Origin of the sequence: Pseudomonas sp. 9Ag (assembly GCF_902506445.1) — a bacterium.
GTDB lineage: Bacteria > Pseudomonadota > Gammaproteobacteria > Pseudomonadales > Pseudomonadaceae > Stutzerimonas > Stutzerimonas stutzeri_AB.
On record NZ_LR733836.1, the window covers coordinates 3,795,079 to 3,852,749 of the forward strand.

Genomic DNA, 57,671 nt, shown 5'->3' on the forward strand with positions numbered 1-57,671 from the left:
CCAGGCCGCGACCAGGGGATTCAAGGGTTGCCTCGACACCACTTTGCTTATATTTTAGGCAGATATTTTCTCTGTACAAAATTTCGCCAGACATCCCAGACTTTCTAATGACCTATTCAAAATCGAAAGCACCTCTCTACCCGAAAAGCCACCTCTTGGCTGCAAGCGGTGTAGCTGCGCTTCTGAGCCTGGCACTCCTTGTATTTCCATCCCGCGAAGTCGAAGCCAAGAAGACCTTTCTTGATCTGCGCCTCGATACCGCTGCTGAACTTGCAGCCGTGAGCGAACAACCTCTTGTAAGCCTTTCGGTTGAGCGCCCCTTCGCTCCGACCGAAACACCTCTAGCACCGGAACTTCAGTCATTGCAGCTGAAAGAAGCCGAAGCGGCTAAGGAAGCCGAGCCCTCGTCAAAAGAAGTGGTCGTGGCGAATGGGGACACGCTGTCGACGGTGTTTGCAAAGGTTGGTCTGCCGCAAGCAACCGTGCACGACGTCCTGGCCAGCAGCAAAGAGGCAAAACAGTTTGCCCGCCTGAAGGTTGGTCAGCGCCTTGAGTTCGAGCTGGACGACCAGGGCAACCTAGCTCGGTTACGCAGCCAGCTGAACAAGCTGGAAAGCGTGGAGCTGGAGAGGTCAGGCACCAAGTATGTGTTCAAGAAGGAGCAGGTCAAGCCGGACGTCAGTACTGCTTACGCCTATGGTCGTATAGAGAGCAGCTTGTTCCTCGCTGCGAAGCGCGCAGGCCTCAGTCACAACCTGACGATGGATTTGGCCAACGTATTCGGATACGACATCGATTTCGCCATGGACATACGTAAAGGCGATTCGTTTGAGGTTATATACGAGCAAAAGACTGTTGCCGGCGACCGAGTAGGAACAGGTAACATTCTCGCGGCCCGCTTCACCAATCGCGGCAAGAGCTATACAGCTGTTCGCTACACCAACAAGCAGGGCAATAGCAGCTACTACACGGCAGACGGCCAGAGCATGCGCAAGGCTTTCATTCGCACGCCAGTCGACTTCGCACGCATCAGTTCACGTTTTTCTAACGGCCGTAAGCACCCCATCCTGAACAAGATACGCGCGCACAAGGGCGTAGATTATGCTGCGGCACGCGGCACGCCAATCAAGAGCGCAGGAGACGGCAAGGTCCTTCTTGCCGGCCGCAAAGGTGGATACGGCAACACCGTTGTTATCCAACACGGCAATCGTTACAGAACCCTTTATGCTCATATGCAGGGATTCGCCAAAGGCGTCCGCAACGGTTCCTCTGTCAAACAAGGGCAGATCATTGGCTATATCGGTACCACTGGCCTATCGACCGGCCCGCACCTGCATTATGAATTTCAGGTCGACGGCGTGCATGTCGACCCCTTGGGGCTAAAACTGCCAATGGCCGACCCCATAGCTAAGAATGAAAAACAGCGCTTTCTGCAGCTCAGCACCCCGCTGATGGCCCGTATGGACGATGAGCGCGCAACCATGCTGGCAATGAAGAGCGAATAGATGCCGCTCTACATCGGAGTAATGTCAGGCACCAGTTTGGATGGTCTGGATTTCGCTCTGGTCGAGCAGAGTCAAGGGACGACCTTGCTTGAAACGCATTACGAACCGATGCCAGCGCAGCTCAAGCAGGATCTGCTCGATCTCTGCGCATCCGCACCTGATGAACTAGCCAGGGCCGCCCTTGCCGAACAGGCTTGGGCCGAACTCGCAAGTGCTGGGGTTCATAAGTTACTCGACAAGGCGCAACTCTCGTCTTCGACTATTCGCGCGATTGGCAGCCACGGACAGACCGTGCGGCACGAGCCGCAACGCGGCTTTTCTATCCAGATCGGGCACCCTTCTCTCCTCGCAGAATTAACCAGCATCAGCGTAGTGACCGATTTTCGTCGACGTGATATTGCTGCCGGCGGCCAAGGCGCACCGCTGGTGCCCGCCTTTCATGAGGCCATGTTCAGTAATGCGAAACGGATCAGAGCGGTGCTCAATATCGGCGGCTTCAGCAATGTCAGCTTGCTACGTTCAGGCACGTCGACACGCGGCTTCGATTGCGGCCCAGGCAATGTGCTCCTTGATGCCTGGATTCATCGCCACCAAGGGCAGCCCTATGACCGCGACGGCAACTGGGCAGCCAGCGGCCAGGTCAATCACCAGCTACTGACGCTACTGTTAAGTGACGACTTCTTCGCTACCCACGGCCCAAAGAGTACCGGGCGGGAGCTATTCAACCTGCCCTGGCTGGACACCCACCTCGCATCTTTTCCCGACCTCGCCCCTGAAGATGTACAGGCTACGCTGCTCGAACTGACAGCCCGCAGCATCAGCGAAGCGCTCATTGAAGCTCAACCTGATACAGAAGATGTACTGATCTGCGGCGGCGGTGCGCACAACAATGCGCTAATGCAAAGGCTGCAAGCATTACTGCCCGCATGCGAGCTGGCAAGCACTGCAAACTACGGGATCGAACCTGACTGGCTAGAAGCTATGGCGTTCGCCTGGTTGGCGCACTGCTGCATTGAGGGTATTGCCGCGAACCGGCCAAGCGTAACAGGCGCTCGCGGGTTGAGGACCCTTGGCGCGATCTATCCGGCATAGCTCTTGGCGTCGACTGCCGTACCGCCCCACTACCGTCCTGACCCGGAAACAAAAACACCGTGCCGAGGCACGGTGTCTTTTGCTAGAACGAGCCTTAAATCGAGAACGACTGACCGCAGCCACACGTTGTCGTAGCGTTCGGATTCTTGATGATGAAGCGTGAACCTTCCAAGCCTTCCTGATAGTCCACTTCAGCACCGGCCAGGTACTGGTAGCTCATCGGGTCCACCACCAGACTCACACCCTCACGCTCGATGATGGTGTCGTCTTCGGCGAGCTCCTCATCAAAGGTGAACCCATATTGAAAACCAGAGCAGCCGCCGCCGGTGACGAACACACGCAGCTTCAGCCGCGGGTTGCCCTCTTCATCGACCAGACTCTTCACCTTGCTCGCGGCACCCTGACTGAACTGGATCGCGGTGGGCGTGAAGGATTCGACACTCATTTGGTTCTCCTGGCGCGTGAACGCACATTACTGCTTGGACGGGGCATTATCGGCTTATCCTAGAAAATCGGTCAACTATTCGTCGTGACAGAGAAAGACACTGCCCTACCCCAACCGATATCTATGGCAGCTAGGTCAAGGCAGCAAAGCGGCGTTGCCCAAGCCGAGCCTTTCATCCAGACCGAAGACGATGTTCATGTTCTGTAGCGCCTGGCCAGATGCGCCTTTTACAAGGTTATCGATGACTGACAGCACGACCACTGATTCGCCGCCTTGCGGCCGGTGGACTGCGATACGGCATACGTTGGCACCACGCACACTCCGGGTCTCCGGATGGCTGCCGGCAGGCATCACATCGACGAAAGGCTCGCTCGCGTAACGAGTTTCATAAAGCGCCTGGAGATCCACCGAGGTGTCGAGGACCGTCGCGTACAGGGTGGCATGGATGCCGCGAATCATCGGCGTTAGATGAGGAACGAAGGTCAAGCTAACGTTACCGCCGGCTGCACGCCGCAACCCTTGGCTGATCTCTGGTAGATGACGATGACCTCTGACCGCGTAGGCCATCATGCTTTCGCCCGCTTCGGTAAACAGCGATCCAATCTTCGCCGCGCGCCCGGCGCCGCTCACGCCCGACTTGCAATCGGCGATGAGCCGGGTTGTATCGGCCAGCCCCTGTTCCAGCAAGGGCAGATAACCCAGCTGGGTTGCGGTTGGATAACAACCAGGAACAGCAATCAACCGCGCCCCCTTGATCCGCTCACGGTTTACCTCGGGTAAACCGTAAACCGCTTCGGGTAGCAGGGCTGGGGCTCCATGTGGCTGGCCGTACCATTTGGCCCATTCATCCGCATCCTGCAGGCGGAAATCCGCGGACAGGTCGATGACGCGAGTGCCTGCCTCCAGCAACTCAGCTGCCAGCGCATGTGCGACACCATGGGGGGTAGCGAAGAAAACCACATCACAGGCGCCGAGTGTTGCGGTATCCGGGACACTGAAAGCCAGCTGGTCATAGTGACCTCGGAGGTTCGGATACATATCCGTCACCTTGACCCCGTTTTCGGAGCGGGAGGTGATCACGGCTACTTCCGCCTGGGGGTGCTGGGCCAACAGACGCAGCAACTCGACTCCGGTGTAGCCTGTGCCGCCAACGATTCCGACCTTGACCATGAGCTGCCTCTCGCAGTGGAACGATAAGAACGTCGATGATAAAGGGGCCTGCGCTCAGGGCCAACCACCGAGATGACGCGCGGGCCATCAAGCCACTACTATCGGACCGACTCTGAACCCAAGGAACTTCCGAATGCTCTATCTCTGGTTGAAAGCCCTGCACATCGTTGCAATCGTCTGCTGGTTCGCCGGGCTGTTCTATCTGCCGAGATTGTTCGTTTATCACGCCATGAGCGAGGACGCGATCAGCCGTGATCGCTTTCAGGTCATGGAACGCAAGCTCTATCGCGGCATCATGATCCCCTCAATGATCGCCACGCTCGCCTTTGGTATAGGCATGATTGCGCTTAACCCTGCGCTCTTCAGCGGGGGCTGGTTACACGCCAAGCTCGCATTGGTTGTGTTACTGATTGGCTATCACCATATGTGTGGCGCTCAGCTCAAGCGATTCGCCCGTAACGAAAATACGCGCAGCCATGTGTTCTACCGCTGGTTCAACGAGTTTCCGGTGCTGCTGCTTCTGGCTATCGTCATTCTTGTTGTCATCAAACCCTTTTGAAACCGACTCAAGGAAACTGCCATGACATTGCCAGCCATCCTCGAAGAGCGCCTTCGCCTACCTTTGGTCGCAGCCCCCATGTTCCTGGTGTCGAACCCCGCGCTGGTAGCCGCATGCTGCACCAGCGGTGTGGTCGGCAGCTTTCCCGCACTGAATCAGCGAGAAAGCAGCGGATTCCGTGACTGGCTGCAGGAGATAGACCAGCATCTGAAAGTGGCTGACAAACCCGCCCCGTATGCCGTTAACCTGATTGTGCACCACAGCAACCCCCGACTTCAGGCAGATCTCGCGATATGCGTCGAGCAGCGGGTGCCTATTGTGATCACCAGCCTTGGCGCCGTTAAAGAGGTGGTGGACGCCGTGCACAGCTACGGTGGGCTGGTGTTTCACGATGTCACCACACGGCGACATGCGGAGAAAGCGGCTGAAGCCGGAGTCGACGGTTTGATAGCAGTGGCTGCTGGGGCCGGCGGCCACGCGGGTACCTGGAGTCCATTTGCCTTGGTGGCCGAGATCCGCCAATTCTTCGACAAGACACTGCTGCTCTCCGGCTGCCTCAACCATGGTCACGAGATACTCGCCGCGCAGCTACTCGGTGCGGACCTCGCCTATATGGGAACGCGCTTCATTGCCACGCGGGAAAGTCAGGCCTCGTATGAATACAAGCAAATGCTGCTGCAGGCGCATGCTGCCGACATCGTTCACACCGCAGCGGTATCAGGTGTGCCCGCCAGCTTCTTGCGTCAAAGCCTGCAACAAGCCGGTTACGATGAGGATCGACTGAAAAACAAAGGCGAAATGAACTACGGCGAAAAACTCAAGCCCGTCAGCGATGAGGCGAAGGCTTGGAAAACCGTCTGGTCGGCAGGCCAGGGCGTAGGGGAAATAAGAGACCTGCCGAGCAGCGAAGAATTGATTGCCCGGCTGGATCGAGAATACCGTGCCGCCCACGATCAGGCGTTGCAGCTGTCCCAGCGCTGGCTGCGCCAACCGTGACACACCTCGCAGTTGCTACACGCCTCGAGCAACTCTGTAGGGCGAGACTTGTTGGCCGCCCTACCGCGCTTTAGGCTTGCGCAAAAAACCGGCAACAGGGACGCTGGATGAGCGCTGATCAATACCGAATCGTCTTCGAAGGTGAGCTCCTACCGGGCGTATCACTCGACACCGCCAAGAACAACCTGGCCCAACTGTTCAAATGCGACGCTGGCAAAGTCGAGCGTCTGTTCGGTCATGGCTCGGTCCCACTCAAGCGTGAACTGAGTGCACCGGAAGCTGACCGATACCTGCAAGCGCTTCAGCGTGCTGGGGTCCAGGCACGCAAGGAAGCCGAACCAACGAAAGGTGTTGCGCTGGCCATCGTTGACTACGCGACCGTAAATCCGAGCGAGACACCCGTTCAGGCTGAGCAGATGGCATGCCCCAAATGCGGCCATACCCAGCCAACCGCCATCGAGTGCTGCAGTTGTGGCATCGTTATCAAGAAATATCTGGCACGCCAGGCGCAGCTGGGCGAAACGTCGCTCCAGAGCCGGAGCATTGCCCATCCCTATGCACCACCGCGCGCCGAGGTCGGCGAGCCAACTGCGGAATACAGCGAACTAAAGGTCTTCACGACACAAGGCAGAATCGGCCGGCTGCGCTATCTAGCCTGGTCCATGGCGTTGATGGCTGTGGCGCTCGGCCTAATGTTGATTGCCAGCACGACGTTCGCTGCCTCAGCAGTGCTCGGCATAATTGTCACCGGCGTGCTCGGCATCGGTTTTCTACTCGTGAGCGTCCAGATCGGCGTGCAACGGTTGCATGATCTAGGCTGGTCCGGCTGGCTCATGCTGCTCTATCTGATTCCGGTCGTCGGCACGTTCTTTCCCCTGGTGGTACTGCTGATGCCAGGCAACACTGGGGTGAACCGCTTCGGGCCGCCGCAGCCGCCGAACAGCAGCGCCGTAAAGCTTCTCGCGGCGCTATGGCTGCTTGTACCTATTATTGGCATCCTGACCGCCATCATCCTGCCAACTTATCAGTAGCGCTCTAGGGTGATTCGGCGAGCCAGTCAGGCCAATACCGCTCGCCCCGAAGCCCAACCACGAAGCTCATCCAGCTTCTCGGCCATTACCACCGAAAGCGGTGCGGTCGCGCGGATACAATCCAGGAGCATGTCTTGGTTCGGTTCAACGGACCGGGCCTGACCAGCGTAGACGGCCGAAACAACTACCTGTTCAATCTCGGCACCTGAGAAACCATCGCAAGCGACCGCAAGTGCTTCTAGATCGAACTGTTCGGCTTTCAGCTCACGCCGTGCCAGATGAATTCCGAAAATTTCCGCCCGCGTGGATGCATCGGGCAAGTCGACAAAGAACAATTCGTCAAAGCGCCCTTTACGTAACAGCTCTGGAGGAAGCCGATCCACTGCGTTGGCGGTCGCAACCATGAACACCGGCGCTTCACGCTCAGCCATCCAGGTAAGCAAGGTTCCCAGGACGCGCTGACTGACGCCGCCATCCATTTCTCCCGTAGCGAGCCCCTTTTCCAACTCGTCCATCCATAGGACGCAAGGCGCCATCTGTTCGGCCAGTTTTAGCGCCTCGCGCAGATTGCGCTCGGTTTCACCAAAGAACTTGTTGTACAAGCACGCAAAATCCAGGCGCAGCAGCGGCAAACCCCAGAACCCCGCGACCGCCTTGGCCGCCATACTTTTCCCGCCGCCCTGCACGCCAACAAGCATCACCCCGCGCGGCATGTCCGAGTGGCTGCCGGCAACAAAGGCAGCCTGACGCTGCCCCAGCCAGCGCTTGAAATTCTGAAGCCCGCCAACCTCGGCAAAATGTTCCGTCTCGTACTCGAAGCCCAGCACGCCTTGCATGTCCAGTAGTTCGAACTTCTTACGGTTCAGCTCTGGCAGATCTTCCTGTGTGATCGCGCCATCATCGCAGATCAGGCTGTGCGCCAAGCTGCGCGCTTCTGCATTGCTGAGTCCACGCAGGTTCTTCACGACCTGCTGCAGGGTGCGATTGTCGGTCCGCACACGGGCGCCTCGATTACGCTCGCTCCAGACAGTCGCCTCATTACGCACAATACTCAACAGCTCTTCTTCGGAGGGCAGCGTGAGACTGAAGCGAGCCGCATAACGCTGGACCTCAGGGGGCAACTTGAGGGCATGCGACACCAGCACCAGCGTGGGTGCGGTGGCGCTTTCGCCCATTGCGATTTCCTTCAACAAGCGCACCAGACGCGGCTCGTCGAGAAACGGATGCAAGTCGCAGAAGACGTACAGCCCTCCCAGCGGATCGTGTTTGACTCGCCTCAATGCGACCTCAGCCGAGCAGCTTTCGCCAGCGTCCAGCGCCTCGCCGCCGAACGCGAGATGCCGGAGACCTTCCGTTACAGACCACACATGAAGGGTCATCCCCCGGTTCACAGCTAATCCACTCAGCGTCTCGAGCACTCGACGCTCGTCCCATGACTCGATCAGTACCAAGCGCAACCTTGACTCGAGTACCAGTGCCAGGTCGTGAATATCATTCTTCATTCGCTATGCTCCATGCCGGCTAACCAGTCCGAAAATCGCCTGTTACACTGCTTTTTGTTTCAGTTCTGGAGAAACACCGTGGATTGTCTATTTTGCAAGATCGTCGCCGGGACCCTCCCCGCGCAGAAGATCTATGAAGACGAACAGGTTATCGCCTTCAATGACATCGCGCCCCAGGCGCCTGCGCATTTCCTGGTCATTCCAAAGAAACACATCGCAACCCTGCATGACCTCAGTGAGGATGACGACAAGCTTCTCGCTGGCCATATCCTTTTTACCGCGCAGCGTCTGGCTGAAGAGCAGGGCTGTCAGGATGGCTTTCGGGTTGTCATGAACTGCAACGACCTTGGCGGTCAGACGGTACATCACATCCATATGCATGTGCTCGGTCAGCGCCAGATGCATTGGCCACCTGGTTAAAACATCTGCTACCCCAACTGCAGTACCGACTGCTCACGCCTGCTCCGAACCACCTGGAGGCGACATGCCCAACCAACGCCAATACTCTCCTGCCGACCGCCTGCTGTTGCAGGCCGATGCCGCGTTAAGGACGCTGCTACCGTTCAGCGGCCAACCTCAGCGACCGACGCCCGCCGTGCTGAGGAACGAGGCCGAGCTGAGCGAAAGCGAAGCGCGACACGTGGCCGGACTGATGCGCATCAATCACACTGGTGAGGTCTGTGCGCAGGCGCTATACCAGGGACAGGCGCTGACCGCTCGACTGCCCAGGGTGCGCGAGGCGATGGAGCGCGCCGCAGACGAAGAGATTGATCATCTGGCCTGGTGCGAACAGCGCATACATCAGTTTGGCAGCCACACCAGCGTTCTCAATCCGCTTTTCTACGGATTGTCGTTCGGCATCGGTGCGTCGGCGGGCTTGATCAGCGATCGCATCAGCCTGGGTTTCGTCGCCGCCACGGAAGATCAGGTCTGCAAGCATCTGGATGAGCATCTCGAGCAAATTCCACAAGAGGATGAGAAGTCCCGGGCTATTCTCGAACAGATGCGCACGGATGAGGCGCAACATTCAACCGCTGCCCTAGAGGCAGGCGGCTTGCGCTTTCCGGCGCCGGTGAAGTTCGGCATGAGCCTGATGGCCAAAGTGATGACCAAGACCACCTACCGGATATGACCGTTATAACGAAGAAGGGCGCCTGAGAGGCGCCCTTCTGGTTTCTACCGCCGTCACCCGATTTCGGGATATTGCGGGCATAGGAAACTTCCAGCATTTCATGGTGCACACGAGTAACGCCACGAACTCGATAATCGACAGTGACGATATCCGTGTCGAACTGGGGATTCATATAGTTGCGAGCCTCAAGCGCTGAATTAACGCCGCAAGTAGAAACGTCGATATCCACGCGATGGGTTGCGATACCTTCGACCGGATGGATTTCTGGATCGGTATGCACCGTGACGTGACTCTTGTCCAAGTGCGCCAGAATAGTGTTCAGCTCAGCTCGACAATTTCATAGCCGTGGCTGATCTCGACACCCGCACGGCCGAGCATGATCGAGGCAGAACAGTATTTCTCAGCGGACAGTTCGACGGCACGTTTGACTTGAGCCTCCTTCAGCCCACGCCCCTTGACGACGAAGTGCAGATGAATCTTGGTGAACACCTTCGGATCTTCACCCGCACGCTCCGCCTCAAGAAAGGCTTCGCAGCTTTCCACCGCCTGACGCGACTTCTTCAGAATGCTTACCACATCGAAGTTGCTGCAGCCGCCGAGCCCCAGCAACAGCATCTCCATAGGGCGGACGCCTAGATTTCGTCCACCATTCTCAGGCGGGCCGTCCATGACCACGACGTGACCACTGCCAGACTCGCCAAGAAACATTGCCTCGCCAGCCCACTGAATGCGCGCTTTCATCGATAGACTCCGTTTGAAAAGGAGCGAAGCTTAGCATGACGACCGGCGGACGCCGGTGGCGATAACCCGACGAAATGAATGCCCGAAAGTTGATATTCGTGTCGCAGTTTTGTTGTCGACCCAGACCGGTCTGTTAAGCTCGCTGTGCCTGATAACAGAACTTAGTCATACATAATAAGAACTGCCTTCTAATTGGACACATCTTCCGGGACTACAGCATGGTCGCTATTACACTCACGCCCAAGATCAAGAACATCGACAAACTACTCGCGCATTGCCATCGTCGGCGCTACACCGCCAAAAGCACCATCATCTATGCCGGTGATCGTAGCGAAACGCTTTTCTTCATCGTTAAAGGTTCGGTCACCATCCTGATCGAGGATGACGATGGTCGCGAGATGATCATTGCCTATCTGAATTCCGGGGATTTCTTCGGAGAGATGGGACTGTTCGAGAAGGAAGGATCCGAAAAGGAACGCAGCGCATGGGTTCGCGCCAAGACTGAATGCGAAGTAGCAGAACTGAGCTATGCCAAGTTCCGTGAGCTGACCCAGCAAGACCCCGATATTCTTTATGCACTCGGCAGCCAGATGGCCGAACGCTTGCGCAACACAACACGCAAGGTGGGTGATCTGGCGTTTCTCGATGTAACCGGCCGCGTCGCCCGTACATTGCTTGACTTGTGCAAGCAACCCGATGCAATGACCCACCCGGACGGCATGCAGATCAAGATCACCCGCCAGGAAATCGGCCGCATCGTCGGCTGCTCGAGGGAAATGGTCGGTCGCGTGCTCAAGAGCCTCGAGTCACAGGGGCTGGTGCACGTGAAGGGAAAGACCATGGTGGTGTTTGGTACGCGCTGAAACTCAGCTCAGCACGATTGAAAAAGCCGGCAACTTGCCGGCTTTTTCAATTGCAGCGGATCACTCCGGATCGGCAGCTGATTGGGGTCGATTACGTCCCGGAAAGAACAATCGCTGCAGTTCGAGCCCCGGCTGCTCTGCTCGCATGAAAGCTTCTCCCACCAGAAACGCATACACCTGGTTGATTTCCAACAACTCCACGTCGGCACGATGAAGTATGCCGCTCTCGGTCACAGCCAGACGGTCGCGTGGGATGCGCGGCAGCAAGTCAAGCGTCGTTTCCAGACTGAGTTCAAAGGTGTGAAGGTTACGGTTGTTGATCCCGAGCAGAGGCGTGTCGAGGCGCAGCGCGCGCTCCAGCTCTGCTCCATCATGGACCTCTACCAATACGTCGAGATTCTGAGACTTTGCCACATCGGCGAGCTCGGCCATTTGACCATCCTCCAACGCAGCGACGATCAACAGAACGCAGTCAGCGCCCAGGGATCTGGACTCGATGATCTGGTATGGGTCAACCATGAAATCCTTGCGGATGACCGGTAGTTTGCAGGCTGAGCGCGCTTGCTTCAGGTAGTCGTCGCCCCCCTGAAAGAAGTCGATGTCGGTCAATACCGAGAGGCAGGTGGCGCCACCTGCCTCATAGCTTTTGGCGATGTCAGCCGGGACAAAATCCTCCCGCAGCACCCCTTTGCTTGGTGAGGCTTTCTTGATTTCTGCAATCACAGCCGGTTGCTTGTTACGCGCCTGCTCCTGCAGTCGGCGGGCAAAACCGCGAACCGGGTCCGCTGCGGCCGCCATTGTTTCGAGTTCAGCCAGACCGACCCGACCTCGACGCTCGCTGACTTCCTCGCGCTTGCGCCTGATGATCTTTTCCAGAACTGTCGGCACGTTACTCATTGGGAGCTCTCCTGCTTGAACACCACAGTGAAGGACACAAGCTCCTCGAACTTGTCCCGCGCCAAGCCGGTATGCAGCGCATCGTGGGCAATCTCCACGCCCTGTTTCAGGCTGCTGGCGATGTCGGCTGCATAGAGCGCAGCACCTGCATTCAAGACAATCATGTCGGCCGCCTTTTGTCCGTTGTCCGTCTTACGCCGTCCCAATGCATCGCGAATCAGAGCCAACGAGCCCTGTGCATCTTCGACATTAAGACCGATCAGGCTCTGGCTCTTGATCCCGAAGTCTTCCGGCTGGATACGGTACTCACTGATTTCGCCCTTGTTCAGTTCGGCCACATAGGTCGGCGCCGCCAGGCTGATCTCGTCGAGCCCGTCCTGTGCATGCACGACCAGCACATGCTGACTTCCCAGGCGCGACAGCACTTCGGCCATGGGCCGGCAGAGTTCCTTGCTGAACACCCCGAGCACCTGATGCTTGACACCGGCGGGGTTGGACATCGGGCCAAGGATGTTGAACAGCGTGCGCAAGCCCAGCTCACGGCGCGGACCGGCGGCAAATTTCATCGCGCCGTGGTGCGCTGGCGCGAACATGAAGCCGACGCCCACGGCATCGACACTGCGCGCAACCTGTGCGGGCGTGAGGTCCAGGTAAACACCGGCCGCTTCGAGCAGATCGGCACTGCCACTCTTGCCCGACACTGCGCGGTTGCCGTGCTTGGCGACCTTGCCACCCGCAGCGGCGACCACGAAGGCTGCGGCAGTTGAGACATTGAAAATGTTCATCCCATCGCCACCGGTACCGCAGGTGTCCACCAATCGATGGGTATCGAAATGCACTGGCTCGGCAAGCTCACGCATCACCTGCACCGCACCGACGATTTCATCGATGGTCTCGCTCTTCATCCGCATGCCCATGAGGAACGCGCCAATCTGCGCATCGGTGCACTGGCCAGTCATGATCTGGCGCATCACTGCCTTCATTTCATCGGTAGACAAATCCAGCTGGCCGACGATGCGGTTGAGGGCTTCCTTGATATCCATCAGCGCACGCCTCCGGTCTGTTTCAGAAAATTGGCGAACAGTTCGTGTCCCTGCTCGGTGAGGATTGACTCAGGGTGAAACTGCACGCCTTCTACGTTCAGTGTCTTGTGCCGCAAGCCCATGATCTCGTCGACGCTGCCGTCTTCCAGTTGCGTCCAGGCAGTGATTTCCAGACAGTCGGGGAGCGTTTCACGCTTGACCACCAGCGAGTGGTAACGCGTCACCGTTAACGGATTGTTCAGCCCGGCAAACACACCGGTGCTCTCGTGAGCGACCGGGCTTGTCTTGCCATGCATGACCTGACGCGCGCGCACGACCTCACCTCCAAATGCCTGCCCGATGCTCTGATGGCCGAGACAGACCCCCAGAATCGGCAGCTTGCCGGCGAAATGGCGGATGACGTCGAGTGAAACGCCCGCCTCGTTTGGGGTACATGGGCCAGGAGAGACGACAATCCGCTCCGGGTTCAGCGCTTCGATTTCGGCAACGCTCAACTCATCGTTGCGCACCACTTTGACGTCCGCGCCGAGTTCGCCGAGATATTGCACGACGTTGTAGGTAAAGGAATCGTAGTTATCCAGCATTAGCAGCATTTGCGTCACCCTAGGGCTTGAGGCTGATCCACCACCTGCCATGACGGACCGAGCCGGCGCAAAGGCGCCTCGGCAGAACGATCGGTAGTACAGGTGTGAACGGGGTATTCCGGCACGGAGCCAGCAACGAGGATCAGGCGCGCCAACGCCAGCGGGCATGTGCCTTGAACAGACGCATCAGGAGGGTGCTGCTGAATTTCACGGAAAAGGTCTCGCAGAGCTGACAACGCAAAGTAGCCCATGCCAGGCCACGATTTCAACCGGACTATAGCAGAGCATTGCCTGCCCGCTACAGCCAGTCTGGCGCCCTAGACTGGCAGCGACGCGATAGCGGCAGGCAACGCGGAGGCCGGAACCGGCCGAGCGTAGAAAAAACCCTGCGCCTGCCGACACCCAAGTCGACGTAGTTCCGCAGCAGTGGCCTCGTCCTCGACCCCCTCTGCCAGCGTGCTCAGCCCGAGCGACTCAGCCATATGGATGATCGCGGCGACAATGGCATGGCCGTCTTCATTTGGCAGATCGCTTACAAAGGAGCGGTCAATTTTCAACGTATCCACCGACAACCGCCGAAGATACGCCAGACAGGAGTATCCGGTGCCGAAATCATCGATAGACAGCGTGACACCCAGGGCTTTCAGACCGGCCAGCGCAATCATCACCTGCTCGGTGTTGTCGACGAGGCTGGACTCGGTCAGCTCGAGCTCCAGCGCTGAAGCTGGCAGACCGGTCCGCGCCAAGGCGGCGGCGACGGTCTGTTCCAGCGCCCCCTGGTGCAGCTGTATCGCAGCGACGTTCACTGCGACACGCGGTATGTCCAGCCCCTCAGCCTGCCAGCGTTGAGCCTGTCGGCACGCTTCGAGGATGACCCACTCACCAATATCCACGATCAAACCGCTCTGCTCGGCTGCAGGAATGAACTGCCCCGGCGCGACCAGACCCCACTGAGGATGCTGCCAGCGCAACAGGGCTTCCGCGCCCACTACCCTGCCGCTGGTGAGGTCCAGCTGCAGCTGATACTCCAGAGAAAACTCCTCTCGCTCGAGAGCGAGCCGCAGGCCGTTGATGAGATACAACCGCCCCCGCATCTCGGTATCCAGCGCAGCGTTGTAATAGCACCACGTCCGGCGCCCGGCTTCCTTGGCCTTGTACATCGCCATTTCAGCGTTACGCAGGAGGCAGGGAAAGTCCATGCCATCGCTCGGGCCAACCGCGACGCCGATGGAGATCGACACCACTATCTGCTGGCGCTCGATCATGAAGGGGTCGGCTAACTCATCGAGTACACGCTGGATCACAGCGGATGCACCCTCGGCAGTCTCCAGATCGGCCAACAGCACGACAAACTCATCACCGCCGGCCCGTGCCAGCATGGCGCTATCGGGCAATGCCTGCTGCAGTCTTACCGAGGTTGTGCAGAGCAGCTGGTCACCGAAAGTGCGCCCGAACGAATCGTTGACCATCTTGAAATGATCGAGATCGACGTACAGCACCGCAACTGCACCCTTGAGCTTCAGGGCACTGGCCATTGCCTGGCGCGTCCGCTCCTCAAGCTGGGACAGATTGGGCAACCCCGTCAGGCTGTCGAAGTGAGCCATATAGTCGGCGCGCTGTTGTGCAGCGATCCGTTCGTTCATTTCGACTGCCAACCGTTCGTATGGCGCACGCACACTCGACACGAACACCACCTGATAGATGAAGCCGTAGGAGACGATCTTGTACAGATGCCCGAGCAGACTGTAAAAGCTGTTCACACTGCTGTAGGCGGTGAAGCACAGCTCGGCAAGAATCGAAACCAGTGTCGCAGCCAGCATGCCGTCGAAATAGTCACGGTCTGCAACCTCTCGAGCGCGCCAGAACACCCATGCCGCCAGTGCGAAGAGGCTGATGATCAGCCACTCCATCTGCACTTTGAAGCGGGTCAGCCCCTCCCCGTCGATAAAGGTCCGAGGCCACAGCTGCGGCTGAAACAGCTGCAGGTAAACCACCAAAACCACCAGTCCCAGGGACGATGAAAGCAACAGGACCCGCGGCAGAGCAATGCTTCGGTGGCACAGACGGCACGCCACCGCGAGCAGGGTGAAAGCAAGCAATACGCGGGAAACCAGCCAGAAGGCGATCGCTTTTTCCGCCGAGGCGGGCGTCACCCAGACGGGCATACCTCGGTAGGACAGCATATGCGCCAGATCCAGCAACGCGATGGCCAAAAACGCACAGGCTAGCAGCGGGTTCGAAAGAGACACTGGCTGCTGGCTATGCCAAGCCACCGCAAACACCAATCCCGCTACGACAATCGAGAAGGTTTCGACAGTGATATGCAGCGACAACGGGAACCACACCTGGCTTCCGTTCAGATCCGCCAGGCTCGATAACAACCAGACCAGCACCAGCAGCGCCGTGAGAGCGATCACCAACGACGAGGCCGACGGCCAGGACTGGCGAACGGACGAAGGGCGGGGGCTCGGCAGTAACGGCATGGCTGGCTCGTATGGGCTGGGGTTGGATTGCCGGGCGTTCCTGCTCAGCTTCCACGACTATAGGCATAGCCAATAGCCATTACCATACGACCAATAAGGACTTTAGTCGCAGTTGCCGAACATCCCCATGAGCCGCGCCGAAGCTAGTCGCTGCTGTGCTCTGCCAAGGCCACCGCACGGAACATCGCGCGGCGTTTGTTCAGCGTTTCTTCCCATTCCAGGGCCGGCTGTGAGTCGGCGACGATACCGGCACCAGCCTGCACGTGAAGCTCGCCATCCTTAATTACCGCGGTGCGGATCGCGATGGCCGTATCCATGTTGCCGTTCCAGGCCAGATAGCCGACGGCGCCGCCGTAGACGCCGCGCTTGACCGGCTCCAGCTCGTCGATGATCTCCATGGCGCGAATTTTTGGTGCGCCGGAAAGGGTTCCCGCCGGCAGGATGGCGCGCAGCGCATCCATGGCAGTCAGCGGCGCCTTGAGCTGGCCGGTGACGTTGGAGACGATGTGCATCACGTTGGAATAGCGCTCGATGACCATCTTCTCGGTGAGCCGCACCGAACCGTTCTCGGCCACACGGCCGACGTCGTTGCGGCCCAGGTCGATCAGCATCAGATGTTCGGCCAGCTCCTTGGCGTCGCTGAGCAGATCCTGCTCGAGCGCCTGATCAGCCTCCTCGTTCACGCCTCGGGGGCGAGTGCCAGCGATGGGCCGTACGGTGACCAGCCCTTCCTCGACCCGCACCAGCACTTCGGGCGACGAACCCACCACGTGGAAATCGCCGAAGTTGAAGAAGTACATGTAGGGCGTCGGGTTGAAGCAGCGCAGCGCGCGGTACAGATCGATTGGCGCGGCCTTGAAGGGGATCGACATACGCTGGGAAATCACCACCTGCATACAGTCGCCGGCGAGGATGTAGTCCTTGATGCGGTTGACGGCCTGCTCGTAGTCTTCGCGGCTGAAGCTCGAGCGGAAAGTCGGCTCGTTAGCGTTGCTCTTTTCGAAATCCAGGCCCAGGCGCGGCGTGATCGACTGGCGCAGCTTTTCTCGAAGCGCCTGCAGTTTCGCCTGCCCCGCCTCGTAGACGTCCGGCTGTGCCGGGTCGACCAGGACGATGCAATGCAGCTTGCCGGCCAGGTTGTCGAAGACCACCACGGCGTCGGACACCATCAGCAGGATATCCGGCGTACCCAGCGGATCGGGGTTGGGGCAGCTCGCAAGCTTGCGTTCGACATAGCGCACGCTGTCGTAGCCGAAATACCCCACCAGACCGCCGTTGAAGCGCGGCAGTCCATCCACCGGCGCCACGCGGTAGCGCTGCTGGAACGCCTCGACGAACGCCAGCGGATCGTCGACCTCACAGGCCTCGGTTTCGACGCCGTCGGTGGTCACGCTGATGCGATGATCCTGCACCCGCAATACAGTGCGGCAGGGCAGGCCGATAATCGAGTAACGCCCCCACTTTTCCCCGCCCTGCACGGATTCGAGCAGGTAGGAATTCGGCGCATCGGCGAGCTTGAGATAAAGCGTGAGCGGGGTGTCGAAGTCGGCGAGCGTTTCGAACGACAGGGGGATGCGGTTATGGCCTTCGGCGGCCAAACGCAGGAATTCTTCGCGGGTCATGTCAGCCTCGTGGTCGGAGGGGAGCTACATAAGGTCGAGTTGTGCAAACGTACCGGGCAGAGCCGGCAGAAGATGTCAGGCGCGCCAGCGCCAACGGGCCAGGGCCTTGATGACATTCATCCACTGTTTGCGGGTGACCACCACGATCTGATCTCGGCTGCAGGGTTCAAAAGACAGAGGCCACACTAGCGCAGCCCCGAAACCGAAGCAACCAGCTCGCGCAGATCGTCAAGCACCAGTGCCGGCTGCTCGTGGGCGATGGGCTCACCGTGGTTGTAGCCGTAAGTGAGAGCCGCACAAGGCACCGACGCCGCCTTCGCGGCGCGCACATCGTTGCGCGAATCTCCAACGAATAGGGCGGCATCCGCGGACACCCCGGCCTCACGCATGACCCAAACAAGGGCCGCCGGGTCAGGCTTCTGCTGAGGCAGGGTGTCGCCACCGATCAACCACTGGAAATAACCAACCAGGCCCTTCTCTTCCAGCAACGGTTCGATGAACTGGGACGGTTTGTTGGTGATAATCGCAAGCTTCACGTCACGCTCGCGCAGCCAGTCCAAGCACTCGCGAACGCCCGGGTAGACCGTGGTCAGTTCGTGTCCACCGGAATAGGCCTGCATGAACAGCGCCAGCGCCTCGTCGGCCAGCTCATCAGCTACACCCTCGTGTTGCAGCTGACCGGCCAGCGCGCGACGCACCAGCACCCGCGAGCCGTTGCCTACCCAGTCACGCACCCGATCAATGCCGGCGGGCTCACGCCCCAGCAACATCAGCATCTTGTCGACCGCGGCGGCCAGGTCCGGCACCGAATCCATCAGGGTGCCGTCCAGATCGAACATCACCAACCGCGGCAGCTGGCCGTCGAACAGTTGCTCGAGACGAGTCATGGGCGTGCCAGCGCCAGCTCGGCGCGCATCTGGTCGATCACGGCCTTGTAGTCGGGCTGATTGAAAATCGCCGAACCGGCGACGAAAGTATCGGCACCGGCTGCGGCGATCTCGCGGATGTTCTTCGGATTGACGCCGCCGTCGATCTCCAGGCGAATCTCGCGGCCACTGGCATCGATCAGGGCACGCGCTTCGCGCAGCTTGTCCAGGGTATTGGGGATGAATTTCTGCCCACCGAAGCCGGGGTTGACGCTCATCAGCAGGACCATATCGACCTTGTCCATCACGTATTGGAGCACGTGTAATGGAGTGGCCGGGTTGAACACCAAGCCGGCCTTGGCACCGCCGTCCTTGATCAGCTGCAGGGAGCGATCAACGTGCTCGGAGGCTTCCGGGTGAAAGGTGATGTAGCTGGCGCCGGCTTCCAGAAAGTCGCCAATCATGCGGTCTACCGGGTTGACCATCAGGTGCACATCGATGGGTGCGGTGACGCCGTGCTTGCGCAACGCCGAGCAGACCATCGGGCCAATGGTCAGGTTGGGTACGTAGTGGTTATCCATCACATCGAAATGGACGATGTCCGCGCCGGCGGCCAGCACGTTGTCCACTTCCTCGCCCAGGCGGGCGAAATTGGCGGAAAGAATCGAAGGGGCGATGGCGAACGGCTGCATGACGACCTCGGGTAGCACGGCAAGATGCCGCGCATTGTACCCGAGGGTCAGGGCTGCGGCGCACCTGACATCCGTTGCGGATGCCGGTGCGCCACGCGCGATCAAGTCAGCTCGTCAAAACACTCACTGATAATGGACAGGCCGCGCTCAAGCAGGTCGTCCTCAACGGTGAGCGGCACCAGCACCCGCAGCACGTTGTAATAGGTGCCGCAGGACAGCAGGATCAAGCCCTTGTCCCGTGCCTTGGCGACGATCTGCGAGGTCAGCGCCGCGGCCGGACGCGCGTGATCGCCCTCTTCGAACAGTTCGATAGCGATCATCGCGCCGAGCCCGCGGACTTCGCCAATCTCCTTGTGCCGCGCCTGGATGGATTTGAGCCCGGCGGTAAGCTTCTCAGCCACCGCCTTGCAGCGGTCGAGCAGCTGCTCTTCCTCGAAGATCTCCATGACCGCCAGCGCCGCCGCGCAGGACAGCGGGTTACCAGCGTAGGTGCCGCCGAGCCCGCCCGGCGCAATGGCGTCCATGATCTCGGCCTTGCCACACACGCCAGCAATCGGAAAACCACCGCCGACCGACTTGGCAAAGGTGGTCAGGTCGGCGACCACACCCATCTGCTCCATGGCGAAGAAAGTGCCGGTGCGCCCGGCGCCGGTCTGCACTTCGTCAGCGATCAGCAGAATGCCGTGCTCATCGCAGAGCGCACGCAGGCGCGCCATGAATTCCTTCGGTGCGACATTGAAGCCACCCTCGCCCTGCACCGGCTCGATGATGATCGCAGCGATGTCCCGCGGCTCGGCATCGTTCTTGAAGATGCGCTCGATGCTCGCGATGGACTCATCGACGCTAACGCCATGGATCGCGCAGGGATACTGCGCGCGGAAGATGCCGCCCGGCATCAGGCCCATGCCCGCCGAGTAGGGCGCGACCTTGCCGGTCAGACCGAGGGTCATCATGGTGCGGCCGTGATAAGCGCCGGTGAAAGCAATGACGCCGGCGCGTCCGGTGGCGGCGCGGGCAATTTTCACCGCGTTTTCCACCGCTTCGGAGCCGGTGGTGACCAGCAAGGTCTTCTTGGCGAAATCGCCGGGCACCCGCGCATTGATCTTCTCGCACAGCTCCACGTACGGCTCGTAGGCCAGCACCTGGAAGCAGGTATGGGTCAGCTTATGCAGCTGGTCTTCCACGGCCTTGATGATCTTCGGGTGCAGGTGACCGGTATTCAGCACGGCGATGCCACCGGCGAAATCGATGAACTCGCGTCCTTCGACGTCCACCACGCTGCTGTTTTTCGCATGGTCGGCAAAGATCGGGTGGATCTGGCCGACGCCACGGGGAACAGCGGCGACACGGCGTTGCATCAGGGATTCGTTGGTCTTGCTCATAAGCTCCTCGGTAGCCGCTCATCGTCGGCACGGGTCATGAAGAACGCCAAGAAGCGAGCACGGCAGCATACGATGATCGACTGCCGCACCTCCCCAGGCGTTCGAATTACAGTAAAACTCCGTGCATTATTTTGCACGCCTGTTTTTGAGTCGCTTGGTCAAATGCCACCCAGACACAGGTATTTGATTTCCACGTATTCATCCAGCCCGTATTTCGAGCCCTCGCGGCCGAGGCCAGAGGCCTTCATGCCGCCGAACGGCGCCACCTCGGTGGAGATCACGCCGGTATTGATGCCGACCATGCCGTACTCCAGCGCTTCGGCGACGCGAAACACCCGGCTCAGGTCGCGCGCATAGAAGTAGGCCGCGAGCCCGAACTCGGTGTCGTTGGCCTGCCGAATCACCTCGCTTTCATCGCTGAAGCGGAACAGCGGCGCCAGCGGGCCGAAGGTTTCCTCGCGTGCCACGGCCATCTCGGCGGTGACGCCGCCCACCAGCGTCGGCTCGAAGAAGTTACCGCCCAGCGCATGGGGTTTGCCGCCGGCTAGCAGAGTGGCGCCCTTGTCCAGCGCATCCTTAAGATGACGCTGGACCTTGGCCACCGCAGCGGCGTCGATCAACGGGCCGGTGGTGACGCCCTCCTCCATTCCGTTACCCACATTCAGCCGCGCCACAGCCGCGGCAAGCTTATCGACGAAAGCGTCGTAGATGCCGTCCTGCACGTAGATGCGGTTGGCACAGACGCAGGTCTGCCCGGCGTTGCGGTACTTGGAGATCATCGCGCCCTCGACCGCCGCGTCCAGATCGGCATCGTCGAAGACGATAAACGGCGCGTTGCCGCCCAGTTCCAGCGAGAGCTTTTTCAGCGTCGGCGCGCACTGCTGCATCAGGTGGATGCCCACTGCCGTCGAGCCAGTGAACGAGAGCTTGCGCACCACCGGGTTTTCGCAGAGTTCGGCACCGACTTCGCGCGAGGTAGCGGCATCGGCGGTGATCACGCTGAACAGCCCGGCCGGGATGCCCGCGCGCTCGGCCAAGGCGGCCAGTGCCAACGCTGAGAAAGGCGTCTGCGGCGCAGGCTTGAGTACCATGGCGCAGCCGGCGGCGAGCGCCGGGCCGACCTTGCGAGTGATCATCGCGCTGGGGAAGTTCCAGGGCGTGATCGCCGCGGTGACGCCGACCGGCTCCTTTTGCACGAGGATGCGTTTGTCGCCGGCGTGGGCGGGGATAACATCGCCATACAAGCGCTTGCCCTCCTCGGCGAACCATTCCAGAAAAGAGGCGGCATAAGCCACTTCACCCCGAGCCTCGGCCAGCGGCTTGCCCTGCTCGGCGGTCATGATCCGCGCCAGGTCTTCCTGATTCTCCAGCATCAGCTCGTACCAGCGACGCAAGCGCGACGCTCGCTCCTTGACGGTCAGCGCGCGCCAGGCCGGCTGCGCGGCCTGCGCGGCCTCGATGGCGCGGCGGGTTTCGGCGCGCCCCATGTTCGGGACCTCGCCAACGAGCTCGCCGGTGGCCGGATTGAAGATAGCGGTGCGGCCGTCCGCATCGGCATCGCACCAGTCGCCGTTGAGGTAGGCCTGCTGGCGCAGCAGGCCGGGGTGGTCGAGTTGCAGGGTCATGGAAGCGTCCGGATTAAGCAGGTTGTTGAGTGCGCATCTTCTCGGAGCGGCCGCGCAGCCATTCCAGGGTCAGCAGCAGTGCGATGGAAAAGCCGATCAACAGGGTGGCTGCGGCGGCGATGGTCGGGCTGAGGTTCTCGCGGATGCCGCTGAACATCTGCCGCGGCAGGGTGATCTGCTCGGGGCCGGCGAGGAACAGCGTCACCACCACTTCGTCGAAGGACGTGGCGAAGGCAAACAGCGCACCGGAAATCACCCCCGGAGCAATCAGCGGCAGGGTGACGCGGAAGAATGTAGTTATGGGTGAGGCGCCCAGGCTGGCTGCGGCGCGCACCAGGTTCTGGTTGAACCCCTGCAGCGTGGCGGAGACGGTGATGATCACGAACGGCACACCCAGCACCGCGTGAACCAGGATCAGCGACAGGTAGCTATTGCCCATGCCCAACGGGGCGAAGAACAGGTAGCTGGCCACCCCGACAATCACCACCGGCACCACCATCGGCGAAATCAGCAAGGTCATCACCAGGGCCTTGCCGCGAAATTCGCCGCGGGTCAGACCGATCGCCGCCAGGGTGCCGAAGACCATCGCCAGCGCCGTGGCGGCCGGGGCGATGAGCATCGAGTTCTTCAGCGAGCGCATCCAGTCGGCCGAGCTGAACAAGGTTTCGTACCAGCGCATGGAGAAGCCTTGCAGCGGATAGACGAGAAACGAGCCGGAGTTGAACGACAGCGGCACGATCACCAGCACCGGCACGATCAGAAACAGCAGCACCAGCGCGCATAGGATGCGCAGGGTATAAAACCAGACGCGTTCGATGGGCGACATGTAGGGGCTCAGCATGGAAAGTTCTCCTGCCCGAATTGGCGAATGGCTTGCGGTGATTGCCTGGTCAGTGCGGTCATGCTCAGCCCAGCCTCAGGCGGCTGGCGCCGACCAGCCAGCTGTAGACGATGTACAGCAGCATGGTCGCCAGCAGCAGCAGGCCGCCCAGCGCCGTGGCCATGCCCCAGTTGATGGTGGTGTTGGTGTAGAAGGCGACGAAGTAGCTGACCATCTGGTCGTTCGGGCTGCCGAGCAGCGCGGGGGTGATGTAGTAGCCGATGGAAATGATGAACACCAACAGGCAGCCGGCGCCCACGCCCGCGAGGGTTTGTGGAAAGTACACCCGCCAGAAGCTGGCGAAGGGGTGGCAGCCCAGCGAGATCGCCGCACGCATGTAACTCGGCGAGATATTCTTCATCACGCTGTAGATCGGCAGGATCATGAACGGCAGCAGGATGTGGACCATGGCGATGTAGACGCCAGCCCGGTTGAACACCAACTGCAATGGTTCGTCGATCAGGCCCATCTTCAACAGCGCGCCGTTGATCAGGCCGCTGGATTGCAGCAGCACGATCCAGGCGGCGACGCGCACCAGAATCGAAGTCCAGAACGGCAGCAGCACCATGATCATCAGCAGGTTGCTTTTGCGCGCCGGCAGGTTGGCCAGCAGATACGCCAGGGGATAGGCCAGCACCAGACAAATCGCCGTGATCACCAGCCCCATCCAGAAAGTGCGGGCGAAGATATCCAGGTAGACCGCCTGATCAGGCGATACCGATGCCAGCTCGCCCATGTCGTCGATGCGGTGATCGAGAGCGGCCAACAAATAATAGGGGGTGATTGCGCTATCGTTGCGGCGAATGACCTGCCAATAGGCGGGGTCGCCCCAGCGCTCATCGAAAGCTTCCAGCGCCTCCTTGTAGGACGTCGGCGCTTCCTTGAATGGGAGCGCGCGAGCTGTCTTGGTCATCAGGCTGCGGAAACCGGCCTGTTCCATGTTCAAGCGTTTGGACAGATCACCCAGCGACTGGTTTTGCCGCGCCTCCTGCAGGTCTTCGCTGAGGGCCTGATAAACCGACTCATCCGGCAGGCCGCGGCCATCCCAAGCCGTGATTGCCTCGACTGTGCGCGGCAGGCTGCCCACCACCTCCGGATTATCGACGCTGCGCCAGAGCAGCGAGGCGATCGGCAGGATGAAGGTGAGCAACAAAAACACCAGAAGAGGCAGGATCAGCGCCTTGGACTTCAACCGGTTCATGCGCTCGGCACGCGCCAGCCGCCGCTTCAGGTTGGGCTCGGCGAGCTCGGGAACAGGCAAGGAGATGGCAGTAGCCATGACGAACTCCGCAAAGTGTCAGATTCCAGCGGCGCATGGCCCGCCTCAGGGCAGGCCATGCAAGGGGGCCAGGCTTGTTTAGCGCGCAGCCCAGGCGTTGAAACGCTGTTCCAGCTGCTCGCCGTAGTCGGCCCAGAAGGTCACGTTCATGGCCACTTGGTTGGCAATGTTTTCTGGCGTCGTAGGCATTTTTTTCAGCAGCTTCTGATCGAGCAGCTCGACCGCTTTCTTGTTTGCGGGACCGTAGGCGATGTTTTCCGAGAAGGCTTTCTGCTGCTGTGGTTGCAAGGTAAAGCTGACGAAATCGAGCGCTGCCTTCTGATCCTTCGCACCTTTGGGGATGGCCCAGGAATCGAAGTCGTAGATGCCGCCGTTCCAGACCACTTGCAGATTGCTCTCATCCTGCACTGCAGCAATCCGACCGTTATAGGCGCTGCTCATGACCACGTCACCGGAGGCCAGAAACTGCGGCGGTTGGGCGCCCGCTTCCCACCACTGAATGCTGGGTTTGATCTGGTCAAGCTTGTTGAAGGCGCGGTCCTGCCCCTCTTTCGTCGCCAGCACCAGGTAGACGTCTTTCGGTGCAACGCCATCGGCCATCAGGGCGAACTCAAGGGTGTACTTGGCGCCCTTGCGCAGTCCGCGTTTGCCGGGGAATTTCTCGGTGTCCCAAAAATCCGCCCAACCACTCGGTGCGCCGTCGAGCTTGTCGGCGTTATAAGCCAGCACCGTAGACCAGACGAAGAAGCCCACACCGCAAGGCTGTATGGCACCTTCGATGAAGTCGTCCGGGTTACCCGCTACCGCTGGATCGATTTCCTCGAACAGCCCTTCATCACAGCCGCGTGACAGCTCGGGCGATTCAACTTCCACGAGATGCCAGGACACACTGTTGGTATCGACCATGGCCTTTACCTTGGCCATCTCACCGTTGTATTCGCCAGCGATGATCTTGTGGTCGGTCTTGGCTTCGAAGGGTTCATTGAAGGCCTTGATCTGCGCCTGCTTGTTGGCCCCGCCGAAGGTTACGGCGGTGATATTTTCCGCCGAGGCCTGCGCAGCGCACACCAGTCCGATGCTCAGGGCGGTCAGTTTCAGAGATTTCAGCATTGTGATTCGCTCCATGATGCGGTTGAAAACAGCTTTCTTGCTTGCTCGCCCTGCTTATGCCGCCTGCAGCGGATCCAGCGCACGGACGTGTTCCACTTGCCAGCCGATCGGCACGACATCACCAACCGCCAGGTCGGGATCGAATTCGGCAATCGGTTGCTTGACGAAGAAGTCGCTGATGCCGCAGACCTCGAGGCGAATGCGGATGTGGTCGCCGAGGTAGACGAACTCGGCGACTCGCCCGGTGAAGCGGTTCGGGCAATTGGCGCTGGCACCGTTGAGGCGTACCCGCTCGGGCCGTATCGACAGGTTGACCGGAGCGCCAGGCATGCCGACCTTGACGGCCAGCGCCTCGACCCGCTCACCGCGGCCCAGCTCGACGGTGCAGTTGTCACCGTTGCGGCTGACCAGCCGCGCCGGCAACCGATTGTTCTCGCCGAGAAAGTTGGCAACGAAGGTATTCGCCGGGCGCTCGTACAGCGCCCGGGGCTCATCGATCTGCTGGATCTCACCCTGATGGAACACGGCGACCCGGTCGGACATGGTCAGCGCCTCACCCTGATCGTGGGTGACATAGACCACGGTCACGCCCAGGCTTTGGTGCAGATGCTTGATCTCCATCTGCATCTGCTCGCGCAATTGCTTGTCCAGCGCGCCCAACGGCTCATCCATCAACACCAGCTGCGGCTCGAACACCAAGGCTCGGGCCAGCGCCACGCGCTGCTGCTGGCCGCCGGACAGCTGCGCCGGGTAGCGATTGCGGAATCCTTCAAGCTGCACCATCGAGAGCGCGCGCTTGACCCTTTCCTTGACGTCGAGCTTGGGCATGCCACGCACGCTGAGCGGAAAGGCGAGGTTTTCCGAGACTGTCATGTGCGGAAACAGCGCATAGTTCTGGAACACCATGCCCATGTCGCGCTTGTGCGGCGGCAGCTTGTTGATCGAGCGGCCGCCCAAGAGGATTTCACCGGCAGTGGGCGTCTCGAAGCCGGCCAACATCATCAGACTGGTGGTCTTGCCGGAGCCTGACGGACCGAGCAGCGTGAGAAACTCACCTTTACGGATATCCAGGTTCAGGTCTTTGACAATCAGCGCTTCGCCGTCGTAACTCTTCTGGATGCCACGAAAGCTGACCAGTACTTCGTTCGCTTGAGAATCGAGCATGCCGCACCTGTGATCCGTTGTTCCGTGGCCACAGGTTAGGAGCCCCACGAGCCAGCGCACATCGGCAGATGGGAGTGAATACACTCAGCGAAACGGAGAGGCTGTTGTAGGGATTGCCCTACAAGAAACCTGTCGGCAGATACAGACCCGGTTTTGCATCAGGCGCGTAGCACCGTCGCCAGCGGCCTCGTGCTTACCGTCCAGGTCAGACCAGCTTGTGCTCCATGGCATAGCGGACCAGATCGGCCACGGAGTGAGCGACCAGCTTCTGCATCAAGCGCGCCTTGTGCGTGCTGATGGTCTTGCTGCTGAGGGCCAGCTTGGCCGCGATGTCGTTGACCGAATCGCCGTGTACCAGTCGCTCGAACACCGAATACTCACGCTCCGACAGCAGTGCATGGGGTGGCCGGGAGTCGGTGAGCCCGACCTCGAAAACCATGCGATCCGCCAGCTCCGGATCGATATACCGGCCGCCAGCGGCAACCTTGCGCACCGCAGTCAGCAGCAGCGCCGGGTCACTGTCCTTGGTGGCATAGCCGGCAGCACCAATCTTCAGCGCCCGCGCCGCCATCTGCGCCTCGTCGTGCATCGACAACACCAGAATCGCCGGCGGCTCGCTCAGCGCGCGTATCCGCGGTATGGCTTCCAGCCCGTTGACGCCCGGCATGGAGATGTCCAGCAGGACAACATCGCACGGTGTCTGCCGCAGTTGATCGAGCAGTTGCTGACCGTTGCCCGCTTCGCCGATCACCTGCATGTCCTTGGCCAGCCCGATCAGCTGCTTGATCCCCTCGCGAACGATGGTGTGGTCCTCGGCGACGATTACCCTAATCATGGCGCTAGCTCTCCAATGTACTGATCAGAACCACAGGCTCGACCGGGCTGTCATCCAGTGGCACCGTGACATGAATCGAGGTGCCCTCGCCCGGCTGGCTTTCCAGCAGCAAGCTGCCCCCGAGCATCTGGGCTCGCTCCTGCATGCCCACCAGGCCGAACGACGGTCCCTGGCGGCCCTGCTGGACCACGAAACCCTCACCGTCATCGCTGATGCTCAAGCACAGCATATCCCCTTGCTGCTGCAGGGTGAGGCTCACGGTTTGTGCATTGGCGTGACGCATGACATTGGTCAGCGCCTCCTGAAGGATGCGGAACAGGCCGACAGCCTTGGCATTGCCAAGTTGCGGCGGGCATTCCGGCACCTCCACCAGGCAGGCGATCCCGGTGCGTTCCTCGAAGCGCCGCGCCTGCCAGTCGATGGCCGATGCAATGCCGGCGTCCAGAATCGGCGGACGCAAGGCGGTCGCGACGTCGCGCACCTGCTGGAACAACTGGGCAATGAGGCGTTTCATGCCTTGCAAGCGTGCTGCCAGGCCGGGGTCGAGCTCGGCAAAGCTGATCTCGCACATGGAAATTTCCAGTTTCAGAACCGTAAGCATTTGCCCCAGCTCGTCATGGACCTCGCGCGCGATATGGGCCTTTTCTTCCTCGCGCACCGTTTCCACATGCGCCGCCAGCTTGCGCAGTTGTGCCCGTGACGCATCCAGCTCCAACTCGATTCGCTTGTTATCGGTGATGTCCCAGACGATGCCGTCCCAGACCTGACGCCCCTCCAACTGCCCACGCACCGAGGCGCGGATGTCGGCCCAGCGAATCTCGCCGGAACGGGTCAGGATCCGCCCCTGCCAGTACCAGTCGCTCATGCTGTCGAGTGCCTGCTGCTGGCTGCTCCAATAGCCCGGCTCGTCGTCGGGATGCACCAGGCTGCGGATGCCGCGCCCAGGTTGCAACAACAGCTCCGCCGAGTAGCCAACCAGACGCTGGCTGGCCTCGCTGATGTAGGCAATGTTGACCGGAGCACCGGCGTCCTGTCGCTCCAGACGGAAAACCAAACCCGGCACGTTGCCCGCCATGGCTTTCAGTCGCACCTCACTTTCTTGCAGCGCCGCACTGGCGCGGCGGCGCTCGGTGATGTCGGCAAGGAACAGCACCAGATACTCCTTGCTACCCAGGCGCAGGAAGCTAAGCGTTACCGCTGCTGGAAACCGCCCCCCATCGGCGCGCTGCCATTCGCACTCATGTATCTGGTGATCCTCCACGCCGCTGCGCGCATCACGCCAGAGCTGCATCCAGCCGTCCATGCTCATGCCCGGCTCCAGCGCTTGCAGTGGCTGGTCGAGCAGACTGTCGGAGGCATAGCCGAGCAGTTCAACGGCCGCCTGGTTGGCATACCGGACGTGGCTGTCCCAGTTCAGCCAGAGAATGCCGACGGTACTGTGATCAAGGCAGAACTGCGTCAGCCGCTGCGCCTCTTCGGCGGCGGCGCGCGCCTCGATGTCTCGACGCGCCGACTTCAATCTGCTTTCCAAAAGCCCCTGCTGGCGACGCTGCCATACCAGCATGGCTACGGTTGCGGCCAGCAGCAGCGTCAACAGCAGGCTGAGACTGCGCCAGTAACTGATGCGGCGCGACTGATCGATGCTGCGCGACTTGAGCCATTGCTCCTGCAACTGGCTGAACTCGCGGGCGGGGAAATTGCGCAGCGCCTGGTCGATGATCGCACTCATCACCGGGCTGTCGCGGCGCGAACCGATGCGCAGCAACAAGGGGTTGCCCAGGTCGCCTACAACATCGAGCGATGCGTATTCCGCTCGCTGCGAGAGACGGCCGTAGAGCGGCTCATCGACCACCGCGAAACACACGCGCGCCTCGAGCAGCTGACGCAGCGCTTCGAATTGGCTACCTACTTCAAGAACCGGCTGGCTCGGGTAGTTGCTGCTCATGTAATCGGCCACCGAGCCGGGCCCTTCCAGCGCGATCACGTCATTACTGTCCAGGCGTTCGAGGTCGATTGCACGGGGGCCGTTAAGGTCGCCAATGATCAGCCTTGGCACCCTCAGAAACGGGTCACTGTAACGCCAGATGCGCAGCCCTTCCCGCGTCTGGCGCAGCCCCGGCGCCAGGTCGATTTGATTGGCACGCATGGCATCATCCAGCGCTGCCTCGTCGACGAACCGGTGCCATTGCAAGCTGACGCCAAGGATATCCGCAAGTCGCTCGATGAACTGCACGTGAAAGCCGGACAGGCGACGTTGGCGTTGGTCGTATTCGGCGTAAGGGGGCGCCATTACCACACCCACGCGCCACTGTTGGTGCGCCGCCAGCCATTCCTGTTGCGCGTCGCTCAACGGCACGCTCGAAGCCATTGCGGGCAGTGCGCTCAATGCAAGCAACAGGCAGCAGCAACGCAGCAGAAATGACACCATAAGCCTCACAAGATCGGCGGTAGTGCCGAAACGCTGTTTTAGTGCATCTGTGCCGCCCGCGCCAGCATCACAGTGGCCTGGGCGGGCCAATATCAGGAAAACCAATGTTCCGAGCGCGCATTTCAACTCGTTTGGCGGCCGTCTTGTTCGTCATCTTCACCAGTCCTCTGATCAGCGCCGCCGATGAGCCGGCGGCCGAGGCGGAGGCCGCCTCGGCTCCGGTGGCTGCTGATCGTCCGGTCCTGCCCTCGCGCAGCGAAACCATGGCCGCGGACCTGTTGCGCCAGCTGCCTGCCAGCGAGTTCGTCAGCCTGAACGCCAGTGGCACGGACTTCGTAGCGCTTTGGCGTCCCGCTAATGTTGCCGAACCCAAAGGCATCATTATCTTGCTGCCCGGTGAGGGTGAGAGTGCCGACTGGCCACGCGGCATTGGCCCGCTGCGTCGTGGCCTGCCCGACCACGGCTGGCACACTCTGAGCCTGAGCCTGCCGGACTCGCCGGGTTTGGTGCTGCCGATGGCCACGGAGCCTGCGCCGGAGCAGCCGACCGACGCGCCCGAGACCGTGGCAGAACAGCCCAGCGAAGATCCGGCGCCAAGCGAGGCCGGCTATCTACCGGAAGAAACCGCAGCGGCGCCAGGCGAGCCGGCAGTTGACGATTCCAATACGCAAGCCCCCGCCGAAACGCCACCGATGAAGCCCGACCAGGCCGAGCAGATCAGCGCTCGTATCGAGGCGGCCCTGGCCTTTGCCCGCAGCAAGCAACCAAAGACGATCGTGCTTTTAGGCCAAGGCACAGGCGGCTATTGGGCGGCCCGCTACCTTCAGCAGCAGGCGCCGCAAGATGTCAGGCATTTGCTTATAGTCCAGCCGCGTCAGCCGGATGGACAGGAAGAACCGCTTGCGCAGCTGGTGCCGCCCCGCAAGCTGATCACCGGCGACTTCTACTATAAGGATGTAACCAGCGACCAGCAGACGGCTCGGGAGCGGCTGAACGCCAGTCGCCGGATTCAGCACCCAGCCTATCGACAAGTCGGGTTGCCCCGGCAGACTGGCGAACGCCAGACTGACCAGGAAGTCCTCGTTCGAAGGGTCCGCGGCTGGCTCAAGCGAGAAACCTAAGCCTCACCGGCTCGCGTTAGCGAAAGCCCCGCCGCTCGCGGATCAGGCTGTAGGCATGGTGCAGTTCGCGGGTCCGCTCAGTTGCCTCGCGCACCTCAATGGCAGTGGCACCGGCACCGGCCTGCTTATCGGGGTGATGCTTGCTGAGCAGACGCCGATAGGCCCGTTTGATGGCCTGCGGCTCGCTGTCGGCACGCACCCCGAGCAACCGCAATGCCTGTTCGTACGCGCCACCGGGGTTGCTCGGCGCACCCTGGCGGCGACCGCCGTGCTCATCCAGCGCTGCCACCGCTACGGAATCCCAGCCCATCCACTTGCCCCAGAGCATGATCAACTCATGCTCACGTGCATCGATCTGGCCCTGAGCCCTGGCCATGCGCCAACAGGCCTGGAGGATCGCCTTCGTTTCATCCTGACGCCCTCTCAGGCGCTGCAGTGGCTCGCGCAAGCCGTCCGTACTGGATTTCCCGCGATAGAACGCATCGATTGCCACCCGCTGCTGAGAGGGAGTCAACCGCAGCCGGCGCATTTCGTTGCGGGCAGCCTGAATATGTGACTCGCTGATCCGTCCGCTGCTTTTCGCCAGGCGCCCAAGTAGATAGAACAGCAAGTCGCTGCCTTGCATCCTTGGTGTGGCGCGTGAAAGCAATCGCCGAAAGCTGGCCCAGGAGTCGAGCCCGAAGCGGCGGTCCAGCACCTGCCCGATCAGCGCGCCCAACAGCGCGCCCGGAATGCTCGCCAGCAGCCAACCGACCAGTGCGCCCAGGAAAGTGATTGGCCAGAACATCTAGTGCTGTGCCTCAAGGATGCGCTCAAGCTCAGCCAGACGCTCATGCGTCCCGACGTCGATCCAGCACCCGCCGTGATATTCGCCGCTCAGCTTTCCGTCAGCCAAGGCCTGGCGCAACAGCGGCGCGAGTTTGAAGGCCCCAGCCGTGCATCCGGTGAACAGCTGCGGACTGAGCACGGCGATGCCGCTGTAGGTGAATCTCGCGGCCTCCTCGTCACCGACGCAGCCGTCGACCAGGCTGAAATCGCCCTTGGGGTGATGGACTGGGTTGTCTACTAGCACCAGGTGCGCCAAGCCTGCGAGCGGCCGTTTCAGCGCGCTGAAATCGTAGTCGGTCCAGATGTCGCCATTGACCACTAAAAAAGGCTCCGTTCCCAGCAGCGGCAAGGCACGGTGAATCCCGCCGCCGGTCTCCAGCGGCTCGCCCTCCGCTGAGTACTGGATACGGACTCCCAGGCGCCGACCATCACCGAGGTGCGCCTCGATCTGTTCACCCAGCCAGGCGTGATTAATCACCAGTTCATTGATGCCGGCCTCGGCCAGTGCGCGGATGTGGTATTCGATCAGCGGCACGCCGCCCGCCCGGACCAATGGCTTGGGAGTGTGCAAGGTCAGGGGGCGGAGGCGCTCGCCCTTGCCGGCCGCGAGGATCATCGCTTTCATGATGAGGCAGGCTCCTGTGGCAGCCCCTGTAGCAGCTGTTTGAGATCATCCAGTTCAGGTCGGCGCGCCAGCACTGTGTCGAGATAAGCGAAGAAACGCGGCACATCACTCAGGTAACGCGGCTTGCCGTCGCGGTGACAAATGCGCGCGAAGATGCCGATCACCTTGAGATGGCGCTGCAGCCCCATCAGATCGCTAGCGCGATGAAACTCGGCGAAGCTCTCCTGCACCGGTATGCCGCGCGCACGAGCGGCGTCCCAGTAACCCTGCAGCCAGCCAAGCACCCGCTCTTCCGGCCAGCTGAGAAAGGCGTCCTTGAACAGCGAAGTAATGTCATAGGTGACCGGGCCGATCACAGCATCCTGGAAATCCAACACGCCGGGGTTCGGCTGGCTGAGCATCAGGTTGCGTGGCATATAGTCCCGATGCACCAGCACGGTTGGCTGGGCTAGCGCAGAGTCGATCAGCACCCGACAGGTTCTTTCCCACAACTGCTGTTCATCCGCCGTGAAGCTGTGGCCCAGATGCCGCTGGACGTACCACTCAGGAAACAGCTGTAGCTCGCGGCGCAGCAGCGCTTCGTCATAAGAGGGCAGGGCTGCTGGCTTGGCATTGGCCTGGAAGGTGATGAGCGCTGATATGGCGTCCGTAAAGAGCTCATCCGCATTATCGGCGTCGATCACATCCAGATAGGTTTGACGGCCCAGATCGCTGAGCAGCAAGAAGCCCCGGTCGAGGTCAGCCGCCAGAATTTCCGGCACATGCACGCCAGACCCGGCCAGCATTGCCGCGATGTCCACGAACGGCTGGCAGTTCTCCTGAGGCGGAGGCGCGTCCATCAGGATGAAGCTGCGCGGGGCTGCCTCCCAGCGAAAGTAGCGACGAAAACTGGCGTCACTGCTGGCCGCAATCAGCGACACCTCGGGGACTTCGCCCCAGCCACGGCGAGCGAAAAGCGCCTGGAGATGTGGCTCCAGCCAGGCGTTCAGGTCCAGCAGACGTTGATCATGTTGCGGCATATCAGGGGCTCTCCACGGCGCTAGCCGATAGGCGGGTCATGCTTTATTATCCAGCATCTTTTTCAGCCCATCGAGAGGCGTGCGGCCCAGCCCGGCCGATGGCTCGCCGCAAGCACGGACCAAAAAACAAGATGGCAGTCAAATATCCCGCTTTTCGTAAAAAATTCCCTCTATTGGTAACCGGCGGCCTGCTCGCACTGCAACCTGTAGCGACGCCCTTGGTTATCGCAGCCGAACAGTTCGCCTGCCAACCGGGTGCCGATGGTGGTTGGAATTGCGCCGCGGATGCGGCCAGCCCGGCCTTGCCGCCGCGCCCGACTCACCGCGGTGCTGCCACTGAAACCACCAGCGCCCAGCCCAAAGCCAGCAAAGCCGAGCGCCAGGCGGCCACCACCAAGCTGGTCACCGAAAGCAAGGGTCGAGCGTTGGCCTCTCGCAGCGCCGACTACAGCCATCTGGATTGGGTGCCGCGTGATCAGCTGACCAATGCACAACTGGCCGAGACAGGGCCATATTGTGCCGGCACCTATGTTGAACCGAACCGCCCCGGTCAGTTCGACGACACACCGATGAGCGAGGCGCCGACCTACGTCTCGGCCAAGGCAACCCGTTACGAGCAACAGCAGGAAATCGCCACGCTGGCCGGCGACGTGGTACTTCGCCAGGGCAGCATCCAGGCCGAAGCCGACGAAGCCAGTCTGTACCAGTTGGAAAATCGCGGCGAACTGAAAGGCAATGTCCGCCTGCGTGATGGCGGCGCACTGATGGTCGGTGATCGCGCCGAGCTGTTCCTCGACACCGGTGAAGCTCAGGTCGAGAACGCGGAATACGTGGTCCATGAAGGCAAGGTTCGAGGCAGTGCGCTGTACGCCAAGCGTACCGACGACGCCATCATCCGCCTCAAGGACGGAACCTATACACGCTGCGAACCAGGCGATAACGATTGGTACCTGCAGGGCAACAACGTCACCCTCAACCCGGCCACCGGCTTCGGCTCGGCGACCAACGTGACGCTGCGGGTCAAGGGTGTCCCGGTGTTCTATACGCCCTACATCTATTTCCCAATCGATGATCGCCGTCAGTCCGGTTTCCTGGCGCCGAGCATCAGTTCATCCAGCGATACGGGCCTGTCGCTGATCACGCCCTACTATTTCAACCTGGCGCCGAACTTCGACGCCACGCTCTATCCGAACTACATGACCGATCGCGGTCTGCTCATGGAAGGTGAAACCCGCTACCTGACGCGCCGCAGCGAAGGCCAGTTCGGCGCCGCCTACCTGGATGACAGCAACGACGAGCGCAAGCTGCAGTCGGAATACGAAGACCAGCGCTGGATGTACAGCTGGCAACACCGTACCGGCCTGGATACCCGCTGGCTGGCAGAAGTTGATTACACCGACATCAGCGATCCTTATTACTTTCAGGACCTGGACACTCAGCTGGGCATTGATCAGCCGGACCATCTGGACCAGCGCGGCACCCTGAGTTACCGCGCACCGTCCTACACTGCGCAGCTGAACGTACACGCCTACGAGCGCGCCACCATTGCCGACATCACACCTTACGAGCGCCTGCCGCAGCTGACCTTGAATGGCGCACTGCCCTTCCAGCCAGGTGGGCTGCGGGTTGCCTACGACACCGAGTTCGTCAGTTTCCAGCGCAGCCTGCGCAGTGGTTATTTCACGGATCAGGATGGCAACACGGGAACACCCGAGCAGCTCTGGTATGACGCACGGCTTGCCGGACTGAACCGTGCCGAGGGCGAGCGTCTTCACCTCGAGCCCGGGGTTAGCCTGCCGCTCGATTGGAGCTGGGGATTCGTCCGCCCATCGCTGAAATACGCGTACACCAAGTACGACCTGACGTTGGATAACACCGGCCGCAGTCAGGTGAGCGATTTCAATGATTCGCCCGACCGCAGCGTACCGATCTTCAGCGTCGACAGCGGCTTATATTTCGACCGCGACACCCAGTGGTTCGGCAAGGATTACCGTCAGACCCTCGAGCCACGGATGTTCTACCTGTACGTTCCAGAAGAGGACCAGGACGACATTCCAGTCTTCGACACCGGCGAAAACACCTTCAGCTATTCATCGCTGTGGCGTGAAAACCGCTTCTCCGGCAAGGATCGAATCGGCGATGCCAATCAGCTTTCCCTGGGCGTCACAAATCGCTGGATCGAGCCGAACGGACTGGAGCGCCAGCGCTTGAGCGTTGGCCAGATCATCTACTTCCGCGACCGCGAAGTGCAGTTGCCGAATCTTGAGGATCGTCCAGGCTCGTCATCGGACGTCTCGCCATACGCCCTCGAGTACATGTATCGCTACAACCGCGACTGGCGCTTTACCTCGACGTTCATCTGGGACCCGGATCAGGGCCAGACGCAGTCAGGCAGCGCCATGTTCCACTACCAGCCAGCTGACAATCCGCGGAAGATCGTCAACTTCGGCTACCGCTATCGCAACGACACCGTACGATTCGATCAAGCCACCGGCGAGTGGACCTATGGCGGTGACTACGGCGTGCCGGGCTCGCCTGAATACATCGAGGATTACTACAAGATCAACCAGCACGACATCTCCACCATCTGGCCGATCCTGCCGCAGTGGAGCGTGATCGCACGCTGGCAGCACGACTACAGCCGCAACCGCACACTGGAGGCCTTCGGGGGCTTCGAGTACGACAGCTGCTGCTGGAAGCTGCGCCTGATCAACCGCTACTGGATCGATTACGACGAAACCAGTCTCAACCCATCGCAGAACGATGAGCCCGACAACGGCATCTTCCTGCAAATCGTCCTCAAGGGACTCGGCGGCGTGTTCGGCAGCTCGACCGAGACATTCCTCGACGAAGGCATACAAGGTTACCGTGAACGTGAAGATCAAGCTTTCTGATTACCTGCGCCCCCTGCTGGCGGGCGCCCTTCTGCTGGGCAGCACGACTGCTGTCCTGACCGCGTCGGCCGACGTTCAACAGCTCGACCGCATCGTCGCGATTGTCGACAACGACGTGATTATGCAAAGCCAGCTGGACCAGCGGACCCGCGAAGTCCAGCAGACCATCGAGAAACGCGGCGCGGAAATGCCGCCCGCGGACGTCATGCAACAACAGGTGCTGGAGCGGCTGATCACCGAAAATCTACAGCTGCAGATCGGCGATCGCTCGGGCATTCGCATCTCCGATGAAGAACTCAACCAGGCAATGAGCACCATCGCTCAGCGCAACAACATGACCCTGGACCAGTTCCGAGCGGCGCTGGAGCGTGACGGCCTGAGCCTCGATACCGCCCGCGAGCAGATTCGCCGTGAAATGGTCATCAGCCGGGTGCGCCAGCGCAGAATTGCCGAACGTGTCCAGGTGTCGAACCAGGAGGTGGAAAACTTCCTGGCCTCTGATCTCGGCAAATTGCAGCTGTCGGAAGAATACCGACTGGCCAATATCCTGATACCAGTGCCGGAGTCGGCTGACTCGGCGACGATCCAGGCGGCTGAAAAAACCGCGATGGATACCTACCAGCAGCTTCAGCAAGGCGCTGACTTCGCCAAACTGGCCGTCTCGCGCTCGGCCAGTGAAAACGCACTGGAAGGTGGCGACATGGGCTGGCGCAAGGCGGCTCAACTGCCGCCCCCCTTCGACACCGAAGTCAGCACCATGTCGGTCGGCGACGTCACCCGACCGGTGCGTACTCCGCCGGGTTTCATCTTGCTGAAAGTGCTCGACAAGCGTGGCGGCGATACTCAGGTACGTGACGAGGTCCATGTTCGTCATATCCTGATCAAGCCCAGCCAGATCCGCAGCGAAGAAGAAAGCCGACGCCTGATCCAGCGACTGCGTGACCGCATCCAGGCCGGCGAAAGCTTTGCCGAACTGGCGAAAAACTTCTCCGAAGACCCAGGCTCGGCGCTGAACGGCGGCGACCTCAACTGGATCGATCCCAGCTCGCTGGTTCCCGAGTTCCGTGAGGTCATGGCCAACACGGCGAGTGGGCAGCTGTCCGAACCCTTCAAGACACCGTATGGCTGGCACATTCTGGAAGTGCTCGGGCGCCGCGCCACCGATGCCAGCGAAGAGTTTCGCGAGCAACAGGCATTGTCCTTGTTGCGCAACCGTAAATACGAAGAAGAACTGCAGAACTGGCTACGCCAGATTCGCGACGAAGCCTACGTCGAGATCAAGATCTGACACGCTTCAAGTAGCTACTCTGCAATGCCTAAACGGGCCGGCCAATCGGCCGGCCCGTTTCTTTTCATCCGTATGAAGGCAACAACATGACCACCAAACGTTTCGCCCTGACGCCCGGCGAGCCCGCCGGTATTGGTCCCGACCTCTGTCTGTTGCTCGCACGCAACAGCCATCCACACGCCCTGATCGCCATCGCCAGTGCCGAGCTGCTACGCACTCGTTCAGCAGAGCTCGGGCTGGACATCACCCTGCTTGAAGTCGCGCCGGGCAACTGGCCGAACCAGCCGGCACCCGCCAACAGCTTGTATGTCTGGAACACATCGCTCGGCGCCCCAGCCATAAGCGGCCAGCTCACTCCAGCAAACGCCGACTACGTTCTGGCCACGCTGACCCGAGCCGGTAAGGGATGCCTAGATGGCAGCTTCGCCGGCATGATCACTGCGCCGGTGCACAAGGGCGTGATCAACGAGGCAGGTATTCCTTTTTCAGGACACACCGAGTTTCTCGCGGAGCTAACGGGCACCGAGCAGGTCGTCATGATGTTGGCCACGCGCGGGTTGCGGGTTGCACTGGTCACAACCCACCTGCCGCTCAAGGATGTGCCGGCCGCCATCACCACCGAGCGCCTGCAGCGTGTGACGCGGATATTGCACGCCGATCTGGTAGAAAAATTCGGCATCGCCCGGCCGCGGATTTTGATCTGTGGGCTCAATCCCCATGCTGGCGAGGGCGGACATCTGGGCCGTGAGGAAATCGAGATCATCGAACCGACGCTGGAGGTGCTGCGGCGCGATGGGCTCGATCTGATCGGCCCGCTGCCAGCGGACACGCTGTTCACGCCCAAACACCTCGATCACTGCGACGCGGTGCTGGCGATGTACCACGACCAGGGCTTGCCGGTGCTCAAGTACAAGGGTTTTGGCGCGGCCGTCAATGTCACTCTCGGCCTACCTATTGTGCGAACCTCAGTCGATCACGGCACCGCCCTGGACCTTGCGGGCACGGGCCAGATCGATACCGGTAGCCTGCAAGTGGCGCTGGAGACGGCGTATGAGATGAGCGGCAGCTAGACCAGCAACCAGCACGGTATCCAGGTGAGGAGTAGGCTGCGCTCAGGTTACGCCTGCCACCGAGCCGGATCCTACAAATTGTGGGGTGGCTGGAACCTACCGTGCGGCACCAAGACTTCGGTCCAGGATTGGCAATGGACTGCTTCTGAACTCTCCTGCGTGTCTGTAGACGGCAATGGCTCGTACTGCCCTTATCGGCGGGGCACTCGCCTCAGCTATCGCAGCTGCTAAACTGCGGGCCTTTTCGCCCCCAGCTTCAAGCCTCGTGCTTAGCTGCTCCTGAGACTGCTGTATATGTCCGAGAATTACCAACACCGCGCGCGCAAGCGTTTCGGCCAGAACTTCCTTCACGATGCAGGCGTGATCCATCGCATTCTTCGCTCCATCCATGCCAAACCGGGTGAGCGGATCGTCGAGATTGGCCCTGGCCAGGGCGCGCTGACCGAAGGATTGCTCGACAGCGGTGCACACATCGACGTGGTCGAGCTGGACCTGGACCTGATCCCGATCCTCCAGCAGAAATTTTCCGAGCGCGAAAACTTTGCACTCAATCAGGGTGATGCGCTGAAGTTCGACTTCTCACGGCTCAGCCAGGAGCCAGGCAGCCTGCGCATCGTCGGCAATCTGCCCTACAACATTTCCACACCGCTGATCTTTCATCTGCTCGATCACGCCAGCCAGATTCGCGATATGCATTTCATGCTGCAGAAGGAAGTGGTCGAGCGCCTGGCCGCAGTGCCAGGCGGGGGTGACTGGGGTCGGCTGTCGATCATGGTGCAGTACCACTGCCGCGTCGAACACCTGTTTAACGTGGGTCCTGGCGCGTTCAACCCGGCGCCGAAAGTCGACTCGGCCATCGTGCGCTTGGTCCCGCATGAGGTGTTGCCGCACCCGGCGCGCGATCACCGGCAGCTGGAGACCGTGGTTCGCCAGGCTTTCAACCAGCGTCGCAAGACCCTGCGAAACACGCTCAAAGGGCTGCTGGACGCTGACGCAATCGCCGCCGCCGACGTCGATGGCAGCCTGCGCCCGGAACAGCTGGACCTCGCCGCGTTCGTAAGACTATCGGATCAATTATCTGCCCGCGGCTGAAAGCGACCACGCGAAGGAGCACGCCATGTCTGAAGACCTCCGCTACAGGATCGACGTCACGGTCCGCCCAGCCTATCTGGCTGACCAGTCACAGCCAGAGCAAAACCGCTTTGCCTTTGCCTATACCGTAACCATTGAAAACAACGGCCAACTCACTGCGCAGCTGCTGTCACGCCACTGGATCATCACGGACGGAGACGGTCAGGTGCAGGAGGTACAAGGCGAAGGCGTGGTCGGTGAGCAGCCGGTGCTAGCCCCCGGCCATCGACACGTCTACACCAGTGGCACGCTTATGGCCTCGCGCGTCGGCACGATGCAGGGCAGTTATCAGATGCTTGCCGAAGACGGACACCGCTTCGATGCCACGATCGCGCCGTTTCGGCTGGCCGTCCCGGGAGCCTTGCATTGACTACCTACGCTGTCGGCGACCTGCAAGGTTGCCTGGAACCCCTGCTTTGCCTGCTCAAGCAAGTCGATTTCAGCCCTTCTCGTGACTGCCTATGGCTGGCGGGCGATCTGGTTAACCGCGGCCCTCAATCGCTCGAAGCGCTGCGCTTCGCGCGCGATCTGGGCAGCTCAGGTGTGACCGTCCTGGGTAACCATGACCTGCATCTGCTAGCCGTGACGCACAAGGTCGAGCGGCTGAAGAAGTCCGATACGCTCCAGCCGATCCTCGATGCGCCCGACCGAGCTGATCTGATCTTCTGGCTACGTCAGCAGAAACTGGTCCACCACGATGCCGAGCGCCAGGTCACCATGGTCCACGCCGGCATTCCTCCGCAATGGACATTGAGCAAATCCCTGCGCCGGGCGGCCGAGGTCGAGCAGGCGCTTCGCGATGACGCCATGCTGCAACCCTTTCTCGACGGGATGTACGGTAATCAGCCGGCTAAATGGAGTAAGGAGCTACACGGCATCCCGAGGCTGCGGCTGATCACCAACTACTTCACCCGGATGCGCTTCTGCAAAGCCGACGGCACGCTCGACCTCGAAGCCAAAGAAGGGCTCGACTCGGCGCCCACAGGGTTCGCGCCCTGGTTCAGCCACCCCACTCGCAAAACCCGCGGCGAGAAGATCATTTTCGGCCACTGGGCGGCACTGGAAGGCAACTGCGACGAGCCAAACGTATACGCGCTGGACACCGGCTGCGTATGGGGCAACTCCATGACACTGATGAACATCGACAGCAACGAACTGTACAGCTGCGACTGTGAGGCCAAGCCATGACTGACTTCAAATGTATTTCGCCCGAGCAGGCGCAATCGCTGCGCGGTGAAGGCGGTGTATTCGTCGACATACGCGATCCGGACAGCTTCGCCAATGGTCACGTCACCGGCTCGACACATCTGGACAATCAATCTTTGCCAGACTTTATCGCGGCTGCTGATCTCGACCGACCGCTGGTAGTCGTCTGCTACCACGGCAACTCCAGCCAGAGTGCAGCCGCCTACCTCGCCAACCAGGGTTTCTCAGACGTCTACAGCCTTGACGGTGGCTTCGAACTTTGGCGACAGGCGTTTCCGCAAGAAACTGAACAGGGCGATCCCGCCTGAAAAAATCACCCTCTCAAGGCCGCAGATAATGCGGCCTTGAGCCTCCCTTCCGACGAAACGCAGCGGCAAAAACGTCACTCCCCCCTTGAACTTGCTGAATCCGAACTATCCTTCAGTGCAGGCCATCCAAACAGGTGGAAGTCGTGCAGCGGCTACCGGGCCTCAGTTTCGACCATCAGGTGTTCGGGGGAACTCCATAGGCCGGTAAGTCGGCCGTACCTGAATGCATGATGACAACACCGGCTCCGAGCATCGTCCGAGGTGAAGTCAATGAGCATTTTCAGCCATTTCCAGCAACGATTCGAAGCAACCCGTCAGGAAGAGTATTCGCTTCAGGAATACCTCGACCTGTGCAAGGAAGACCGGGGAACCTACGCAACTGCAGCCGAACGCCTGTTGATGGCAATTGGCGAGCCTGAACTGATCGACACGTCTGCCGACTCGAGACTGTCGCGGATTTTCTCCAACAAGGTCATCCGTCGGTACCCTGCCTTTGAAGACTTCCACGGGATGGAAGATTGCATCGACCAGATCGTTTCCTATTTCCGCCACGCCGCGCAGGGCCTGGAGGAAAAGAAGCAGATCCTCTATCTGCTGGGCCCGGTGGGCGGCGGCAAGTCATCGCTGGCCGAGAAGCTCAAGCAACTGATGGAGCGGGTGCCCTTCTATGCCATCAAGGGCTCGCCGGTGTTCGAGTCGCCGCTGGGGCTGTTCAACCCGGCTGAAGACGCACAGATCCTCGAAGAGGATTACGGCATTCCCCGTCGCTACCTCAGCTCCATCATGTCGCCCTGGGCCACTAAGCGGCTGCAGGAGTTCGGCGGCGATATCAGTCAATTCCGCGTGGTCAAGCTGTACCCTTCGATCCTCAATCAGATCGCAGTGGCCAAGACCGAGCCAGGTGATGAGAACAACCAGGATATTTCTGCCCTGGTGGGTAAGGTCGATATCCGCAAGCTTGAGGAATTTCCGCAGAACGACGCCGATGCCTACAGCTACTCAGGCGCTTTGTGCCGCGCCAACCAGGGCATGATGGAATTCGTCGAAATGTTCAAGGCACCGATCAAGGTGCTGCACCCGCTGCTGACCGCAACCCAGGAGGGCAACTACAACAGCACCGAGGGTCTCGGTGCGATCCCCTACAACGGCATCCTGCTGGCTCACTCCAACGAGTCGGAATGGCATACCTTCCGCAACAACAAGAACAACGAAGCCTTCATCGACCGCATATATATCGTCAAGGTGCCGTACTGCCTGCGCGTAACTGACGAGATCAAGATCTACGACAAGCTGCTGTTCAACAGCTCGCTATCGAAAGCCCATTGCGCGCCCGATACGCTGAAGATGCTGGCGCAGTTCTCGGTGCTGAGCCGCCTCAAAGAGCCGGAAAACTCCAACATCTACTCGAAAATGCGCGTCTACGACGGTGAGAACCTCAAGGACACGGACCCCAAGGCCAAATCTATTCAGGAATACCGCGACACCGCCGGCGTCGACGAAGGCATGAACGGACTCTCCACCCGCTTCGCCTTCAAGATCCTGTCCAAGGTGTTCAACTTCGACCCGCACGAGATTGCGGCCAACCCGGTTCATCTGCTGTACGTGTTGGAGCAGCAGATCGAACAGGAGCAATTCCCAGCCGAGGTGCGCGAGCGCTATCTGCGCTTCATCAAGGAATACCTGGCGCCGCGCTACGTGGACTTCATCGGCAAGGAAATCCAGACCGCCTATCTCGAGTCCTACAGCGAGTACGGTCAGAACATCTTCGACCGCTACGTGCTCTATGCGGATTTCTGGATTCAGGACCAGGAATACAGGGACCCGGAAACCGGCGAAATCCTCAACCGCATGGCGCTCAACGAGGAACTGGAGAAGATCGAGAAACCGGCGGGCATCAGCAATCCGAAGGACTTCCGCAACGAGATCGTCAACTTTGTGCTGCGCGCACGCGCCAACAACAACGGCAAGAACCCATCCTGGCTCAGCTACGAGAAGCTGCGCGTGGTGATCGAGAAGAAAATGTTCTCCAACACCGAGGACCTGCTTCCAGTCATCAGCTTCAACGCCAAGGCCAGCAAGGAAGATCAGAAAAAGCACAACGACTTCGTCGTTCGCATGGTCGAGCGCGGCTACACCGAGAAGCAGGTACGCCTGCTTTCGGAATGGTATCTGCGCGTACGTAAATCGCAGTAAGAGCAGCTGAGGGCATGAGTCGGAGCCGGAAGCAGATGCAACACGCTTCCGGCTCCAGACTCAGGACTTCCAGCTCAGCCCGGAGGGCTCGTATGAGTTACGTGATCGACCGCCGTTTGAACGGCAAGAACAAGAGCACGGTCAATCGCCAGCGCTTCTTGCAGCGATACCGAGGACACATCAAAAAGGCCGTGGAAGAGGCCGTTGGACGCCGCTCCATTACCGACATGGAGCACGGCGAACAGATCAGTATTCCCGGTCGAGACACCGATGAGCCGATCCTTCACCACGGACGTGGCGGTCGGCAAACGATCGTTCATCCGGGTAACAAGGAATTCATCGCCGGTGAGCGCATACCTCGGCCACAAGGCGGTGGCGGCGGCCAGGGGGCTGGTCAGGCCAGCAACAGCGGCGAAGGCATGGATGACTTTGTCTTTCAGATTACCCAGGAAGAGTTCCTCGACTTCATGTTCGAGGATCTGGAATTGCCCAATCTGGTCAAACGCCACCTGACCGGTACCGACACCTTCAAGACAGTCCGCGCCGGCATCAGCAACGAAGGCAATCCGTCCCGTATCAACATCGTTCGAACCCTGCGCTCGGCGCATGCGCGCCGTATCGCCCTGTCGGGTAGCAGCCGCGCCAAGCTGCGCGAGGTCAAGGCCGAACTGGCGCGACTCAAGCTGGAAGAACCCGCCAACTTCACTGACATCCAGGCCGCTGAAGAAGAAATCGAGCGGCTCAGCGCCCGCATTCACCGGGTGCCATTCCTCGACACGTTCGACCTCAAGTACAACCTGCTGGTGAAACACCCGAACCCCAGCTCCAAGGCTGTGATGTTCTGCCTGATGGACGTGTCCGGTTCGATGACTCAGGCCACCAAGGACATTGCCAAGCGTTTCTTCATCCTCTTGTACCTGTTCCTCAAGCGAAACTACGACAAGATCGAGGTGGTGTTCATTCGTCACCACACCAGTGCCAAGGAAGTCGACGAAGAAGAGTTTTTCTATTCGCGCGAAACCGGCGGCACCATCGTCTCCAGCGCTCTGAAAATGATGCAGGAGATCATGGCCGAGCGTTATCCGGCCAACGAGTGGAATATCTATGCGGCGCAAGCGTCGGACGGCGATAACTGGAACGACGATTCACCGGTTTGCCGGGACATCCTGATCAATCAGATCATGCCGTTCGTCCAGTATTTCTCCTACGTTGAAATCACCCCTCGCGAACATCAGGCACTGTGGTACGAATACAACCAAGTGGCCGAGGCCTTCGGCGACTCGTTCGCCCAGCAGCAGCTGGTAACGGCGGGGGACATCTATCCAGTGTTCCGCGAACTGTTCCAGCGGCGCATGGCTAGCTGAGGTAAGCGACATGAAACGACAGCCCATTTCCACCGGCTCGGAATGGACCTTCGACCTGATCCGCACGTACGACCGCGAGATCGGCCGGATCGCCGAACGCTACGCGCTCGACACCTACCCCAACCAGATCGAGGTCATCACCGCTGAACAGATGATGGATGCTTATGCCTCGGTAGGCATGCCGCTGGGCTACCACCACTGGTCCTACGGCAAGCACTTCCTAAGTACGGAGAAATCCTACACCCGCGGGCAGATGGGCCTGGCGTACGAGATCGTGATCAACTCCGATCCCTGTATCGCCTATCTCATGGAAGAAAACACCATCACCATGCAGGCGCTGGTGATCGCCCATGCCAGCTACGGCCATAACAGCTTTTTCAAAGGCAATTACCTCTTCCGCACCTGGACCGACGCCAGTTCGATCATCGATTACCTGGTGTTCGCCAAGCAGTACATCACCCAATGCGAGGAGCGCCACGGCATCGACGCGGTCGAGGATCTGCTCGATTCCTGCCACGCGCTGATGAACTACGGCGTGGATCGCTACAAGCGCCCCTATCCGATTTCCGCAGAGGAAGAACGGCGGCGGCAGAAGGATCGTGAAGAGCATCTGCAAAAGCAGATCAACGACCTCTGGCGGACCATTCCCAAATTTGGTGAGAAGGAAGATGAGCGCCAGCGAGACCAGCGCTTTCCGGTCGAACCGCAGGAGAACATCCTCTACTTCATCGAAAAGCATGCGCCGCTGCTGGAACCCTGGCAGCGCGAGGTGGTGCGAATCGTGCGCAAGATTGCGCAGTATTTCTATCCGCAGCGCCAAACGCAGGTGATGAACGAGGGCTGGGCAACCTTCTGGCATTACACCCTTCTGAACGACCTCTACGATGAAGGCTTGGTCACAGATGGCTTCATGATGGAGTTCCTGCAGTCGCACACCAGCGTCATTTATCAACCCGGCTTTGACAGCCCTTATTACAGCGGCATCAACCCCTACACCCTGGGCTTTGCGATGTACCAGGACATCCGCCGGATTTGCGAGCACCCGACCGAGGAAGACAAACGCTGGTTCCCGGACATTGCAGGCAGCGACTGGCTCACCACGGTGAAGTTCGCGATGAACAACTTCAAGGATGAAAGTTTCATCTTGCAGTTCCTCTCGCCCAAGGTCATCCGCGACCTCAAGCTATTCAGCATCCTCGATGATGACCACAAGGACGAGCTTCTGGTCCCCGCCATCCACGACGAAAACGGCTATCACGCCATCCGCGAACTGCTGGCAGCGCAATACAACCTCGGCAATCGCGAACCCAATGTGCAGGTCTGGAGCGTCGATCGCCGCGGTGATCGCTCGTTGACCCTGCGCCACCAGCAACACGATCGCAAACCCCTGGGCGGCTCGACCGATGAGGTTCTCAAGCACCTGCATCGGCTCTGGGGCTTCGACGTGCACCTACAGTCGATGCAGGACGACAAGCTGATCGCTACCCACCACATGCCGCCAAGGAACGAGCCGGATGTCGAGGCCAAGTACCCCGGCATGAACCTGGCGCTGCCGCCCATCTAACGGTCGTCTATCGCGGCAAATCGAGGCCCCGAGAGCAGTCGCAGCTTGCTGGCTCGGGGCATTCGTTTATCCTCCGCCGCAACGGAGGGTTGCATGCAAATCTATAAAGTCGGCGGAGCGGTACGTGACCGGTTGTTGGGTCGCCCAGTGACAGAAGTGGACTGGGTGGTAGTCGGCTCCAGTGCCGAGGAGATGCAGGCCAAGGGCTTTCGCCCGGTAGGTGCGGATTTTCCGGTGTTCCTCCACCCTGTCACCGGCGAGGAATACGCACTGGCCCGTACCGAGCGCAAAAGCGGTCAGGGTTATGGTGGATTCACCTTCTATGCCAGCCCCAAAGTGACTCTCGAAGAAGACTTGATACGCCGCGACCTGACCATCAACGCCATGGCCGAGGATGGGCAGGGCCAACTGACCGACCCCTACGGCGGCCAGGCCGATCTCGCGGCTCTCCAGCTCAGGCACGTATCCCCCGCGTTCGCTGAAGACCCATTGCGCGTGTTGCGCGTGGCGCGCTTTGCTGCGCGTTATGCCGAACTCGGTTTTACCGTCGCGCCCGAAACCCAGGTGCTGATGCGTCAGCTCGCCGAATCGGGTGAGCTACTGGCGTTGACACCGGAGCGTAGCTGGAAGGAAATTTCCCGCGCGTTAATGGAGCCGCGTCCGGACGTATTCGTGCAGGTGCTGCGCGACTGCGGCGCGCTGAAGGAACTGTTTCCAGAAGTCGATCAACTGTTCAACTCAACAGCGCCGCTCAAGGATGGTACGCAGACCGGTATGCACACGCTCAAGGTGCTGCATAGGTGCTCTATCCATGCTCAACCATTAAGTGTGCGCTGGGCCTGTCTGCTCATGCCGCTGGGCCAACCCCAGAACCTTGATGCCCCAGGCCCGGCACCGACCCACGCAGCCGCGACAACGATCGACGTCATCAATGCACGCTACAAGGTGCCACGAGAGTGCCAGGAGCTGGCCAGACTGGTCGGCGAATTCCACCAACTCGGCCATCAGGCAATGTCGCTGCCAGCGCTAACGCTGTTCGAGTTGCTGCAGCATTTCGATATCTACCGCCGCCCGGAGCGCTTCGAACAGTTCGTCGCCTGCTGCGCCATGGACGCGCAGAGTCGTCACGAAGGGCATCCCTATCCGCAAGCCGAATATCTGCGCGGCGCTGCCGAGCACGTTCGCGCCGTGCAGGTAAAACCACTTATTGATCAAGGTTTCAAGGGTGCGGAGCTGGGCGAAGCTCTCAAGCGTGAACGGCTCGAAGCCGTCCGCCAATACCAGTGCCTTCACCAGCACGACGCCAACTGATCAGCACCTTACCGGGCCGCAAGCCGAAGCAACGGAAGGTTAGCGCCGGCAACGCTAGCGCTGATCTGCGGCGAGCAACAACGATGCCGGCGTCAGCTCCTCGCCTTTCCACTGGAAACGCACGGGCCACAGCTGCTGCTCGATGTCCGCCTCTTGCCACAGCTCAGCAAAGCGTCGCCCCGCCTCGGGGTGGACTACATCCGGCTCCAGCAATGCCAATGGCCAGAGCACGAAGGCGTTCTTCAGCGTCTCCGGCCGCGGCAGCTGCAAGCCGTGAAAATTGCCCTGCAAGTCGCCATACATCAACACATCGATATCCAGCGGCAGACCTTTGCGGTCAGGCGCGTAGCGTCCATTGTCCGCTTCGATGAACTTGAGCCGTCGGTCCAGCTCCATCAAGGGCAAGTCGGTGTTACCTGAAACGACGAGATTGTAGAAATGGTCGCCCTTATAACCCACAGCAAGGCTTTCAAAAACGGGCGAGCAGCGCATCTCTCCGAGCAGCTTTTCCAGCGCATCGAGACCGGCAGTCAGATTCCGTCTACGTTGGTGATTGCTGCCGAGCCCCAGCAGTACGCGCGTCAGAGACATCCGCGTTCGATCTCCACACCTAACGCTTTGGCGCGCGGGTTGACCCCAGGCTTGGTCACCCGAAGCCGCAGCCAGGGAATGCCGAACTGGCTCATCAGAGTGCCAGCCAAGCGTTCGGCAAAGGTTTCCACCAGCTCGAAACGTGACGCCTGCGCGAATCGATCGATGGCGGCAGTCACTTCGGCGTAGTCCAACGCTTTGTCCAGCTCGTCATTTTGCGCGGCAGGTCGAATGTCCCAGCCAAGGGTCAGGTCCAGACGCAGGCATTGGCGAATGCCGCGCTCCCAATCATAAGCGCCGATCAGCGTATCCACTTCCAGCCCTTCGATGAAAACTGTATCCACGCAACGTTCTCCCACGGCACGACAACTTCATTACAGGCCGTTAGACTCAGGAGCTCCCTGCCCCGGATGGATGCCATGTTCTGGCAATTAGCACTGCTCGCCTATCTGACCGGCTCGCTTTCATTCGCCATTCTACTCAGTCGCCTGACCGGTGCACCCGATCCCCGTGCAAGCGGTTCCGGCAATCCCGGCGCCACCAACATGCTGCGCCTGGCCGGCAGAGGCCTGGCCATCAGCACCCTGTTCGGCGATTTGCTCAAAGGCCTACTGCCGGTGCTGCTTGCCGCCGCACTGGGCCTGACGATCGAGCAACAAGCCTGGATCGGCCTTGCCGCCGTACTCGGCCACTCATATCCGCTGTATTTCCGCTTCCGTGGGGGCAAAGGCGTGGCCACCGCCGCAGGCGTCTTGCTTGGCCTGCATCCAGCAACGGCATTGCTGGCGCTGCTCATCTGGCTGGCTGTCTTCACATTGTCACGCACCAGTTCACTGGCCGCACTGGTCGCACTACCGCTCTGCCTGCCCTTTCTTGCCTGGATGCAACCTACGGCGCTCTGGCCTATGGCATTGCTGGCCGCGCTCGTCGCCTGGCGTCACCGTAACAACCTGCGCGACCTGTCTAAAGGCAGAGAGCGACATTTTTAAGCTAACCAGCGTCAAATCGCCGGAAGCGTTTCCATTGGCCAGCGCGCCTGTACCGAAATCTCGGGACCATCCTGCTGGCCAGCCAGCAAACGCTGGCAGCCGGCGTAGGCAATCATCGCCCCATTGTCGGTACAGAAACGCGGACGGGCATAGAACACCCGCCCTTTCAGTTCGGCGAGCATCGTTTCCAGACTCTCGCGCAATGCCGTGTTGGCGCTCACGCCACCGGCGATGACCAGACTGTGCAAACCCGTCTGCAGCAGAGCACGTCGACATTTGATGGTCAGCGTATCGACAACGGCTTGCTGAAAAGCCAGCGCGATATCACAGCGCGTTTGCTCGCCCTCATCGCCGGCACTCTGACGTTGCTGCCAGGTCGTCAGGGTGGACGTCTTGAGGCCGCTGAAACTGAAATCGAGCCCGGGGCGATCGGTCATTGGTCGAGGAAAGGTGAAACGACCCGGCGTGCCGCGCTCGGCAAGCGCTGCGATCTCGGGACCGCCGGGATAGCGTAGCCCCATCAGCTTCGCCGTCTTGTCGAACGCTTCTCCGGCGGCGTCGTCCACCGATTCGCCCAGCAGTTCATAGCGGCCAATGCCATCGACTCGAACCAACTGTGTATGCCCACCGGAAACCAGCAACGCAACGAAGGGAAACGCCGGAGGCTGTTCTTCGAGCATTGGCGCCAGAAGGTGTCCTTCCATATGGTGAACCCCCACTGCAGGCACCCCCCACGCAAACGCCATTGCCTGGGCGCAGGAGGCGCCAACCAACAGCGCCCCGACCAGACCAGGGCCTGCCGTGTAGGCCACCGCATCGATTTGACTCGATTCGCGCCCGGCTTCCTCAAGCACCTGACGGATCAATGGCAGCATCCGTTTGACGTGATCACGGGACGCCAGCTCTGGCACTACCCCGCCATAGACGCGGTGCAGATCGATCTGACTGAACAGGGCGTCGGCCAGCAAGCCGTGCTCGCTGTCATACAGCGCGACGCCGGTCTCGTCGCATGAAGTTTCCAGCCCCAGTACCAACATGGGCACGACCTTCCAAAGAAGCGAATGAAGCCGCGCATATTAATCGCCGGGGCCAGCGACCGACCAGCGCTTTTCGATCAGGGGGCTTTGCATTCCACGCGGCAAGGCGTTAACATCCGCAACCCTTAAAACCAGCGTGCTCGCGATATTTGCCGAAGCGCGTTGTAACCGGTAAACAAGTGAAGGTACGTCCTGGATGCCCAACGTTAAAGTTAAAGAGAACGAACCATTCGACGTAGCTCTGCGTCGCTTCAAGCGTTCTTGCGAAAAGGCCGGTGTTCTGGCCGAAGTCCGCAGCCGTGAGTTCTACGAAAAGCCTACTGCTGAGCGCAAGCGTAAAGCTGCTGCCGCAGTCAAGCGTCACGCCAAGAAAGTGCAGCGCGAACAGCGCCGCAGCGTTCGCCTGTACTGATCCAGTACAGCTGACGCTGCATCAAGCCCGGCCAATGCCGGGCTTTGCATTTGAAGGAGACTCCGCTTCGCCAACAGGCGAATGGCCGGAGTTTTTTTCATTCCGGCCTGAACACTGCGAGCGTATTCTCATACCCCTATGGCCGGCTTGATCCCGCAATCCTTCATTGATGACCTGCTCAACCGCTCTGACATCGTCGAAGTGGTGAGTTCGCGCATCCAACTGAAAAAAGCAGGCAAGAACTACACCGCCTGCTGTCCGTTCCACAAAGAAAAGACCCCGTCCTTCAGCGTGAGCCCGGACAAGCAGTTCTACTACTGCTTTGGTTGTGGCGCTGGAGGCAACGCGCTCGGCTTCATCATGGATCACGACAGCCTGGAATTTCCGCAGGCAGTCGAGGAACTGGCCAAGCGCGCCGGCATGGAAGTGCCGCGCGAAGAAAGCGGGCCTGGGCGCAAACCACGCCAGCCCGTGGATTCGCCGCTATACCCGCTGCTCGAATCCGCTGCCGAGTACTATCGGCAGTCTCTAAAGGGGCACCCGGCACGCAAGGCCGCGGTGGAATACCTGAAAGGACGCGGCCTTTCAGGTGTTATCGCAAGGGATTTCGGCCTCGGCTTCGCCCCACCCGGCTGGGACAATCTGATGAAGCACCTGGGCGGCGACGCCCTTCAACAAAAGGCAATGATTGACGCCGGGCTGCTGATCGAAAACGCCGAAACCGGCCGAAGCTATGACCGCTTCCGCGACCGGGTAATGTTCCCGATCCGCGACAGCCGCGGGCGCGTCATTGCCTTTGGCGGCCGCGTGCTGGGCGATGACAAGCCGAAATACCTGAACTCGCCGGAAACACCGGTATTTCATAAAGGCCAGGAGCTTTACGGGCTCTACGAGGCACGCAAAACCAATCGCGACCTGGATGAAATCATGGTCGTGGAAGGCTACATGGACGTCATTGCACTGGCGCAGCAAGGGCTGCGCAATGCCGTCGCGACACTGGGCACAGCGACCAGCGACGAACACCTCAAGCGGCTGTTTCGCATCGTACCCAGCGTGCTGTTCTGCTTCGACGGTGACGCAGCCGGCCGCAAGGCTGCCTGGCGCGCCTTGGAATCGGCGCTGCCCAACCTGCAAGACGGCCGCCGCGCACGTTTTCTGTTTCTGCCAGAAGGTGAAGATCCGGACAGCCTAGTGCGCCGCGAAGGCACCGACGCCTTCAGGGCTCGAATCCAGCAACAGGCTCAACCGCTAGCAGATTACTTTTTCCAGCAGCTCAGCGAAGAAGCAGACCCACGCTCACTGGAAGGCAAAGCCCATCTGGCGACCTTGGCGGCACCGCTCATCGAAAAAATCCCCGGCAACAACCTGCGTGCACTGATGCGGCAGCGCCTCGGGGAAATCACCGGTCTGCACAGCGAAGCACTCCAGCAGATGAGCACCGCAGGGCCGAGCGCCGCGCCGGAATATGACGACAGCATTTACTACGACACCGCCTCCGCGCATGACGAAGGCGACTATTACGCACCGCTCACCACCACCGAGCCGAAGCCGGCCAGCAAGAAAGAGTGGAAAAAGGACTGGAAAAAGCCCGGCCAGCGTCCAGACTTTAAAAAGCCGCGCGCCCCAAGAACGCCCGCCGCAGTGGAACCACCGGCACTGACGACTTTACGCACACTCCTACACCATCCGGAGCTCGCACAGAAAGTCGAAGATGTTAGCCACTTCGCGGCGGAAGACGACACCTATGCCCAGTTGCTGGTCGCACTACTTGGAACCCTGCAGAAGAACCCCAAACTGCGCAGCCTGCAATTGATAGCTCGCTGGCATGGAACCGACCAAGGGCGCCTTTTACGCGCGCTTGCCGAGAAAGAATGGCTTATCTCGGCCGATAACCTTGAACAACAGTTTTTCGACACCATAACAAGCCTTGCTGCCAGACAACGCGAACGCAGCCTTGAAACGCTGCTACGTAAAGCTCGCCAGGGTGAACTCAGCGCAGAGGAGAAAGAGCAGCTGCGCAGCCTGCTAAATCGCAACTCAACACCCGCTATATCGACCTCAACTGGCGCGTGAGGTCCTTGCTCGGCTATAATGCTCAGCTTGTTTTCAGCCCGCCAGAACCGTCAGTGGATAGGGTTATATGTCCGGAAAAGCGCAACAGCAGTCCCGTCTCAAAGAATTGATCCAGCGTGGCCGTGAGCAGGGTTACCTGACTTACGCCGAGGTCAATGACCACCTACCGGAGGATATTTCCGATCCGGAACAGGTGGAAGACATCATTCGCATGATCAACGACATGGGTATCAATGTATTCGAGGTTGCCCCGGATGCCGATGCCCTGTTGCTGGCCGAAGCCGATACCGATGAAGCCGCAGCCGAAGAGGCCGCGGCGGCACTTGCCGCTGTCGAAACCGACATTGGCCGCACCACCGACCCCGTGCGCATGTACATGCGTGAAATGGGTACCGTCGAACTGCTGACCCGCGAAGGCGAAATTGAAATCGCCAAACGCATCGAGGAAGGCATTCGTGAGGTGATGAGTGCTATTGCCCATTTCCCGGGCACCGTCGACAGCATTCTTGCCGATTACGATCGCGTCACCTCCGAAGGTGGGCGTCTCTCCGACATTCTCAGCGGTTATATCGACCCTGACGATGACGGCGCAGCCGGCCCGCAGGCAGAAGTCGAGCCAGTTACACCGCAGGCAGCGGCAAAGCCGGCCGGTGACGACAAGGACGACGAAGACGAAGACGATTCTGACAGCGAAGAAGAAGAAGGTGATGGCGGTCCGGATCCGGAAGTTGCCCGCATTCGTTTCGGCGCAGTCGCTGAACAGCTCGACGTCGCCAAGAAGGCGCTGAAGAAGCATGGACGCGGCAGCCAGCAGGCGACCGATGCCCTGCAGGAACTGGCCATCCTGTTCATGCCGATCAAGCTCATCCCCAAGCAGTACGATGCGCTGGTAGAACGTGTACGCGACGCCCTGGCCCAGATCCGCGCCCAGGAACGCGCGATCATGCAGATCTGCGTTCGCGACGCACGCATGCCGCGCGCAGACTTCCTGCGCCAGTTTCCTAACAATGAAACTGACCTTGATTGGGCCGATAAGCTGGCTAGCGGCAAGAGCAAGTACGCCGAAGCCATTGCTGCACGCAAGGAAGACATTCAGCGCTGCCAGCAGAAGCTGCTCGCACTGGAAGAAGAATGCGTACTGGCGATTGCCGACATCAAGGACATCAACCGTCGGATGTCGATCGGTGAAGCCAAGGCTCGCCGCGCCAAGAAAGAGATGGTCGAGGCCAACCTGCGTCTGGTTATCTCGATCGCCAAAAAGTACACCAACCGCGGCCTGCAATTCCTCGACTTGATCCAGGAAGGCAACATCGGCCTGATGAAAGCGGTCGACAAGTTCGAATACCGCCGCGGCTACAAGTTTTCGACCTACGCCACCTGGTGGATTCGCCAGGCGATCACTCGCTCCATTGCCGACCAGGCGCGGACCATCCGTATCCCGGTCCACATGATCGAGACGATCAACAAGCTCAACCGCATCTCCCGTCAGATGCTGCAGGAAATGGGCCGCGAGCCCACGCCTGAAGAGCTCGGCGAACGCATGGAAATGCCCGAGGACAAGATCCGCAAGGTACTGAAGATCGCCAAAGAGCCGATCTCCATGGAAACCCCGATCGGCGACGACGAAGACTCGCATCTGGGTGACTTCATTGAAGACTCCGCCATGCAATCGCCGATCGACGTGGCGACCGTGGAGAGCCTCAAGGAAGCCACTCGCGAAGTGCTCTCCGGCCTCACCGCACGGGAAGCCAAGGTACTGCGGATGCGCTTCGGCATCGACATGAACACCGACCACACCCTCGAGGAAGTCGGCAAGCAGTTCGATGTCACCCGCGAGCGGATCCGGCAGATCGAAGCCAAGGCGCTGCGCAAGCTGCGCCACCCGACGAGAAGCGAGCATCTGCGCTCCTTCCTCGACGAGTAAACCAGAACCCCCGGCCCGCGCCGGGGGTTTTGCATTTCTGGCCGCGCAAAACAGTTCGGCGCGCACAGCTTTGCTTGGCGCATACGCAACACCACCGGTATAATCCGCCCGCCTCTGAGGGCCTATAGCTCAGTTGGTTAGAGCAGAGGACTCATAATCCTTTGGTCCACGGTTCGAGTCCGTGTGGGCCCACCAACTCCAAAGCCGCGCACTGCGCGGCTTTTTCGTTTGTCAGCCGCCGTCCGTTGCAAATGCCTCATGTGAGACGGCGGTACGATCAGCCATTCAAATAGCCAAATCGCATATAAACCTGAACAAACGTTCCTAGACTCTCTAAGAGCTCACCCCTATCGTTCGCGCGAGGCCGCTGTAAGTGGTCAGTCGTTACGCCACGTTAAGGACGTTCATGCTCTCCGATTCACTGCCGCTGCTGTTCGTCTGCGCTTTGCTGCTCTGGGTGCTAGTGTCTTTCGTGCGGGAGACCTGGAGTCCGGATATCGTGGTGGCGATTGCGGTGGCGGTGTTGATCGCCGTCCAGTTGCTGACGCCAGCGGAGGTGCTTGGGGTGTTGTCCAACTCGGCGCCCGTCACCATTGCCTGCATGTTCGTCATATCCGCCGCGCTGGAGCGTACCGGCTGCATCGATGCGCTGGGCAACTGGCTGGGTGGGCTGGTCGGCACCAGTCCGACCCGAGTGCTTGGTGGGCTGACGATTACTGCGCTGGTCATTTCGGCGTTTCTGAACAACACGCCGGTGGTGGCGATTCTGACGCCGGTGGCGATATCACTGGCTACGCGGGCCGGCACCACGCCTTCAAAGCTGCTGATTCCGCTTTCCTACGCCACGATCCTTGGCGGCACGCTGACGATGATCGGCACCTCGACCAATATTCTCGTCGACGGCGTGGCGCGTAAGGCGGGCCTCGCGCCGTTCGGCATGTTCGAGATTACCGGTGCGGCGCTGGTACTCGCTGCGGCCGGGATGCTGTACATGCTGACCATCGGCAAGCGACTGCTGCCGGAACGCGACACCCTGTCCAAGTTGCTCGGGCCAAGGCTTGATCGCACCTTTATGAGTGAACTACGGGTGCCGCAGGGGTCGCCGGTGATTGGCAAAAGTATTGCCGAGGCCAATCTCAACGGTGGCAGCGGCCTGCAGGTGCTGCAGGTCGACCGCGGCGCCCACTTGCACAGCCGACCCGAGCAGGATTTCACCTTGCTGGCCGGCGACGTGCTGGTAATCCATGGCCAGGTCAAGGATGTGGTCGAGCTGCGCGGGAGCGGCCATCTGACCTTCAACCGTAGCGACGCCTTCGAAACCATCAGCAGCGAGAATGAAGTGCTCGCCGAAGCCATCGTTGGCCGCAATTCCCGTTACAGCCACCGGCCGATGCGCGACCTCGACCTCAGCGCCCGCTACGGCATCAATGTGCTGGCCGTGCATCGCCAGGATGAGAATATCCAGGGCAACCTCGACGACTTTCAGCTGCAGTTCGGCGATGTAATGCTGGTCGAGGGCACGCCGGCACAGATCAAGCGTTTCGCCGACAACGGCGAGCTGATCAGCCTCAATGCCGTTCAGGAACGTGCGTATCGCCGGGACAAGGCACCGATCGCCATTGGCGCCACGCTGATGGTGATGCTGCTGGCGGCGTTCGGCGTGATGCCGATCGAAGGCCTGGCGATCATCGGCGCCGCTGCGGTGTTGGCGACCCGTTGCCTGGATGTCGAAGATGCTTACAAAGCAGTGGACTGGAAGATTCTCAGCCTGATCTTCGGCATGCTCGCCATCAGCGTTGCGATGAACAAGGTCGGGCTGGTCGAGCTGATTGTCTCAGGCGTGGTTGACCTGACGCCCTGGGCAGGCCCGTTGTTCATGCTCGGGTTTATCTACCTGTTCACCTCGGTCCTTACCGAGATCCTGTCCAACAATGCCGTCGCGGTGCTGGTCACGCCAATCGCCATCGGCCTTGCTCAGCAGTTCGGTATTGACCCGCGGGCCTTTGTCGTCGCGGTGATGTTCGCGGCCAGTGCCAGCTTCGCCACGCCGATCGGCTACCAGACCAACACCTTCGTTTATAACGCCGGTGGCTACCGCTTCGCGGACTTCCTCAAGGTCGGCATCCCGTTGAACCTGTTGCTGTGGGTCGTAGCCACGCTGGTCATTCCCTTGTTCTGGCCGCTCACGCCGCTTTGATGGCAGCGCTTGCTCTGGGTCATTGACCGCATCTGTGTTCAGTTTCATGCTCTCGGGCCTTTGCCCCGATGAACAAGAACAAGGAGCGCCCATGAAGCTGGAAACCCTCGCCGTCCATGCCGGCTACAGCCCGGACCCCACCACTCGTGCAGTGGCTGTGCCGATCTACCAGACCACCTCCTATGCCTTCGACGACACCCAGCACGGCGCGGACCTGTTCGACCTGAAGGTGCCCGGCAACATCTATACGCGCATCATGAATCCCACCACCGACGTGCTTGAGCAGCGCGTCGCGGCATTGGAAGGCGGCGTGGCGGCATTGGCTGTGGCTTCGGGAATGGCAGCAATTACCTATGCCATCCAGACGATCGCTGAAGTGGGCGACAACATCGTCTCGGTAGCCAAGCTCTACGGCGGCACTTTCAACCTTTTCGCGCACACGCTGCCGCGCCAGGGCATCGAGGTGCGCTTCGCCGCCCATGACGACATCGCCGCGCTCGAGGCACTGATCGACAGCAAGACCAAGGCGGTCTTCTGTGAGTCCATCGGCAACCCGGCGGGCAACATCATCGATATTCAGGCACTGGCTGACGCAGCGCA

The 57,671-nt window shown here is 60.3% G+C and carries 51 protein-coding genes, 1 tRNA gene and 1 pseudogene (1 of these 53 running past the window's edge); 27 read left to right on the top strand and 26 right to left on the bottom strand.

Features of this window, described 5'->3' with window-relative positions; all coding sequences use genetic code 11:
* Positions 1-107: 107 nt before the first annotated feature.
* Positions 108-1,505 carry a peptidoglycan DD-metalloendopeptidase family protein gene (locus ALTERO38_RS17290; protein ID WP_159969115.1) on the top strand — a complete coding sequence of 466 codons (1,398 nt, stop codon included), beginning with the start codon at positions 108-110 and terminating at the stop codon, positions 1,503-1,505.
* Positions 1,506-2,597: an anhydro-N-acetylmuramic acid kinase gene (locus ALTERO38_RS17295; RefSeq protein WP_159969116.1), complete on the top strand. Its 1,092-nt coding sequence runs from the start codon at positions 1,506-1,508 to the stop codon at positions 2,595-2,597.
* Between the two features lie 94 nt (positions 2,598-2,691).
* Here the strand turns inward: ALTERO38_RS17295 and erpA are convergent, their stop codons facing one another.
* Positions 2,692-3,042 carry an iron-sulfur cluster insertion protein ErpA gene (gene erpA / locus ALTERO38_RS17300; protein ID WP_045430630.1) on the bottom strand — a complete coding sequence of 117 codons (351 nt, stop codon included), beginning with the start codon at positions 3,040-3,042 and terminating at the stop codon, positions 2,692-2,694.
* A gap of 135 nt (positions 3,043-3,177) precedes the next feature.
* A complete protein-coding gene (gene argC / locus ALTERO38_RS17305) occupies positions 3,178-4,212 on the bottom strand; it encodes an N-acetyl-gamma-glutamyl-phosphate reductase (protein WP_159969117.1) in 1,035 nt (344 codons plus the stop codon).
* Between the two features lie 133 nt (positions 4,213-4,345).
* On the opposite strand from argC, the gene hemJ reads away from it, so the two are divergent.
* The 3 genes from hemJ to ALTERO38_RS17320 all read left to right on the top strand — a co-directional run bounded on the left by hemJ (position 4,346) and on the right by ALTERO38_RS17320 (position 6,798).
* Complete coding sequence (gene hemJ / locus ALTERO38_RS17310) at positions 4,346-4,771, top strand: protoporphyrinogen oxidase HemJ (RefSeq protein WP_102837401.1); 426 nt, start codon at positions 4,346-4,348, stop codon at positions 4,769-4,771.
* Between the two features lie 21 nt (positions 4,772-4,792).
* Positions 4,793-5,767, top strand: coding sequence for a nitronate monooxygenase family protein (locus ALTERO38_RS17315; RefSeq protein ID WP_159969118.1), 975 nt, complete (start codon positions 4,793-4,795; stop codon positions 5,765-5,767).
* Positions 5,768-5,874: 107 nt separating this feature from the next.
* Positions 5,875-6,798, top strand: coding sequence for a DUF805 domain-containing protein (locus ALTERO38_RS17320; protein ID WP_159969119.1), 924 nt, complete (start codon positions 5,875-5,877; stop codon positions 6,796-6,798).
* A gap of 26 nt (positions 6,799-6,824) precedes the next feature.
* Here the strand turns inward: ALTERO38_RS17320 and ALTERO38_RS17325 are convergent, their stop codons facing one another.
* Positions 6,825-8,300: an AAA family ATPase gene (locus ALTERO38_RS17325; RefSeq protein WP_159969120.1), complete on the bottom strand. Its 1,476-nt coding sequence runs from the start codon at positions 8,298-8,300 to the stop codon at positions 6,825-6,827.
* 78 nt (positions 8,301-8,378) lie between these two features.
* Here ALTERO38_RS17325 and ALTERO38_RS17330 point away from each other — a divergent pair, with 78 nt between their 5' ends.
* Positions 8,379-8,720 (top strand): histidine triad nucleotide-binding protein, encoded by a 342-nt coding sequence (locus tag ALTERO38_RS17330; RefSeq protein ID WP_148923800.1) that lies wholly within the window; start codon positions 8,379-8,381, stop codon positions 8,718-8,720.
* Positions 8,721-8,784: 64 nt separating this feature from the next.
* Complete coding sequence (coq7, locus tag ALTERO38_RS17335; RefSeq protein WP_159969121.1) at positions 8,785-9,432, top strand: 2-polyprenyl-3-methyl-6-methoxy-1,4-benzoquinone monooxygenase; 648 nt, start codon at positions 8,785-8,787, stop codon at positions 9,430-9,432.
* A 109-nt stretch (positions 9,433-9,541) separates the two neighbouring features.
* Here the strand turns inward: coq7 and ALTERO38_RS17340 are convergent.
* Both ALTERO38_RS17340 and ALTERO38_RS17345 read right to left on the bottom strand, forming a co-directional pair.
* A pseudogene (locus ALTERO38_RS17340) lies at positions 9,542-9,751 on the bottom strand (S-adenosylmethionine decarboxylase); the annotation flags it as partial.
* Complete coding sequence (locus ALTERO38_RS17345) at positions 9,751-10,173, bottom strand: OsmC family protein (protein WP_159969122.1); 423 nt, start codon at positions 10,171-10,173, stop codon at positions 9,751-9,753. The pseudogene ALTERO38_RS17340 and the gene ALTERO38_RS17345, both read right to left, overlap by 1 nt.
* Before the next feature lie 218 nt (positions 10,174-10,391).
* Here ALTERO38_RS17345 and crp point away from each other — a divergent pair, with 218 nt between their 5' ends.
* Positions 10,392-11,036: a cAMP-activated global transcriptional regulator CRP gene (crp, locus tag ALTERO38_RS17350; RefSeq protein WP_045430655.1), complete on the top strand. Its 645-nt coding sequence runs from the start codon at positions 10,392-10,394 to the stop codon at positions 11,034-11,036.
* A gap of 60 nt (positions 11,037-11,096) precedes the next feature.
* Here the strand turns inward: crp and trpC are convergent, their stop codons facing one another.
* The 15 genes from trpC to ALTERO38_RS17430 all read right to left on the bottom strand — a co-directional run bounded on the left by trpC (position 11,097) and on the right by ALTERO38_RS17430 (position 29,926).
* Complete coding sequence (trpC, locus tag ALTERO38_RS17355) at positions 11,097-11,933, bottom strand: indole-3-glycerol phosphate synthase TrpC (RefSeq protein ID WP_159969123.1); 837 nt, start codon at positions 11,931-11,933, stop codon at positions 11,097-11,099.
* Positions 11,930-12,976: an anthranilate phosphoribosyltransferase gene (gene trpD / locus ALTERO38_RS17360; RefSeq protein WP_159969124.1), complete on the bottom strand. Its 1,047-nt coding sequence runs from the start codon at positions 12,974-12,976 to the stop codon at positions 11,930-11,932. The genes trpC and trpD overlap by 4 nt, the downstream gene beginning before the upstream one ends.
* Positions 12,976-13,569, bottom strand: coding sequence for an aminodeoxychorismate/anthranilate synthase component II (locus ALTERO38_RS17365; RefSeq protein ID WP_159969125.1), 594 nt, complete (start codon positions 13,567-13,569; stop codon positions 12,976-12,978). Before ALTERO38_RS17365 ends, trpD begins: the two co-directional genes overlap by 1 nt.
* A gap of 308 nt (positions 13,570-13,877) precedes the next feature.
* Entirely contained in the window at positions 13,878-16,043 is a 2,166-nt protein-coding gene (locus tag ALTERO38_RS17375; protein ID WP_159969126.1) for a bifunctional diguanylate cyclase/phosphodiesterase, read from the bottom strand.
* 143 nt (positions 16,044-16,186) lie between these two features.
* A complete protein-coding gene (gene trpE / locus ALTERO38_RS17380; protein WP_159969127.1) occupies positions 16,187-17,665 on the bottom strand; it encodes an anthranilate synthase component I in 1,479 nt (492 codons plus the stop codon).
* Between the two features lie 185 nt (positions 17,666-17,850).
* The gene (locus tag ALTERO38_RS17385; RefSeq protein WP_159969128.1) at positions 17,851-18,552 is read right to left on the bottom strand and encodes a phosphoglycolate phosphatase; all 702 of its coding nucleotides are present in this window, start codon (positions 18,550-18,552) and stop codon (positions 17,851-17,853) included.
* A complete protein-coding gene (gene rpe / locus ALTERO38_RS17390; RefSeq protein WP_159969129.1) occupies positions 18,549-19,223 on the bottom strand; it encodes a ribulose-phosphate 3-epimerase in 675 nt (224 codons plus the stop codon). The genes ALTERO38_RS17385 and rpe overlap by 4 nt, the downstream gene beginning before the upstream one ends.
* 101 nt (positions 19,224-19,324) lie before the next feature.
* Positions 19,325-20,605: a 4-aminobutyrate--2-oxoglutarate transaminase gene (gabT, locus tag ALTERO38_RS17395; RefSeq protein ID WP_102837386.1), complete on the bottom strand. Its 1,281-nt coding sequence runs from the start codon at positions 20,603-20,605 to the stop codon at positions 19,325-19,327.
* Between the two features lie 158 nt (positions 20,606-20,763).
* The gene (gabD, locus tag ALTERO38_RS17400; protein ID WP_159969130.1) at positions 20,764-22,230 is read right to left on the bottom strand and encodes an NADP-dependent succinate-semialdehyde dehydrogenase; all 1,467 of its coding nucleotides are present in this window, start codon (positions 22,228-22,230) and stop codon (positions 20,764-20,766) included.
* Between the two features lie 13 nt (positions 22,231-22,243).
* Positions 22,244-23,071 (bottom strand): ABC transporter permease, encoded by an 828-nt coding sequence (locus ALTERO38_RS17405; RefSeq protein ID WP_159969131.1) that lies wholly within the window; start codon positions 23,069-23,071, stop codon positions 22,244-22,246.
* Positions 23,072-23,135: 64 nt separating this feature from the next.
* Positions 23,136-24,389 (bottom strand): ABC transporter permease, encoded by a 1,254-nt coding sequence (locus tag ALTERO38_RS17410; protein WP_159969132.1) that lies wholly within the window; start codon positions 24,387-24,389, stop codon positions 23,136-23,138.
* Positions 24,390-24,467: 78 nt separating this feature from the next.
* Complete coding sequence (locus tag ALTERO38_RS17415; RefSeq protein ID WP_159969133.1) at positions 24,468-25,499, bottom strand: polyamine ABC transporter substrate-binding protein; 1,032 nt, start codon at positions 25,497-25,499, stop codon at positions 24,468-24,470.
* Between the two features lie 54 nt (positions 25,500-25,553).
* The gene (locus ALTERO38_RS17420; protein ID WP_159969134.1) at positions 25,554-26,663 is read right to left on the bottom strand and encodes an ABC transporter ATP-binding protein; all 1,110 of its coding nucleotides are present in this window, start codon (positions 26,661-26,663) and stop codon (positions 25,554-25,556) included.
* Between the two features lie 205 nt (positions 26,664-26,868).
* The gene (locus ALTERO38_RS17425) at positions 26,869-27,498 is read right to left on the bottom strand and encodes a response regulator transcription factor (RefSeq protein WP_148923815.1); all 630 of its coding nucleotides are present in this window, start codon (positions 27,496-27,498) and stop codon (positions 26,869-26,871) included.
* Between the two features lie 4 nt (positions 27,499-27,502).
* On the bottom strand, positions 27,503-29,926 hold the full coding sequence (locus tag ALTERO38_RS17430; protein ID WP_159969135.1) for a PAS domain S-box protein: 2,424 nt from the start codon (positions 29,924-29,926) through the stop codon (positions 27,503-27,505).
* 104 nt (positions 29,927-30,030) lie between these two features.
* Between ALTERO38_RS17430 and ALTERO38_RS17435 the strand changes: the two genes are divergently transcribed.
* Complete coding sequence (locus ALTERO38_RS17435; protein WP_159969136.1) at positions 30,031-31,047, top strand: alpha/beta hydrolase family protein; 1,017 nt, start codon at positions 30,031-30,033, stop codon at positions 31,045-31,047.
* A 16-nt stretch (positions 31,048-31,063) separates the two neighbouring features.
* Here the strand turns inward: ALTERO38_RS17435 and ALTERO38_RS17440 are convergent, their stop codons facing one another.
* Genes ALTERO38_RS17440 through ALTERO38_RS17450 form a run of 3 tightly spaced genes read right to left on the bottom strand, consistent with a single transcriptional unit; the run spans position 31,064 to position 33,519 of the window.
* On the bottom strand, positions 31,064-31,834 hold the full coding sequence (locus ALTERO38_RS17440; RefSeq protein WP_159969137.1) for a DnaJ domain-containing protein: 771 nt from the start codon (positions 31,832-31,834) through the stop codon (positions 31,064-31,066).
* Positions 31,835-32,500, bottom strand: a complete 666-nt coding sequence (murU, locus tag ALTERO38_RS17445) for an N-acetylmuramate alpha-1-phosphate uridylyltransferase MurU (RefSeq protein ID WP_159969138.1) — start codon at positions 32,498-32,500, stop codon at positions 31,835-31,837.
* Positions 32,497-33,519, bottom strand: coding sequence for an aminoglycoside phosphotransferase family protein (locus ALTERO38_RS17450; RefSeq protein ID WP_159969139.1), 1,023 nt, complete (start codon positions 33,517-33,519; stop codon positions 32,497-32,499). The genes murU and ALTERO38_RS17450 overlap by 4 nt, the downstream gene beginning before the upstream one ends.
* A 131-nt stretch (positions 33,520-33,650) precedes the next feature.
* On the opposite strand from ALTERO38_RS17450, the gene ALTERO38_RS17455 reads away from it, so the two are divergent.
* From ALTERO38_RS17455 to ALTERO38_RS17505, 11 genes are all read left to right on the top strand, one after another.
* Positions 33,651-36,413, top strand: a complete 2,763-nt coding sequence (locus tag ALTERO38_RS17455) for an LPS-assembly protein LptD (protein ID WP_159969140.1) — start codon at positions 33,651-33,653, stop codon at positions 36,411-36,413.
* Entirely contained in the window at positions 36,394-37,701 is a 1,308-nt protein-coding gene (locus ALTERO38_RS17460) for a peptidylprolyl isomerase (protein ID WP_159969141.1), read from the top strand. Before ALTERO38_RS17455 ends, ALTERO38_RS17460 begins: the two co-directional genes overlap by 20 nt.
* An 86-nt stretch (positions 37,702-37,787) precedes the next feature.
* A complete protein-coding gene (gene pdxA / locus ALTERO38_RS17465) occupies positions 37,788-38,771 on the top strand; it encodes a 4-hydroxythreonine-4-phosphate dehydrogenase PdxA (protein ID WP_159969142.1) in 984 nt (327 codons plus the stop codon).
* A gap of 294 nt (positions 38,772-39,065) precedes the next feature.
* Positions 39,066-39,863: a 16S rRNA (adenine(1518)-N(6)/adenine(1519)-N(6))-dimethyltransferase RsmA gene (rsmA, locus tag ALTERO38_RS17470; protein ID WP_159969143.1), complete on the top strand. Its 798-nt coding sequence runs from the start codon at positions 39,066-39,068 to the stop codon at positions 39,861-39,863.
* 25 nt (positions 39,864-39,888) lie between these two features.
* On the top strand, positions 39,889-40,272 hold the full coding sequence (apaG, locus tag ALTERO38_RS17475) for a Co2+/Mg2+ efflux protein ApaG (RefSeq protein ID WP_148923825.1): 384 nt from the start codon (positions 39,889-39,891) through the stop codon (positions 40,270-40,272).
* Complete coding sequence (locus ALTERO38_RS17480) at positions 40,269-41,090, top strand: symmetrical bis(5'-nucleosyl)-tetraphosphatase (protein ID WP_159969144.1); 822 nt, start codon at positions 40,269-40,271, stop codon at positions 41,088-41,090. The genes apaG and ALTERO38_RS17480 overlap by 4 nt, the downstream gene beginning before the upstream one ends.
* Complete coding sequence (glpE, locus tag ALTERO38_RS17485) at positions 41,087-41,416, top strand: thiosulfate sulfurtransferase GlpE (protein ID WP_159969145.1); 330 nt, start codon at positions 41,087-41,089, stop codon at positions 41,414-41,416. The genes ALTERO38_RS17480 and glpE overlap by 4 nt, the downstream gene beginning before the upstream one ends.
* Before the next feature lie 270 nt (positions 41,417-41,686).
* Positions 41,687-43,609 carry a PrkA family serine protein kinase gene (locus tag ALTERO38_RS17490; protein WP_159969146.1) on the top strand — a complete coding sequence of 641 codons (1,923 nt, stop codon included), beginning with the start codon at positions 41,687-41,689 and terminating at the stop codon, positions 43,607-43,609.
* Between the two features lie 92 nt (positions 43,610-43,701).
* Positions 43,702-44,973 (top strand): YeaH/YhbH family protein, encoded by a 1,272-nt coding sequence (locus ALTERO38_RS17495; RefSeq protein WP_046162877.1) that lies wholly within the window; start codon positions 43,702-43,704, stop codon positions 44,971-44,973.
* Between the two features lie 10 nt (positions 44,974-44,983).
* A complete protein-coding gene (locus ALTERO38_RS17500; RefSeq protein ID WP_159969147.1) occupies positions 44,984-46,537 on the top strand; it encodes a SpoVR family protein in 1,554 nt (517 codons plus the stop codon).
* Positions 46,538-46,630: 93 nt separating this feature from the next.
* A complete protein-coding gene (locus tag ALTERO38_RS17505) occupies positions 46,631-47,848 on the top strand; it encodes a multifunctional CCA addition/repair protein (protein WP_159969148.1) in 1,218 nt (405 codons plus the stop codon).
* A 54-nt stretch (positions 47,849-47,902) separates the two neighbouring features.
* Here ALTERO38_RS17505 and folK read toward each other — a convergent pair whose 3' ends face one another.
* On the bottom strand, positions 47,903-48,439 hold the full coding sequence (gene folK, locus ALTERO38_RS17510) for a 2-amino-4-hydroxy-6-hydroxymethyldihydropteridine diphosphokinase (RefSeq protein ID WP_159969149.1): 537 nt from the start codon (positions 48,437-48,439) through the stop codon (positions 47,903-47,905).
* Complete coding sequence (gene folB / locus ALTERO38_RS17515) at positions 48,430-48,783, bottom strand: dihydroneopterin aldolase (RefSeq protein WP_102837367.1); 354 nt, start codon at positions 48,781-48,783, stop codon at positions 48,430-48,432. The genes folK and folB overlap by 10 nt, the downstream gene beginning before the upstream one ends.
* Positions 48,784-48,858: 75 nt before the next feature.
* On the opposite strand from folB, the gene plsY reads away from it, so the two are divergent.
* Positions 48,859-49,428 carry a glycerol-3-phosphate 1-O-acyltransferase PlsY gene (gene plsY, locus ALTERO38_RS17520; RefSeq protein WP_159969150.1) on the top strand — a complete coding sequence of 190 codons (570 nt, stop codon included), beginning with the start codon at positions 48,859-48,861 and terminating at the stop codon, positions 49,426-49,428.
* 11 nt (positions 49,429-49,439) lie between these two features.
* Here the strand turns inward: plsY and tsaD are convergent, their stop codons facing one another.
* Positions 49,440-50,465: a tRNA (adenosine(37)-N6)-threonylcarbamoyltransferase complex transferase subunit TsaD gene (tsaD, locus tag ALTERO38_RS17525; RefSeq protein WP_159969151.1), complete on the bottom strand. Its 1,026-nt coding sequence runs from the start codon at positions 50,463-50,465 to the stop codon at positions 49,440-49,442.
* A gap of 196 nt (positions 50,466-50,661) precedes the next feature.
* Between tsaD and rpsU the strand changes: the two genes are divergently transcribed.
* From rpsU to ALTERO38_RS17555, 6 genes are all read left to right on the top strand, one after another.
* Positions 50,662-50,877 carry a 30S ribosomal protein S21 gene (gene rpsU, locus ALTERO38_RS17530; protein WP_003283508.1) on the top strand — a complete coding sequence of 72 codons (216 nt, stop codon included), beginning with the start codon at positions 50,662-50,664 and terminating at the stop codon, positions 50,875-50,877.
* A gap of 138 nt (positions 50,878-51,015) precedes the next feature.
* Complete coding sequence (gene dnaG, locus ALTERO38_RS17535; RefSeq protein WP_159969152.1) at positions 51,016-52,950, top strand: DNA primase; 1,935 nt, start codon at positions 51,016-51,018, stop codon at positions 52,948-52,950.
* 67 nt (positions 52,951-53,017) lie between these two features.
* On the top strand, positions 53,018-54,874 hold the full coding sequence (rpoD, locus tag ALTERO38_RS17540; protein ID WP_102837364.1) for an RNA polymerase sigma factor RpoD: 1,857 nt from the start codon (positions 53,018-53,020) through the stop codon (positions 54,872-54,874).
* 118 nt (positions 54,875-54,992) lie between these two features.
* A tRNA-Ile gene (locus ALTERO38_RS17545) sits at positions 54,993-55,069 on the top strand.
* 211 nt (positions 55,070-55,280) lie between these two features.
* A complete protein-coding gene (locus ALTERO38_RS17550) occupies positions 55,281-57,071 on the top strand; it encodes an SLC13 family permease (protein WP_159969153.1) in 1,791 nt (596 codons plus the stop codon).
* A gap of 91 nt (positions 57,072-57,162) precedes the next feature.
* Positions 57,163-57,671, top strand: partial view of a bifunctional O-acetylhomoserine aminocarboxypropyltransferase/cysteine synthase gene (locus ALTERO38_RS17555; RefSeq protein WP_159969154.1) — the start only. It continues 769 nt past the right edge of the window; only the first 509 of its 1,278 coding nucleotides appear in the window; it begins with the start codon at positions 57,163-57,165; its stop codon lies off the right edge, out of view.

Bases quoted from the DNA above. Each gene is read 5' to 3' on its own strand.
- ALTERO38_RS17290 (WP_159969115.1), top strand. From the start codon at position 108: ATGACCTATTCAAAATCGAAAGCACCTCTCTACCCGAAAAGCCACCTC.
- ALTERO38_RS17295 (WP_159969116.1), top strand. From the start codon at position 1,506: ATGCCGCTCTACATCGGAGTAATGTCAGGCACCAGTTTGGATGGTCTG.
- erpA (WP_045430630.1), bottom strand. From the start codon at position 3,042: ATGAGTGTCGAATCCTTCACGCCCACCGCGATCCAGTTCAGTCAGGGT.
- argC (WP_159969117.1), bottom strand. From the start codon at position 4,212: ATGGTCAAGGTCGGAATCGTTGGCGGCACAGGCTACACCGGAGTCGAG.
- hemJ (WP_102837401.1), top strand. From the start codon at position 4,346: ATGCTCTATCTCTGGTTGAAAGCCCTGCACATCGTTGCAATCGTCTGC.
- ALTERO38_RS17315 (WP_159969118.1), top strand. From the start codon at position 4,793: ATGACATTGCCAGCCATCCTCGAAGAGCGCCTTCGCCTACCTTTGGTC.
- ALTERO38_RS17320 (WP_159969119.1), top strand. From the start codon at position 5,875: ATGAGCGCTGATCAATACCGAATCGTCTTCGAAGGTGAGCTCCTACCG.
- ALTERO38_RS17325 (WP_159969120.1), bottom strand. From the start codon at position 8,300: ATGAAGAATGATATTCACGACCTGGCACTGGTACTCGAGTCAAGGTTG.
- coq7 (WP_159969121.1), top strand. From the start codon at position 8,785: ATGCCCAACCAACGCCAATACTCTCCTGCCGACCGCCTGCTGTTGCAG.
- ALTERO38_RS17345 (WP_159969122.1), bottom strand. From the start codon at position 10,173: ATGAAAGCGCGCATTCAGTGGGCTGGCGAGGCAATGTTTCTTGGCGAG.
- crp (WP_045430655.1), top strand. From the start codon at position 10,392: ATGGTCGCTATTACACTCACGCCCAAGATCAAGAACATCGACAAACTA.
- trpC (WP_159969123.1), bottom strand. From the start codon at position 11,933: ATGAGTAACGTGCCGACAGTTCTGGAAAAGATCATCAGGCGCAAGCGC.
- trpD (WP_159969124.1), bottom strand. From the start codon at position 12,976: ATGGATATCAAGGAAGCCCTCAACCGCATCGTCGGCCAGCTGGATTTG.
- ALTERO38_RS17365 (WP_159969125.1), bottom strand. From the start codon at position 13,569: ATGCTGCTAATGCTGGATAACTACGATTCCTTTACCTACAACGTCGTG.
- ALTERO38_RS17375 (WP_159969126.1), bottom strand. From the start codon at position 16,043: ATGCCGTTACTGCCGAGCCCCCGCCCTTCGTCCGTTCGCCAGTCCTGG.
- trpE (WP_159969127.1), bottom strand. From the start codon at position 17,665: ATGACCCGCGAAGAATTCCTGCGTTTGGCCGCCGAAGGCCATAACCGC.
- ALTERO38_RS17385 (WP_159969128.1), bottom strand. From the start codon at position 18,552: ATGACTCGTCTCGAGCAACTGTTCGACGGCCAGCTGCCGCGGTTGGTG.
- rpe (WP_159969129.1), bottom strand. From the start codon at position 19,223: ATGCAGCCGTTCGCCATCGCCCCTTCGATTCTTTCCGCCAATTTCGCC.
- gabT (WP_102837386.1), bottom strand. From the start codon at position 20,605: ATGAGCAAGACCAACGAATCCCTGATGCAACGCCGTGTCGCCGCTGTT.
- gabD (WP_159969130.1), bottom strand. From the start codon at position 22,230: ATGACCCTGCAACTCGACCACCCCGGCCTGCTGCGCCAGCAGGCCTAC.
- ALTERO38_RS17405 (WP_159969131.1), bottom strand. From the start codon at position 23,071: ATGCTGAGCCCCTACATGTCGCCCATCGAACGCGTCTGGTTTTATACC.
- ALTERO38_RS17410 (WP_159969132.1), bottom strand. From the start codon at position 24,389: ATGGCTACTGCCATCTCCTTGCCTGTTCCCGAGCTCGCCGAGCCCAAC.
- ALTERO38_RS17415 (WP_159969133.1), bottom strand. From the start codon at position 25,499: ATGCTGAAATCTCTGAAACTGACCGCCCTGAGCATCGGACTGGTGTGC.
- ALTERO38_RS17420 (WP_159969134.1), bottom strand. From the start codon at position 26,663: ATGCTCGATTCTCAAGCGAACGAAGTACTGGTCAGCTTTCGTGGCATC.
- ALTERO38_RS17425 (WP_148923815.1), bottom strand. From the start codon at position 27,498: ATGATTAGGGTAATCGTCGCCGAGGACCACACCATCGTTCGCGAGGGG.
- ALTERO38_RS17430 (WP_159969135.1), bottom strand. From the start codon at position 29,926: ATGGTGTCATTTCTGCTGCGTTGCTGCTGCCTGTTGCTTGCATTGAGC.
- ALTERO38_RS17435 (WP_159969136.1), top strand. From the start codon at position 30,031: ATGTTCCGAGCGCGCATTTCAACTCGTTTGGCGGCCGTCTTGTTCGTC.
- ALTERO38_RS17440 (WP_159969137.1), bottom strand. From the start codon at position 31,834: ATGTTCTGGCCAATCACTTTCCTGGGCGCACTGGTCGGTTGGCTGCTG.
- murU (WP_159969138.1), bottom strand. From the start codon at position 32,500: ATGAAAGCGATGATCCTCGCGGCCGGCAAGGGCGAGCGCCTCCGCCCC.
- ALTERO38_RS17450 (WP_159969139.1), bottom strand. From the start codon at position 33,519: ATGCCGCAACATGATCAACGTCTGCTGGACCTGAACGCCTGGCTGGAG.
- ALTERO38_RS17455 (WP_159969140.1), top strand. From the start codon at position 33,651: ATGGCAGTCAAATATCCCGCTTTTCGTAAAAAATTCCCTCTATTGGTA.
- pdxA (WP_159969142.1), top strand. From the start codon at position 37,788: ATGACCACCAAACGTTTCGCCCTGACGCCCGGCGAGCCCGCCGGTATT.
- rsmA (WP_159969143.1), top strand. From the start codon at position 39,066: ATGTCCGAGAATTACCAACACCGCGCGCGCAAGCGTTTCGGCCAGAAC.
- apaG (WP_148923825.1), top strand. From the start codon at position 39,889: ATGTCTGAAGACCTCCGCTACAGGATCGACGTCACGGTCCGCCCAGCC.
- glpE (WP_159969145.1), top strand. From the start codon at position 41,087: ATGACTGACTTCAAATGTATTTCGCCCGAGCAGGCGCAATCGCTGCGC.
- ALTERO38_RS17490 (WP_159969146.1), top strand. From the start codon at position 41,687: ATGAGCATTTTCAGCCATTTCCAGCAACGATTCGAAGCAACCCGTCAG.
- ALTERO38_RS17495 (WP_046162877.1), top strand. From the start codon at position 43,702: ATGAGTTACGTGATCGACCGCCGTTTGAACGGCAAGAACAAGAGCACG.
- ALTERO38_RS17500 (WP_159969147.1), top strand. From the start codon at position 44,984: ATGAAACGACAGCCCATTTCCACCGGCTCGGAATGGACCTTCGACCTG.
- ALTERO38_RS17505 (WP_159969148.1), top strand. From the start codon at position 46,631: ATGCAAATCTATAAAGTCGGCGGAGCGGTACGTGACCGGTTGTTGGGT.
- folK (WP_159969149.1), bottom strand. From the start codon at position 48,439: ATGTCTCTGACGCGCGTACTGCTGGGGCTCGGCAGCAATCACCAACGT.
- plsY (WP_159969150.1), top strand. From the start codon at position 48,859: ATGTTCTGGCAATTAGCACTGCTCGCCTATCTGACCGGCTCGCTTTCA.
- tsaD (WP_159969151.1), bottom strand. From the start codon at position 50,465: ATGTTGGTACTGGGGCTGGAAACTTCATGCGACGAGACCGGCGTCGCG.
- rpsU (WP_003283508.1), top strand. From the start codon at position 50,662: ATGCCCAACGTTAAAGTTAAAGAGAACGAACCATTCGACGTAGCTCTG.
- dnaG (WP_159969152.1), top strand. From the start codon at position 51,016: ATGGCCGGCTTGATCCCGCAATCCTTCATTGATGACCTGCTCAACCGC.
- rpoD (WP_102837364.1), top strand. From the start codon at position 53,018: ATGTCCGGAAAAGCGCAACAGCAGTCCCGTCTCAAAGAATTGATCCAG.
- ALTERO38_RS17550 (WP_159969153.1), top strand. From the start codon at position 55,281: ATGCTCTCCGATTCACTGCCGCTGCTGTTCGTCTGCGCTTTGCTGCTC.